The following is a 57,671-nucleotide window of genomic DNA, read 5'->3' on the forward strand; positions in this document are numbered from 1 at the left end:
TTTTACTTCAATATCCTTACAATCTTTATTCATTATTTTAGTCAAATCATTTAAATTATAATAAGAAAGATCGTACACTTTTTCATAGCCCAACTTATTATAAAAATGAATCGCTCGGTCGTTTCCTACAATGACTTCGAGAAAAAGTTGCTTACATCCATGTTGAATCGCCTCTTCTTTATGCAGTTCAAATAATTTTTGACTTACACCAATACCGCGGTAATTAGGATGAACCGCTAATGTTCCACAGCGCATAGTCTTTATACTTTCATAATCCTTTATACCACCTAGTATTACGCCAACAGGTTTGCCTTCTTCTAAAGCGAGAAAAGAATGTTCTAGCAAATTACCTTCTGGTCCCAAAAAACGTTGTATAAAATCCTCTTTTGAAACCTCCATCTTAATAATGTAATCTGAAAATCCATCTTTAAAAGCTTCATATACTAAATCAATATTTACTTCACTACACCTTTTATATTGAATCATATAAAATTGCCCTCCAACTGCTTATATTAAACTCAACGTGTACCCATATAATATATTCCATCTATTATAAATTTCAGCTCTTAATTTGAAATGAGCGGACATTTCCCTACATATAACTCACTATTGATTTGTTTTATAACAAACTATCTATTATTTACTACATTAACCTCATAAACACGTAAAAAAGCAATTAAATGCTCACATGCTCTTTCACATGCTAGCATTTTAAAGATTTTTTGTTCTTCTTTCGTTTTATCATTTGCTTGATCTGAAGCAGCTTTTAAACAGAGAAATGGTTTTTTATTTATTTGGCATACATAGGCGAAAGCTGCTACTTCTTGATCAACTGCCAATGCTCCATATACAGTATGGAGTAAATATCTCATTTCCGAACTACGAATACGTTGATCTCCGGATAAAAATGTACCGAAATGTATCGGATCATATGATCGTATTTTTTTTATTCTTCTTACAAGTGATTTTGTTGTTTCAATAGGTGCTGTTCTACCGTTATATAAATTAAAAACATCTTCCCCTGAACCAGCAGCAGTGACATCATGTTGTATTGCGTTTAGTGCGACTACAATATGACCGTTTTTCACCTTGTTTGATAAACTTCCGCATATTCCTGTCATAAACAACTCATCTGGCTGAAACTCACTAATTAACAATTGTACACAACTAGCGCAGCTTACTTTACCGACACCAGTAACAACTGATATAATTTCCAGCTCATTAATAGTATGAAAATGAAATTCCCAAGCTGCTCTTTTTTCAACACGTTCACTCGGATAATGTTGATGCAAATACGTCAGTTCTGGTTCCCATGCAGATACTATTGCAATACGTTTCATTACACGCTTCACTTCCCCTATTGTCATTTAAATAAGTTATCTATACTCTCTCGTTCATAATCTGGAATCCATTCTTTGTATTTCTTATATAAATCTCGTATTATTTCTTTATTCTTCGCAATTACTTCACATCCTCTATCATCATACATAAACATGACAATATCTTTCGTTGCATTAATGAGAAATACATCTGGATAAAAAATTTCTTTTTTTCGTCCAAATCGAGGATACAGAGCAGAGAAATCCTCATGATTAGCAGCTTGTATAAGCGATTCATACTTAATATCTTCTACGAGACATTTTAAAGAAAATTGATATGTACAATATAAATCTGCTTCTTCATCTTCAAATAGAAACGGTAATGTTTCTTGTCTTATATGAAATCTTAAATCTCTTTTCTTAATATATTTATTGTATACATTTATTTTCTGTGGAGTTTTTATGTTTTCCTTTTTAAATCTATAAACATTTGTCACTACAAACACTACATCTTCTTTTGAAAATATGTCTTCAAATAAGAATTTATTATATGTATATAGTTGAGAAAAGTATTCCATATTTAAATTGTCGGTTCCTTCTACAATTTGATATTTATCTTTTCCGAAATCAAAATGCAAATGATTTTCCCACTGAGATAATAAGTAGGGGCCTAATGTAACTTCTGGAAATGTTTGATTCATATATTCTTTTAATTGCATTTCCTTGTCCTTTCTACTGTACAATTCTTTTTAAATCCCAATATGCTTCTTCTAGCCACGGGTGTATAACTTTCAATGTATCTTTCCTTTCCCACAAATATGAAATATATACAAAAGCTGCTTGTTCCAAAGATTTTTCCAATCCTTTTTTTATTTCTATTAAATATGGTGGTGTCCCTTTTTGATCCCATTCTATTTTATCTGCAACAAATAATACTAAATCCATCTTCGTTGCATGTTTACGCAACGTTGTATGGCAACAAATTGCATTTAAAATCTCTTCATCTTCGACTTTAAATATTTCTTTTGCGATTACCCTCGATAATTTTTGATGAATAATCATAGGAAACTTTCTTTCCGCTTCCACTATTTCTACACCAAATTCTTCAGCAACTGCAATCCGCTCCTCGTTTGGAAAAATGCCACTAATATCATGTAAATATCCTGCAATTGCTGCTTTTTCTTTATCTACGTGAAACTTTTCTGCAATCTTTTTTGCCTCATTTGCCACACGAATTGAATGTTTATATGTAAACTCTTTATTATATTTTAGTAGAAAAGCTTTAATATCATTTTCTATTTTTCCAGTTGGAGTAAATGAATATTTATCATTACATAACATAGAAAATCCCCCTTATAACTACCTTTCATTATAATGTAGAATCTAAATATCTTTGTTATTTTATATTCGATATTAATCTTTTTACTCCTTTTTAATACGTTACATGAAATTTTATACAGAATCATCGCTACAAGTACATAAATGTTTGATATTATAGTAATGTTGATGATTTGTAAGGAAAGGAACTACACAATGAATAAAAACATATTAATTATTGATGATGATAAAGAAATTGTTGAATTACTTGCTGTTTATTTGCGAAATGAAGGCTATAACATTTATAAAGCTTATGATGGCGATGAAGCATTGCAAAAGGTTTCTACATATGAAGTTGACCTTATGATTTTGGATATTATGATGCCAAAACGAAACGGATTAGAAGTTTGTCAGGAAGTGCGTGAAAATAATACTGTACCAATTCTAATGCTTAGTGCAAAAGCAGAAGATATGGATAAAATATTAGGCCTTATGACAGGTGCCGATGATTATATGATCAAACCATTCAATCCATTAGAATTAGTAGCTAGAGTGAAAGCTTTATTACGAAGATCCTCTTTCCAAAATGCTACTTCGCAAAAGAATGAAGATGGTATTATTCGTATTCGCTCTGTTGAAATACATAAACATAATCATACAGTTAAAGTAAATGGAGAGTACATTAAACTAACCTCTATTGAATTCGATATTTTATATTTACTTGCGAGTAATACAGGAAGAGTATTTAGTTCAGAAGAAATTTTCGAACGCGTTTGGAATGAAGATGGTTATGGTTCAAATAAGACGGTAATGGTCCATATTAGCAACTTACGAGATAAACTTGAAACAGTAATAAATGGAGAAAAATTTATTCATACTGTTTGGGGAGTTGGCTATAAAATTGAGAAATGAAGCATTTGATATATTAAAAGATATTCCTAAATGGAAACTTATTTTTTGGCTTTTATTAGCTATCACACTCACTCCTATTACTGAATTAATTATTTATCGCCTCGTTACGAGTGTAATTGAAAGTTCACTTACTCTAACCGAACTCGGTAAAGAATTCATTCGAATTTTTGGTTATGAAAAGTATAAAGGGATTAAAGAGTCTTTATGGATGATGATTGTATCTTATTTGTTTTTATTTTCTATTTTTTCATCCTATCTTTACATTTTTTATCGTCACGAGAAAAAACTTTATTATGAAACTTGTATAAAAAAAATGATAGAAGAAATTCGTTATATTGCAAATGGAAACTTCAATCATAAAGTTTCTATTGTAAATCATAATTATCTAGAAGAATTAGCAATCGGGGTCAATGAAATTGTTGAACAATTAAAAGTCTCCATTGATGAAGAAAGACAAGCTGAACAAGCAAAAAGTGAACTTATTACAAATGTATCACATGACTTACGCACTCCCCTTACTTCTATAGTTGGATACGTAAATTTAATCCATCATGATAATTATAGAGATGAAGTGGAATTGCGATACTATATTCAAGTCATTTACGATAAGGTAACTCGTCTTAATGCATTAATGAATGACTTGTTCGAATATACACGTGTTCAAAATAAAGAATTAAGCTTGTATTCTGTTCCTATTGATATTGTAGAGTTACTTGGACAATTAACTGTTCAATTCCGTATACAATTTCAAGAAGCTAATATAGAATGTCGGCCTTCTTTCCCGTCTCAAAAGCTCATGGTATTAGCTGATGGTGACAAATTAGTGCGTGTGTTTGAAAATCTTATTATAAACGCTATCGCTTATGGAAGCGAAGGTCGCTATATTGACCTTACTGCTTATGAAAGCAATAATATGATTACAATTGATATAACAAATTACGGACAACCTATTCCTAGTACGGATTTACCTCATATTTTTGAACGTTTTTATCGCGTTGAGAAATCTCGCTCTACAAACACTGGTGGATCTGGACTTGGATTAGCAATTGCAAAAAGTATAGTCGAATTGCATAAAGGAACAATTGAAGTATATAGTGATGACGAAAAAACAACATTCACTGTAAAACTACTCCCATACAAATGTTAATATTACAAATAAAAAGTTCAATTTCTTACCATATAAGAAATTGAACTTTTTCCATAATTACCCTAAATTTAATAATCCTTTATAATTCTTTAGAAATTCTTTACCTTTTCTTTCTTCCTAATTAAGCATTCCTTTTTACAATACTATTATTGATGTCATAATAGGAGGATCGCTTATGCAATTCTTAAAGAAATTCGCTATTTTATTATTATCTTTTTTTATTACTGCACTTATCGTTTTATATTTTTATCTTTATGTAAATGGTCCGATTATTCAAGCTAAATCAGCTATTTTAATAAATGCTAATTCAGGTGAAATTGTTTATAAAAAAAATGAAGAAACTCCAGTACAATCAGCTGCTTTATCTAAATTAATGACAGAATATATCGTATTGGAGCAACTAAATGATAGAAAAATACAGTTAGATGACTTCGTACAAATAAGTAACGAAGTTTTCCGAGTAGAAACAAGCCCTATACAAGTAACATCGAATGATAAAACAACGGTTCGTGATTTACTTCATGCATTGCTACTGGCAGGGAATAATCGTTCTGCACTCGCCCTAGCAGAACACATTGCTGGAAATGAAGATAACTTTACAGTATTAATGAATAAAAAAGCAAAAGAACTAAAGTTATTACAACCATCTCCATTTCTAAACTCTACTGGAATTAATAATAATACAAATAAACAATCAACTACAACAGCGATAGACGCAGCTAAACTAGCAGCACGATTAGTAAAAGATTTTCCAGATGTATTGAATATTACGAAACTAACCTCTTACCAATTTACCTTCAAAGATTCCCAGGTTTTCAATACGAATAAAATGATATATTCCCTTAATGAAAACATTAAACTTCAAGGTGTTGATGGCTTACAAACTAGTTTTTCAACTAACGGTAATTATAGTTTTGTCAGTACAGTAAAACTTGGAGATACTAGACTAATTTCAGTAATATTAGATGCAGATGAAGAAAACATTTCATTTATTGAAACAAAAAAGTTGCTCCAGTATGGTTTTGATCCTTCCTCGTACTCTGCACTCCAAGCTTTTAAAGACGCCCTTACATCTTGGACAATATTGCTTCAGTTTAAAAATTTAATTATACAAACTATAATGATTTTTTTAATCATTACCACCTTAATGTTTTTACATATACGTCAGAAAAAATCCGAGGATTTCAATTAAGAAATCTTCTTATATATATAAAACCGACTTGCGCTTGAGATGCAAGTCGGTTTTTAATTCTATCATCCTCTTCCAAGCAAATTTGCTGAAACTGGTTGCAAGTTTAACTTCCTCGCCCATACAGACAGCTGACCAATATGATGAATTTCATATCCCATTACATGTCTTAAAACTTATGTTTTTTGAGGCATACATCCATCTCTGTTTCCTTTCGTTGTGTTCGTTTGTTTAGTTTAAATGGGTTAATCTATTAATTCTATTAAATCCAACAATTGAACTATTACATTTTAAAGTTCTACTCATATACTATAGTAAATTACTAGAAAGGAGGTTTAACTATGGATAGTTGCGTTGTATTTGTAAATGGACAACCTTTTTTAGTTCTTTCAGTAGCTGGTATTGAAATTGCTAGATTAGAGATTTCCCTTCAAGTAGCATTAGCTCTAAGAGTGCTTGGGATACCAATCTGTGATTAATTACCAAATTAAAAGAAAAAGAGGGCATTAGCCCTCTTTTTTTATTTTCTTCTCACCTTTTCTTAACAACAAACAAAATTCAAATTTAATTAATTATAAAAAATTAAAGTATATGAACGTTACATGAAACACTTGTTAAGATAGCTGTCCTTCACACTATTTATTTCGCCGACATTATATAATCAAAGCACACAATGATTAACTTTTTATACGGCTTATTTTAAGTGTGCTAGCATCCTAGGCTAGATAATTATGACTGCAAAAAAACTTCAAGTTCTCGTTTATATAAATTAAATAACGCTTTCACTTTTTGAATCGATTGATAATCTTTAAATTGCTGTTCTCTATCTTCTTATCCTTGAAGAGCACTAATCCAACTATACTCTACATCTACAATATGAAATAATGTTTCTAACATACCCCCAGTTTGCAAAGTAAATCTTCCTCTGAAAGTTGTTCACACCACTTAAACCAATCATCTCTTACTTGCCAATTATATTGAAATAAAGTGTACACATTTATCTCTCCCTTACTTCAATTATCCACCTAACAGCATCTGTTATACATTTAACCATTGACAATCACTTCTCTTCGGCCAAGTTCCTCTACAGCGTGATTAATTATTTCACTTACAGATAAAGAACCATCCAATATGATATCTGAATTCGGCTTAACAGTATGAATTGCCTCTAAATAAGCTTTTCTCGCATATGTCATGTAATGTTCCAAATCATTATGTATTTCATCTATTGTACCTTCCTTAAAATCTCGCAAAATCCTTCTAGCCATCGCAATATCTAAAGGCGTATCAATAAATATAGTTACATCAATGAATTTTCGCATCTCACTATTTAAGTATGCAAAAGGATAATCTACAATAATATAGTCTAAGGTATTATTTTGTATAAGTTGCTCAATATCATGAATTAATGGTGTTAATACCCACTCGTCGTAATTCGCCCCATCATCAATCCATTTACAAATATCAGCAGGAGATTTATCAAATGTGTAACTATCAAAATATAGAGCTTTTGAGTTTTTAAACTTATGCTTTAATCTTTCTGTAATTGTAGTTTTACCTCCCCCCGAAACAGCTGCAATTGAAATTATTTTTGTTTTATTATCCACTATACCCACCAAACCCCTTTGTTAACATAATATAATTATAAATTACTATCGTTGCTACTTCTTCCATTCATATTCTAACATACTCATTTCCCATAAATTCCAATACGTTTCTCCTACTCTTTTTGACTCTCTTAATAAGCCTTCTTTTACAAACCCTATTTTTTCGTAACATGAAATGGCCGATGTATTAAAATCATACACACCAAGAGTTACTCTATGTAGTTTTAATTCGTCAAAAGCAATATGAAGTACTGCTTTCATCATATGTTTTCCTATAGAACGTCCTCTCATCTTCGTATTACCAACTAATACTTTTCCAATTCTAGCGGACTTATTAATATTATCTATTTGCCCAAGCGAAATATGTCCAATAACGTCTGAAGTCTCTTCATCTACCACTTTGAAAGCGAGTGTATTTGCACTTTCTATATACTTCTCTAATTGCTGTTCGTCTAAAGGAAATGTGAATGCATTTCCTGACCATTGTATTAGAAATTCTTCGGAATTAATCCAATTTATTAATTGTTTAAAATCAGATTTCTTAAAGCTTTCTAGTTTAATCACTTCCTTGCTCCTTTCGTACATCATGCTTTATAACCTCAAACTTATTTCTATATAAAGAATATATTCTCCTTTTATATAAAATTAAAATAAAGCCATTCATGTGAATGGCTTTACAAAAAAGTAGCATAATTATGCTTTGTTTGCTACATCAATACCATTAAAATCAAAGTCAGCAGTAACCGTTGTAACCGGTGGGAAAATTGCTTCAATTTTGCAAATGGAAATAATTACTCCAACCGATCCAGGAATAGCCGCAAGCCTAACTACATCACAACTTACAGACGAAACAGTACCTACATAAGTACGTCCCTCTGTATTAATTTGAACTGTTCGATTAATTAATTTCTTAAGTTCATCTCTAATTCCTTGTACACAAGAATTATCACATTTCTCATGCTGTTCTTTTTTACACTCTTCGAATACTTCCCAACAATCATCTTGTTTACATGTACACTTCTTTTTACAATTATTAAATCGAGAACCCAATACCTCACCCCCTAATCCTTTCTATTAGTAAAGTATGTCCACTAGCTTAAAAGGGTACGAGGCAAACACATAAAAAGAAAAAAACAAACAATTGTACCAAACTTTCTTTTCATTATTCATTATAAAAACAGACTTCTCCTAATTAAAAGCTTTTTAATGAGCGGCCGTGAATTTAGTCCTACTCCATTTAATGTTTAGACACCACTTTCTAAAACAAACCTTTTTTCTTTTAAATAAGACGCCCCTTAAAAACACACTAGATTTTCCCATTAACTCACATATACATAGACTTTATTTGTGGATTTCCCATTTTTCATTGTGAAATATACATTTAAAAAGCGTACTCGAAAATAAGATATTATTTGTAATCAGAACATTTTCTTCAACAAGTGTTTATTGAAAAATACCATAACTAGTAGTAGTTCTCTCCACTTTCTCTTAAAAATTAGCATAGTTTGTATGAATTCTATATCGAGTAGAAGACACTCTATCATATAAAGATAAAATAGTAGGTTAATAAACAAGCCATTTTTTTATTAAAACATAGAATAATATGAACACTATTGAAAGGAGGTAGAAATAAATGTCCTGGAAAAATGATTGCTGGAGTTCTCAGAAAAAGCATTGTTGTGATGATTGGTGGAAATCTAAAGAAAAACATCATTGTGATGATAATTGGAGTTCTCAGAAAAAGCATTGTAATGATGATTGGTGGAAATCTAAAGAAAAGTGTCATTGTGATGACGATTGGAGTTCTCAGGAAAAACATTGTAATGATGATTGGTGGAAATCTAAAGAAAAGTATCATCGTGATGATGATTGGAGTTCTAAACGAAATAAGTGTCGTTGTAAATGTTTCTTTATTTGTTGCCATTGTAAAAGGAAAAATTGGTAATATTTTCGATGCCAACTTAAAGGAAAGAATATGTCTTTTGGAACCGATAAATACTAGAATGTATTATACAAAAAGCTGACTGAATATAATCAGCTTTTTATCAATGAACACGTAAAGATTTCAACAGACATATGTATTTACTGATTAGGTGGGCTATTAAGAAAAAACAAGCTAACTCTTATAAATCGATTTTTAATTACTTCACGTACGTATAAAGCTTTAGATGCCCTCATTACTTCAGACGAATTCACCAGTATTTTCAGCAAAAAATTCATGGAATCTTTAATTAGTCGAGTACTTTCATTGCCTTCAGAAACCCCAGAGACAAGCGGGGTTTCTTTTATTTAAATAAAGATTTTGTTTAAACTTTACAAAACTCACCTATATTAAAATATCTTCTAAAATCCTTATTGAACATTTATAATACTATTAAACGGTTTAAATTCGACAATCAGTAATGGAGGCATTTTAATGGGACACATCCCAAAAGTATCATCACACCAATCAAATCCTAATATACCCTCACAGCAAGTGAATCCTAATACCCAACAAGGTAGTATAAAAAAAACAAGACGCCGTATTATAACTACTTTGGCTTTTATATTACCTATAATTTTTGTCCTTCAATATTCTCTGAATAACCAACAAGAAATGATTAAAGAAAAACAAATCACACTTAATACGGAACAACAAAAATTATCTTCTGTAAAGAAGGATGGTCATTCCCTTAACAAGGATGTCAAGGCTTTAACAAGTAGTGAAGAAGAAATTTTAAAATTCGCAAGGAAACTGTATGGATTTTCCAAACCGAATGAAACTATATTTCAAATAACTGAATAAAATTACACGGCATTACCTAAAAGGCGATTTGAAGATAATCGCCTTTTTGTATTTAATTTCTAAAGGAATCATACTAATCTCTCTTTCTATCATATAACTACTTTGTTTAATTTGTTAAAATAAAACCGCTTGTCCGTTTCACTTTGCTCTATCATTACATTTACTATTAGTAATACGATTTTTAGAGGTGATAAATAATGGACGAGTTTTTATCTTTTGCTGCACTTAATCCCGGTTCTATTGGACCTACACTTCCAACTGTTCAACCTTTTCAATTCCCTACCGGTCCCACCGGTTCTACAGGAGCTACTGGATTAACCGGATCAACTGGACCGACTGGGCCAACCGGATCAACCGGATCAACCGGACCAACCGGATCAACTGGATCAACTGGATCAACTGGACCAACCGGATCAACTGGATCAACTGGATCAACTGGACCAACTGGACCAACTGGATCAACTGGACCAACTGGACCAACTGGATCAACTGGACCAACTGGACCAACTGGATCAACTGGACCAACTGGACCAACTGGATTTAATCTTCCTGCTGGACCTGCATCTATTACCTTGACTTCTAACGAAACCACAGCATGTGTATCCACTCAAGGAAATAATACTTTATTTTTTTCGGGTCAAATATTAGTAAACGGTATTCCTACTCCAGGGGTAGTGGTCAGTTTTTCGTTTAGTAACCCATCTCTTGCTTTCATGGTTCCTCTTGCTGTCATTACCAATGCCTCAGGTAACTTTACCGCTGTATTTCTAGCCGCTAATGGGCCTGGAACAGTAACCGTTACTGCTTCTCTTCTTGATTCTCCTGGAACAATGGCTAGCGTCATTATTACCATTGTGAATTGTCCGTAATGATTTTATTTTTAAGAACTAAGCAATTTCTAATAAAAAGAGCACTGATTTTATAGTGCTCTTTTTTTATCATTTGGATGTGCCTTTCAAATTAAATTTCGTAACAGCCTATTAAAATAACGCTTTTATTGAATTTCATCCTTAACAAAATTTAATTACTCCAATGAATAAACATGCCACAGTATCGTATTTTGATAAAAACTAAAAAACATACTTAACACTAATAGTAGAATTTTTCTTCTTCATCAACTTCACTTCTTCTCTTTTTATAAACATAAAAAAGGAGCTCTATTTATATAGAGATCCTTTCTAATTTTATAATTTACTAGACTGTAAACCCTGAATAAACGGAACTACTTCAGGATTTACAAGCGATGATAAATCACCTAATTCTTTTCCTAAGTAAGCTGCTTTAATAACACGGCGCATTACTTTAGAATTACGTGTTTTCGGTAAATCTTCTACAACGTGGATGTCTTTAGGACACAACGCTTTTCCAATATGAGAGTTTACTAAACTCATTAATTCTTTCTTTAATTCTCCTGTGAATGTTACATGATCTCTTAATACTACAAAACAATGACAAACTTCACCTTTTACTTCGTCAGGTACACCAATTGCAGCAGCTTCAATTACATCGTTATGTTTCACAAGAATAGATTCATATTCAGCAGGTCCAATACGTTTACCTGCAATATTTAACGTATCGTCTGAACGCCCTGTGATGATATATTGTTCACCATCGTAAATGACCCAGTCACCGTGGACCCATTTATTTTCAAAACGCGACCAATATGTGTTCACGTAACGTTCATCATCTTCCCAGAAGCTTTTCGTCATACCTACCCAAGGTTTCTCTAAGCATAATTCTCCGACTTCATCTCGAATTGGTTTACCTTGATCATCCAGTACGACAGCTGCCATTCCTGGTAAAGATGCGTTAAAACTAATCGGTGCGATTGGCTTAATAAGAACATTACCGAAAATCCCACCAGAGATTTCAGTTCCACCTGAGTAGTTACAGATTGGAACATTTCCTTTTCCAACTGTTTCAAACAGCCACATCCATGGATCAGGATTCCAAGGTTCTCCTGTTGATGCGAATACTTCCAAACTCTTTAAAGAATGTTTATTGACATACTCATCACCTTTTGCCATTAATGCTCGGATTAACGTTGGCGAAATACCTAGATGAGTAATCTCATATTTATCAACTGTCTCCCATAACCGGTCTGCTTCTGGGAAGTCTGGAACACCTTCGTACATAACCATCGTTGCTCCATTAATGAGTGAACCGAATAATAGAAACGGCCCCATCATCCAGCCCATATCAGTTACCCATAATACACGATCACCTTGTTTAATATTCATTCCAAATCCTGCATCAAAAGCTGCTTTCAAAGGAAATCCTGCATGCGTGTGTACTGTTCCTTTCGGCTTACCAGTCGTTCCTGATGTATAAATGAGCATCAATGGATCATCACTTTGCATTTCCTCTGCATGTATGAATGGTTTTTCTTTTTCTAGCGTACTCCACGAAAAGTCATAGTTATGTGGTGTAAAATCATTTCCTGCATGACGAACGATAACAACTTTTTCAACAGTTGGGCAATGTTCACAAGCTTTATCTACTTCATCTTTTAAAGAAACAATTTTACCGCGGCGTGAAAATCCATCTGCGGTAATAATCATTTTTGAACCTGCCGCTTGCACACGTGTCATGACTGCATCAGACGCAAAGCCTGAGAATATTGGTGAAATAATTGCTCCGATTTTCATTACAGCTAGCATCGCAACAACTGTTTCTGGAATCATCGGCATATAAATTGTTACACGATCACCTTTCTCAATACCCGCGTGTTTCAAACCATTTGCAACACGGCTTACCCAGTTGTCAAGCTCTTCATATGTAAATGATTTTGAAGTTCCATTTTCCCCTTCGTACTGAAGTGCTGGCTGTATTCTCGTCTCTTCATCCGCAAGCCAGCGAGATAAAGCTGATTCTACAACGTTACATGTTCCGCCATTATACCACTGTGCAAACGGTGTACCATTTTCTAAGTCTAACACTTCTGTATAAGGTTTCATCCATTGATAGCCTACTACTTTTTCTGCCTCTCCCCAAAACCAAGCTGTTTCCTCAATAGATTTATTATAAAAAGTTTCATAGTCTTCATATCCCAATAATTTCATCCAACCATATAAACGTGTTTTTTCCTTGTACTCTTCTGTTGGAAACCAAACTGCTTGTTTCAATGTTTTCCCCTCCTTAACTTTTTGAGCAAGAAAGCCCTAAATAGGGCTTTTAAACTGGATATACAGGATGTTTACGATCTGTGAATACTTGATATTTACTCATATACATTTCGAAACGTCCTTTTAACTCTTCACGTAAATTGTTTGGATGAACAATACCATCAATCACCATCTCTGATGCTAAATGATAAATATCAATATCTTTCTTATACTCTTCACGTTTTTCAGCAATGAAGCTAGCACGCTCTTCTTCTGGTAAAGCTGCAATTTTATTTGCATATACAGCATTAACCGCAGCTTCTGGACCCATTACCGCAATAGAGGCTGTCGGTAATGCCAGACAGCAATCTGGTTCAAATGCTGGACCTGCCATCGCATATAAACCAGCGCCATATGCTTTACGAACAACGATAGAAATCTTCGGTACAGTTGCTTCACTCATTGCAGAAATCATTTTTGCACCGTGGCGAATAATACCGGCACGCTCTACTTTTGTACCAATCATAAATCCTGGTACATCCGCAAAGAATAATAATGGAATATGATATGCATCGCATAAATTAATAAACTTAGCAGCTTTATCAGCTGAATCGTGGAATAATACGCCGCCCTTCATACGCGGCTGATTTGCAATAATACCAACTGGCTTACCATCAATACGTGCTAAGCCTGTAATTAGCTCTTGAGCAAATAATTTTTTCACTTCATAGAATGAACCTTCATCAATAACTCTATTAATGAGATCTTTCATATTGAAAGGAGCATTTTGATTTTCTGGAATGATTTGTTCTAACGTTTTATCGAATTGTTTCGGTTCTTGAGGTGTAACCAATGGAGTCTTTTCTAAGTAGTTGTTTGGAAAATATGAAATGTATTGTCTTGCTTGTGTAATCGCATCTTCTTCTGTCTTACATAAAACATCTCCGCATCCTGATACAGAGCAATGCATACGAGCTCCGCCCATCTCTTCTAAAGTTACCTTCTCACCGATAACCATCTCAGCCATACGAGGAGATCCTAAATACATAGATGCATTTCCTTCTACCATCATTACAACGTCGCAAAAGGCTGGAATATAGGCACCACCAGCTGCAGAAGGTCCAAATAATAAGCATACTTGAGGAACTTTACCTGATAATTTCACTTGATTATAGAAGATTCTTCCTGCACCACGGCGCCCTGGGAACATTTCTACTTGATCTGTAATACGCGCTCCAGCAGAGTCGACTAAATAAAATAACGGAACACGTAGTTTTTCAGCTGTTTCTTGAATACGTAAAATCTTTTCAACTGTGCGTGATCCCCATGATCCAGCTTTTACAGTAGAATCATTGGCCATTACACATGCAGTACGACCATGTATTTTACCCGTTGCCGTTACAACGCCGTCCGCAGGTAAGCCTGTTTGTTCACAGTTAGCAAATAATGCATCTTCTACATATTCGCCATTATCAAATAGAAGCGCTAAACGATCTCGAACAAATAATTTTCCTTTTGCTTTATTTTGTTCATGATACTTTGGTGCGCCGCCTTGTTTAATCGTTTCAACTCGTTCTTCAAATGAATTAGATTGTTGTTTTTGATCTAACATATTTACTCCCCCTTATACGTTGGTGTGCGTTTTTCCTTGAATGCTTGTAATCCTTCTAATCTATCTTTCGTATGGATTACACCTTCATACGCTTGTTTTTCCATTTGTAATCCGGTATGTAAATCAACTTGAATACCATTTGAAATTGCCTCTTTTGCTAATCGAACAGCAATAGGTCCATTACTAGCAATTTTCTCTGCTATTTCAATCGCTTTCTCTTCAAGTAAATTAGCTGGTACAACAAATTCTACTAAACCATATTCTTTTGCTTCTTGCGCTGAAATACGTCTACCTGTATAAATTAATTCTTTTGCTCTACCAACACCAATTAATCTCGGTAAGCGCTGTGTACCACCCGCTCCTGGTATAATTGCAAGTGTCGTTTCAGTAAGACCAAGACTTGCAGATTCAGCAGCAATTCTAAAATCACAAGCTAAACTTAATTCCGTACCACCACCAAGTGCGATTCCATTTATAGCAGCAATAACTGGCTGTGGTAATTGTTCAACCATCTCCATAGTCGTGCGAATCATACTAACAGCATGGCGAACTTGTTCCTCATTCATACCAGCACGTTCTTTTAAATCAGCACCAGCACAAAATGCTTTTTCACCAGCACCTGTTAGAATAACTACACGCGTATTGGACTCTTCACTTATTTGAGTTAATATGTTTTGTAACTCTTCTAATAACGCTAAAGATAATGAGTTTGCTTGTCTTTCACGATATAACGAAATCTTTACAACGTGAGGTGTTACATAATCAACTGAAATGTTTTGTAATTGTAGCATCTTCTCACCTACTTATCGTTTTATGTTGAAGCGCTCTATACACATGACTCGGTAATTGGATATTTAGCTTACTTTGAATAAATTGACTAGCTCGCAATAACTTTTCTTCGTCTATATTCGTTTGAACTCCTAATTTATGGAGCATATGTACTAGGTCATCAGTAGCAACATTACCTGATGCTCCTGGTGCATAAGGGCAGCCCCCGAGTCCACCACAAGAACTATCAAATGTTGTAATACCGTATTCTAATGATTTAACTACATTTGCTAGAGCCATTCCATACGTATTATGAAAATGCATGGCAAACTGCGAAGCATCATACTTCTTTAATAGATGTTCTAATACTTGTTCTACTTGTAATGGATTCGCTACACCGATTGTATCCCCAAGAGAAACTTCATAAATGCCGTATGAAAATAGTTGATTACATAATTCGTCAACTGCTGTGACACTTATATCCCCTTCATAAGGACATCCAAATACAGTAGAAACATAGCCTCTTACCTTTTTCCCTTCGAATAATGCCTGTTTTGTTATATCTGCGATTACAACTAACGCTTCTTTAATCGATTTATTAATATTACTTTTATTATGAGATTCACTTGCTGATAAAAAAACATTCACCTCATCTACATTTTGCAAAAAAGCTCGTTCCAAACCATTTTGATTCGGAACAAGCGCAGCATATGTAACATTTGGATCCCTTTTCAGCTCAGAAAATACATCATTTGCATCTGCTAATGCAGGGACCCATTTTGGGTGAACGAATGAGGAAACTTCAACATACGACAATCCTGCTTCTGTAAGTAGTTGAATCCATTTTACTTTATCTTTTGTGCCAACAATCTTTTTTTCATTTTGTAAGCCATCACGTGGCCCGACTTCTTTAATGACAGCAAAATTAGGTAGTTTCAATTCGCTTCCCCCTATATCTCCCTATTCAATTTCTAATAATACATCTCCTTCATTTACAAAATCGCCTTCTTGCACATTAATTTTCATAACTGTGCCAGCTTCTTCTGAAATGATTGGAATTTCCATTTTCATAGATTCTAAAATGACGACATCCTGCTCTTCCTCTACTGTATCTCCTACTCCTACAACAATCTTCCAAACGTTTCCTGCCATCGATGCGTATACTTTCGTCATCATTTTTCCCCCTTAATATTGTTAAATCTTATTTTTTAACGAGTTGTTTCGTTACAAAACCCGTTGTATAAATACCCTCTTTGAACACTTCGTCTTCCAAAACTTGCAGTAGCATTGGCGTGTTCGTTTTAATACCTTCTACTTTTAATTCTTCTAGAGCATCATGTAATTTCGAAATTGCTTCTTCACGAGTCTCGCCATGTGCAATGACTTTCGCAATCATTGGATCATAGAAAGGTGTAATCGTTACATGATTTTCTAAGAAGTGATCAATCCGTACATTTGACGGTAATGTTAAATCTGTAATTTTCCCAGGTGATGGGAAGAATGTTTTCGGATCCTCTGCATAAATACGAGCTTCAATGGCATGACCACTACGTTTTACATCATCCTGAGTAAATGATAGTTTCTCTCCACTTGCGATAAGGAGTTGCTGTTCTACAAGGTCTAATCCCGTAATTTCTTCTGTCACTGGATGCTCTACTTGTAATCTCGTATTCATTTCTAAGAAATAGAAATTTTTCTGATCATCTACAAGAAACTCAACTGTACCTGCATTTGTATAGCCAAGTGCTTTGGCAGCTTGTACAGCAACTTCTCCCATCGCCTTTCGTGTACCTTCATCTAAAAATGGTGAAGGTGCTTCTTCGATTACTTTTTGATTTCGGCGCTGTACCGAACATTCACGCTCCCATAAATACACTGTGTTACCATGTGTATCTGCTAAAAGCTGAATTTCAATATGATGCGCATCTGCTATATATCGCTCTAAATACATTTCTCCGTTACCGAAGAAGTTTTGCGCTCTTGTTTTATTACTTTCAAACGCTTTGGTGAGCGTTTGCTCAGTTTCCATCAACTGCATACCAATGCCTCCGCCGCCTGCGGATGCCTTAAGCATTAATGGATAACCAATTTGTTTTGCAATTTCAATTGCTTCTTCAGCAGTTTCAATATTTGTAGTAATACCTGGGACTACTGGGACATCTGCTGCTTGCATTGCGATACGTGATTCGATTTTACTTCCCATCTTCGTAATGATTTCTTCTGAAGGACCGATAAATACGATTCCTTCTTCTTTGCAGCGAACCGGAAAAGACGGATTCTCTGATAATAAACCATAACCCGGATGAATTGCTTCTGCATTTGTCTTCTTAGCTATTTCAATAATTTTTTCAAGGTTTAAATAGCTTTCTTGGACACGCGGTCCACCTACTAAGTAAGCTTCATTTGCCATTTTCACATGAAGGGCATTTTCATCTGCTTCAGAATAAATAGCAACAGTGCGAATACCAAGTTTTTGACAAGTTTTCATAATACGAACAGCGATTTCCCCGCGATTCGCAATTAATATTTTTTGAAACATAGTGATTCCTCCCTTTTATCTACATCCTAAATGTCTAGCAATTACGAGACGTTGAATTTCAGAAGTTCCTTCACCAATTTCTAATAGTTTCGCATCACGAATATGTCGTTCAACTTCATATTCACGCATATAACCATATCCACCATGAATCTGTACTGCTTGATTCGCAATACGGCTTGCTGCTTCCGATGCAAATAGTTTTGCCATTGCCGCTTCTTTGCCGAAAGGTTTATCGTTATCTTTTAACCAAGCTGCTTTATGTACTAAATTGCGTGCTAGCTCTACTTCAGTCGCCATATCAGCTAATTTAAATTGAATCGCTTGGAAATTAGAGATTGACTTTCCAAATTGTTGACGTTCTTTCGCATATTGTAATGCACGTTCAAAGGCTGATTGCGCAATACCAACTGCCAATGCAGCGATTGAAATACGCCCTCCATCAAGTGTATATAAAAATTGTTTAAAGCCTTTATTTACATCACCAAGAATATTTTCTTTCGGTACACGAACACCATCAAGTACGATTTCACAAGTATTAGAAGCGCGAACACCCATCTTATCGTAAGGACTTGAAATCGTTAATCCTTCACTCGTAGTAGGCACGATAAATGCAGAAATACGTTTTCTACCATTCTCTTCAATACCGTTGACAGCGGTTACAATAATTGTATTTGCATACTCTGCGTTTGTAATCCAACACTTCTCACCACTGATTACATACTCATCACCATCTAATACCGCTTTCGTTTGAGTACCACCTGCATCTGATCCAGCATTCGGCTCCGTTAATCCGAAGGCACCTAATGTTTTACCTGACGCCATTGGAACTAAATACTTTTGTTTTTGTTCTTCTGTACCGAAATAATAAATTGGAGAAGCACCTAATGAAATTGTTGCAGCATAGCTTAAACCGGTGCCACCACAAGCGCGACCAATTTCTTCAACTGCTAACGCATACGATACCGTATCGCCACCTGAACCTCCATACTCTTCTGGGAATGGGATGCCTAATAATCCTAGTTCGCCCATTTTTTGAAATGTTTCATATGGAAACTCTGCAGTTTTGTCATAATATACAGCTTTCGGTGCGATTTCCTTTTCAGCAAAGTCACGTACCATTTCTTTAATCATTTGTTTTTCGCGAGTTAGAGTAAATTCCATTCCGCTACACACCCCTTATCGAATATTGAGTTTCGACAGCGTGCGAGTTTCTACTACAAACATAACAACTTAAAAGACAGGAATATTAGTTAGACAATTGCTACAATTCTGTCATAACTTAATTTTAAAACAGATTCTGTACTAATGCACAAAAAAATTCCTACATTGTTCTACAACAACATAGGAGGTTTTGTGTCGAATTATGTAATTTATTGTTTAATAATCTCTACCTTTTCCGGAATCAGAAATTTCTACTAATGCTTCAGGGTATGGTTCGAAATATGTTTGTCTTAATAAATACTTTTCATCAAATCGAATAGCCCATGATTTTAAAATTGTAAGTAAACTACTAAGTGGTATTTTCTTTTCTGCATACTTTTGTAACAGTTCTATAAAATGATCTTTTTCTTGTTTTTTTAACTTTGTTTTAAAATATCCAAAAATGTGCTCGCATACATTTACATTCGATGTATAACGGGGCGCACGCATAAATAATTCATATAAAGTCTTCTCATAGTTTTCAAATACCACTTCAATTTTTTCATTTTTTTGATTTGCAATTATACGCCCTAATTCCTTTTGTTTCACCTGATTATATGCCATAAATAAATATTTATTGTCCGACTGAAACGATACAAGGTCTTTTATATTTTTACTATGTTTAATCATTTTGTAATATGCGATTGTAAATAGCCTTGTAAAGAAATGCTCTCTAATAATAAAATTCGACAATCTGCCTTCCTCTTCAATAGGAAGATGCGAAAATTTTTTTACTACTGCTCCGCCGAATAAGCCCGATCCTTTTCCCTTTGCTGGCGCTTTTTCAAAACCAGAATAAATTTTCACATCACGCGTACCACAACTTGGTGAACGATTCTTTAAAATAAAACCATCCACATCCGATATCGTTTGTAAAAAGTCATTTGAAAACTGCTCCATTTTTTCAGTAACGTCTTCTCGTGTCGACGGTTGCACAAGTCTATTCATACCATTTTCTTCTACAATTCGTATCGTTTCACGAGGAGTTCCCAATCCAATCTCCACTTCTGGACAAACAGGTATAAATGTAACAAATGGCTGCAAATTTCGTATTGTTACATCTGGAATCATCTCTCCATTATAACGACAAGCATCAAATTCTAAACATTTACTTACGACGATTGTTGGTTTTGCAAATTGTCGCATCTTATTACCTCCTTAGTGCTAGCCCGTATAATATAAATTGTACTAAGATTAACATTTTAAGCAAAGTTTGATTCATTTATTTTTATGAGAAATATATATCCAATGATATATTAACAATCATTCAACTCTATTTTCTATAAATGTGCGCCTTATTAATGAGGGTTTAGATATTGTGAAATGAATAATACACACTTGCTTCGGAGAAATTAATGATTAAGAAAGGAGGGATTGTTATGAAAAAGAAATTATCATCTATTTTAAGTGTTTTAGCACTATCTATTATGTTTTTAGGTACATCTACGCAAGCTGAATACGATGGAAATAATATGAATAGAGTTAATAACACTGATATTTCAACTCGAGTAAATGACAATAACTTAGACAGAGTTAATAATGATGTAAGAACTCGAAATGTAAATACAACAAATGATTTAAATGATAATCGTGATAAAAATAATAATTGGGCTTGGCTTGGTTTATTAGGACTAGCAGGATTATTAGGTCTTAGAAGAAGAGACAAAGAAACACGCTGATTTAGAATGTTTTTAGTAAACAAGTACTTATTTATCAAAAATATATAATGAAAATAAATCGCCTTTTTAAAGGCGATTTATTTTTACTTAAAAGTAATGTATGTAATTCACACTTCAACGATTAAAATCGTGGAGTTAATCCATACAATATAAATTGAATCGTATTTTCAATTTCCGCTTCATCATTCCATTTTTCTTCAGGCAATAATAAAAATCGTGTTAATAATAAACCTAATACAGCTGATAAAGTAAGACGTAGTACGGAAGATGGTGGTATCTCAATAATTTCCCCTACTTCTTGAAATTTCACAATCAACTTTTTGAAATGTGAAAAAAGTTCTGTTTCTATTAATTGCTGTATTTCATTTTTTAGTTCTGGTTGAAATGGTACTTCTTGAATTAATATTTTTATCATAGGAAAGTGTTTTTGAGCAAATTTAAATCTATTATGAATTACAACCCTTAAAAGTCCTTCATACGATTCATACTCTGATTTAAATATTTCTTTTGCAAAGGTTTGAACGAAAAATGGTGCAGCGAACTTAGTTAAAGTTGGCATTACGACCGCTAGTAATAAATCTTTTTTCGTCTTATAGTAGCGGAAGATGGTTCCTTCCGCTACACCAGCACGCTTTGCAATTTCACTTGTTGAAGTTGAAGCGTATCCTTTTTCTCCAAACATATCAACAGCCGCCTCTAATATTCGCATTTGACGTTCATTTCGTTTATCCGTATTAGTTGCAGCTATTAATTCCTCCAGCCAATCCTTCTGCATTTATAAAGCTCCTTTTTGTCATTATTATATTTTGCGATGTTTCTTTAAAGCAAATACATTTCCTACTGCAAATAATAGTGAAAAAAGTAATAATACAGTAAGATCTAATGCAATCTCTGTAAACCCTTGATTCCGAATCATCACTTGTCTCATTGCGTCAGCGCCGTATGTGAGTGGAAATACTTTCCCTAACATTTGTAGCCACTTATTCATAGATTCCATTGGAAACAATCCAGAAAAGAAGATTTGTGGCACAATAACAAGCGGTATAAATTGAATCATTTGAAATTCATTATTTGCGTATGCCGATAAAAACGTACCTAATGTTAGTGCAGTTAAAGAGAGCATACATGTAATAAGTAACGTTAGCCATATGGAGCCAGCTACGTATAAATCTAAAATATAAACGGAAAAACTTACGATAATAATGGATTGTATAAAGGCAAAGATTCCAAAACCAATAATATACCCTGCGACTATTTCCCATCTTCTTACTGGGGTGGATAATAACCTTTCTAGCGTACCACTTAAACGTTCTCTTACGAAAGATACACCTGATAATATAAATACAAAGAAAAATGTAAAGAAACCAATTAATACAGGACCAAGCCCATCAAACATCGTAAAGTCTTTAGAGCCATGTAAATAATTTACTTCAGGTTTCATAATCGATACATCATTCTTCTCTGTGCTTTTTTGCAATACTTGAAGTACAGCACGATTTTTTGACGAATCACTACCTTCCAACAGAAGTTTCATTTTTCCATTCTCTATTCGAAATACTGCATCTACCTTTTGTTTTTCCAACTCAGAAATCGCCTTTTCCTTACTGTATTCATAAATTGACGCTTCTTGATTTTTCATCACTTTTACTATTTGAGCGGGCATATCAACAACAGCAATTTGCGGTATATAGTCTTTCTGTGTAAACACTAGTGACAAAAGCCAAAGTAATAATATCGGTGCTCCAAACATCATTGCTAACGAACGCTTATCTCGAAAAAATTGACGAATAATACGTATGATTACACCAGTAACTCTCATGATGGCACCACCTCTTCTAGCAAAAAGACATCTTCAATCCGTCCAGATGACACGCGTTTTTTCAATTCTTCAGTTGTTCCAACCGCAACTAGTTTCCCTTCTCTAATTAATCCTAGACGCTCACAAAATTCAGCTTCATCCATAATGTGCGTCGTTACAATAATCGTTGTGCCTTTCTTTTTAAGATCATAAAATTTTTCCCAAATCGTTTTCCTAAGAAGCGGATCTATCCCCACTGTAGGCTCATCTAAAATTAATATTTCTGGTTCATGGAGGAGTGCTATTGCTAATGATAAGCGTTTTTTCATTCCACCTGAAAATTGTTGTACTTGCTTTTTCATATACTGTGACAATTGTACAAGTTCAAAAACCTCTGCAATTCTTGTCTTTTTACTTTTTCCCTTTAATCCATACATCGTTGCTATAAAATCTGCATTTTCATATGCTGACAATTCTTCATATAATGCATCCGCCTGGGCCATATAACCAATTCGTTTCATTTCATTTAAATTAGGCATATTAGTATTATTAACAAGCACTTCACCTTTCGTTGCCTCATTAATACCTGCAATCATTTTAATGAGCGTTGTTTTCCCCGATCCAGAAGGTCCAACAAAACCAAAAATCTCTGCTTTTTCAACTTGCAATGAAAGATTGTGTAACACTTCTTTTTTTCCAAAACTTTTTGATACAGTCCGTAAAATAATTGAAGGTTGTTGCACGTTTCATCCTCCTTTTCTAATAAAAATGAGTGAGTACTCACTTTTATTTTACTCTTGCTTAATTATATGTCAAACTTCGTTGATTAGTATGTATGTTCAATCACCGATATTAAACAATGAAACAGAGTCGACATTAGCATTTCATTTCCTAAAGTCGACTCTGTTTCATTTAAACTATAAATTTCACTTTACGTTTTTAAATTCATATACTTCCGAATTCTAGCAACGTCTAAAGAATATTCGATAACTAATTGCTGTAACGGTAAAATAACTGTGTCAGGATATAAATGTGCATATTGTAATGTTTCTGCATATTTTTCTAACCTTTTTTCTAAATACTTTATTATTTGATCAGGATGACTTACTAATAAACATTTACAATAATAATGGATTTGTTCCTCAATCGCCGTGTATTCTTCAATTTCATATTCTTTATGCATGTGTACACCCCTTTAAGTTTTTTATATGAATTACTTATCACAATTTTCACTCGACAAATTTTAAGTTTTTTGATTATTTACACTATAACAAACACTGAGGGTCAAATTTTGTTACTTTATGTAACGTAGAAAATTTTTAACAAAATTGTAATGTTTACTCCTGCAAAATACAGAAAGCCCCTTTACTCATTTTTGTATAAAAAAAATCGTACAGCTTAATTTAGCTGCACGACTACAATTTCTGGCCTATTCAAAATCCTTTGCGGAATGATACTATTTCCTAATCCTCTACTCACTACCATTGATGTATTTTGTTCTACATATAAACCCGCTGTATATTTAGGTAAAACACCTTGATTTGGCGCAACTAATCCTCCGATAAATGGCAATCTAACTTGCCCTCCATGAGCATGTCCCGATAAAACCAAATCCAACCGCTCATTCGTATATTCCTTTATAAATTCAGGCCTGTGGGATAATAATACATTATATCTATCTGGCTGCATTTCAATTTTTGCTTTTTTAATTTCATCTATTATAATATTTCCTTCATCACGGTTTCCAGTACCAAACTCTGGATCATCAATACCTAGCAAGTTTATCTCTTGCTCACCCTTTCGAATGCCTACATGTTCATTCCTTAAAACATTGACACCATATTTCTTCAACTCTTTTTCTAAACTGTTATACTTTCCAGACCATTGTTCATGGTTTCCTGTCACAAAATATACAGGATACTTCTTTACCATTTCTCGTATTAATTGCATACTAACTTCTGCATCGTATGATTTACTGTCAATTAAATCACCCGTAATCGCAATAATATCTGGGTCTATACTTTTTATTTTTTGAATTAGCACATCTTGATTATCGCCAAATTTTTTATTGTGTAAGTCTGAAATTTGTAGAATTTTATACCCTTTAAAAGAGGATGGTATTTTACTAGAGGTTATTTTAACCTCAGTTATACTTATTAAATTGTTCTGTAAATATAAAAAGATTGTAAAACCTACTAATATACAAATAATCATTACAATTCTATTAATCTTCTTTTTCATATTTTCTCCTTTACATTCTCATCAAAAACTTCTATATGCTAACTGAATTAAATTATACTTTCTTGAAATTTATTTAAATTAATAAAATAATACAGTACATGAAATTTCATATGAGATATGTCATATATATTCGTTATATTTTTACTTTTACCTTTTTAATAATAAGAATACAAAAACGACTCTTATCACACGAAAAGAGTCGTTTTCTAACTTTATACTTTTAATACTTTCATGTTAAAAATGCGAAAACTAAAATACTATTACCTAAGAGCCTTAACTATAACTTTAGTTGCCTCTGCAATGAGTTGATTATCATAAGTTGCCTCTTTCTCATCTTTACTAGATAAAATTGCGATGATAATTGGTGCTCTATTTGGAGGCCAAACGATAGCAATATCATTTCTTGTCCCGTAACTGCCAGCACCTGATTTATCTCCAACTACCCAGTCAGTTGGTACGCCTGCACGAATAAGTTTGTCTCCTGTAGCATTTCCTTTCATCCACTCTGTAAGAATTTTACGTTTTTCAGCAGGAAGTGCATTTCCGACCGTAAAAGCTTTAAGATTCGTAGCAATAGCTTTCGCTGTACTAGTGTCACGAATGTCTCCTGGAATAGCTTCGTTTAATTCTGTTTCAAAGCGATCAGACATAGTAATCCGATCCCCCATATGCCTAAGCGCTTTTTCATATCCTTTAGGTCCTCCTATTTTATTAAATAAAATGTTCCCTGCAGTATTATCACTTGAACGAACAGCTGCCTCAGCAATTTCTCCTAGTTTCATTCCAGTATCTACATGTTTCTCTGTAACAGGTGAATAATCCACTAAGTCTTCTTTCGTATATGTGATTACTTCATTTAATGAATCAATTGAGTTTTGCTGTAGTAATACTCCTGCTGCTAAAGCCTTGTAGGTTGATGCAAAGGCAAATCTTTCGTTAGGTCGATAAGAGATTGTTTGATTTGTACCAGTATCAATCGCATATACACCTAATCGAGCATCAAATTTTTTCTCCAGTTGAGAGAACTCTTTATACGTTTCCTGATTTTTATGTTTCACTTGTCCAGTCTTTTCTTTCGCTTCAACTTGCAATGCCCCTCCTGTAAAAGCTTCTAGGCTTGTAATACTTAAACCTAATATACCAACGCATATTCCTATTTTTAGCATCCTCTTATTTTTCAAAATCATCATTCCTTCCAAATTTTTAGCACCTTTTTATACGTACACATAATAGACAATCACCGAACCAAATTTGTTCCACAAACTGAAAAAAATTTATAGCTAGTATGAGAATTATTAACAAAATAAGAGATAGTAGCTATGATCGCCACTATCTCTTATTTCATATTTCATTTTTTACTTATAAATGGCTTTATATAAACAGGTTCTCTTCCCTGAGAAAAGTATTCTAATTTTGCTTAGAACTACCTGTACTAGTAGATTCACCATATATACGTTGCTGTTTCAAATCAAAGTATACATCTAATACTTCCTTTCCAATTATAGAATTAATTCCATTTTTATCATCATGAAGCCATGGAACTACTACGGAAAATGCTACTTCTGGATTATCATATGGAGCATATCCAACTAACGTTAAGTTGTAACATTCCATACGTTCTCCTTTTGCATTTCTGCCAATTGGGTCATCTCCACCATATACAGTTTGGGCTGTTCCTGTCTTTCCTGCTGGTTTATATGGCGCATTTTTGAAATATTTCACGCCAGTTCCATCACCTTCTTGGAATACCCATCTAAACCCTTCTTTTATCCGATCAATATGTTCTTTCTTCATATCAATTCGATTTAATACGACAGGCTCTATGGAACGTATAACTTTTCCAACCTCTTCTTTTATTGATTGTTCTCGTATTTCTTGTACAATTTGAGGTTGCATTCTATAACCACCATTCGCAATCGTTGAAACATATTGCGCTAATTGCAACGGCGTATACGTATCATACTGACCAATAGAAAAATCTAGTAAAAACCCAGGTTGACTATCTACTTTTCTCGTTTGTCCAATTATTTCATTCGGTAAATCAATACCTGTTGGGACACCTAAACCAAATTGCTTGAAATAATAGCGCATCGTATCAAAGGCTCCTTGTTTAATATCCAATGATCCATTTGGTACGTAATTAACTCCGGCAATTTTTAAAGCTGTCTGGAACATGTATACATTCGAAGATACTTGTAAAGCCCGTAAATCATTAATATTACCAAATCCGGATACATTCCACGATTTCTTAGCTTGTGTACCTTTAAATTTCATCGGCGCGTCATAAAATTGATCTCCTGGATGTATTGCCCCTGTCTCATATCCAGTTAATAAAGTAGCACCTTTTACAGCTGACCCTAGCTCATACGAAGTTGTCATATTACCTAATGCCAAATCCTCAAACTCTATTTTCCCTTCTTTTTCTACAATCTTTTTGCCTGCCATTGATAAAATTTGTCCGTTATTTGGATTCGTCATGACAACAAAAGCTCGATCGAGAAGTGGCTCTGAACTTTTAAAAGCTCTCAAGTTTTTCTCTATACTTTCTTCCACTTTCTTTTGTAATTCCATATCAATCGTTAATGTTAAACTATTACCACTTTTTCCTTTAGAGATTATTTCTGTGCTAACAATGTTTCCTGATTTATCAGTAATATTTTTCACTTCTTCTTTTGTTCCGTGTAATACATCTTCATATCGTTGTTCAATATAACTTTTTCCAACACGATCATTACGGTTATATCCACGTACTAAATAAGAATCTAAATTTTCTTTCGGTAATCCTTCTTCACTACTCGTAATATTTCCTAATACAGAACGAAATAAATTACCGTTTACATAATTACGTTCCCAATCAACAGTTGCATCTACTCCTGGAAAATTCGCAAGATTTTCGCTTATCCGCGCATACTCTTCATCTGTTACATCTTTTTTAATGATTTGTGGTGTTAGTTGATAACCTGAACCCATTTTACTTTTAATAGCTAACACCTTTAAATCTTGTGCTGTTAATTCTGCTAATTCTACCTCTGTAACGCGACCTCGTCTTAAGTCTTCTATTTTTTTATCTAACTCTTTTCCCTCTATACCCTTTTCTTTAAACTTTTCTATATCTTTCTTAGTAATCTTTGTCTCCGCACGTTTCGAATTCAACTGCATCCAAAAATCTTTTTTATCGATATCTGTTAATTTATTTATATCTTGTTCAGGCATTTCAAGTACTTTCGCCAAGTCTTTTGCTGTTTTTAAAATATCTTCACTCGTAATTCCCTTCACCCTTGTATACGTAATTGTGCGAAGAGATTTATTATTAACAACTGTTTTCCCTTCTCGATCTAAAATTTGTCCACGTGGAACTGGAATACTAGTTATTGCATTTTGACTACTTTCCACTTGGTTCTTATAAGCCTCTCCCTCAACGATTTGTACCTTTCCTAGCTGCATAATAATAGCTGAGAATAGTAGAAATATGCAAAGGAACATTATATTTAATCGAATAGATATATATGTCTTCTGCTTCTTGCCTTTTTGTTCTTTCATAAATCCTCCATTTAATCCTTTCAGAAATTGCTACAACTACTAAAAGCATTTCTTATATATTAGATACCGATAATCGGTTATAAATATCGCCTCAATTTTTTGCTTAATCCTTGTAAGCATCCATTCTTTTTCGTTTAGATACGGAATTAATAACTCTCCCTTCTTGTTTTCTCTCTATTTTTTTGCCGCTTGCATTAGAAGTGCTAAACTGTATAATGACTCTTATTAAACTTACATATAGACTTGCTAGTAAATTTTCATGTTAATTATTCCTTTCTTCATGCTTTAATACTTAATAGACAACCTAAACAATAAAGTTGTTCCACATTTACAAAAAAAATAATTAAATATAAGATAAAATAGGCTACATAAGGGAGGGTTATATGTTACATACAAAAAGATGGAGATTTTTTGCGGTTCTTTCTATTGTAGGTTTGATTTTACTAATTTTATTAAAAATCAACTTCATTTCAATTACTATCGCAACTTCTTCAGCTGAAAGAGGAAAGATTTTTGATCAAAATGGTGTAATACTAGCTACAAATAAGAAAGTTAAGTCTCTATATTGCACTTCTAATGATGAAAAGCTATCGAAACAAGATACATCAAACACATTAGCTTTTTTTAATCAATTCTCAATCGAGTTTCAACATGATATTTCTACAGAGAACATAAAATCTCAATTACAACAATCTTGTAAAAAGCAGACTATGAATGATATACCGTTATACTCTGATATAACTGAGAATGAACTTGCATTCATAAACAAAAACAAACCCAATAATGTAATAATTAAAGATGAATGGATTCGATATTATCCTAAACACGAAATTGGTTCACAAGTAATTGGGTATGTAGAAAATGACCTTAATTCAAAGCATATGGCTGTTGGAAAAAGCGGGATTGAGCTGCAATATGAAAATGATTTAAAAGGAAAACCAGGTAAAACTCTTATTTTTAAATTGAATAATAAAAAGTTCTTATGGAACATTCAAAAAGTACAAATAGGTAAAGATGTACGGCTAGCTTTAGACTCTGAGTTGCAGCAAAAGGCAGAAGAAGCATTAAGATCTCAAATTAAGAAAACACCCGATGCTAAAGCTGGTTATGCTGTAGTAAGCGATGCAAAAACTGGCGCAATTTTAACTATGGCCAACACGGCAGTTTTTGATCCAAATATATTAAATACACATGTATCTTCTCGAAAAGAAAATATTAAATCTCTTTCGCAAAATAAAGCGATTCAAAAATTAAAGTATGGTGAATCTTATGTAAATATGGCTTCTACTATAAAACCACTTACTATTTTAATTGGATTAAACGAAAAACTTTTTCAACCCGAAGATACTTATTTAGATAAAGGTACTTTTCAGTATGATAATCAAAATAACATTACGAATGCACCTGGAACACCAACAGGTGAGATTACACCGAGGCAGGCTATCATTAATTCATCTAACACATTTATGACAGCAAAAGTAGCTCTGCCCTTATTCAACCAGAATAATGGAAATATAGAAAAAGTGGCACATATATGGACAGATTATTTAATACAATTCGGCCTACGTTCTAAAACCGGGATTGATTTGCCCTTTGAAGAAGACGGACAATATGAATTCCATCCATCTAATAAATTTGAAAATGGGATTTCTGCTTTATTAAATGCCTCTTGGGGAGGAAATGAAGTGCATACTCCTCTTCAACTCGCTCAATATGCAGCAACATTGGCAAGTAAAGGTGATAAATATAAACCTCAAATCGTAAGTGCGATTATTGGTCAAGATGGTAAGGAAACAAAAAAGTTTAAACCCATTTTAGAAAGTTCAAATCGTTACCCGATGAACTTTTGGAGTGTCGTGCAAGGTGGAATGAGTCAAAATATAGAGGAAATTAAAAAGTTGCCCTTTGACGTCGCAGGTAAAACAGGTATTACAGGTTTTCCAAATGAGCAAGAAAGAATGATAAATCATTCTCTTTTCATTGCATATGCTCCTACTGAAGATCCACAAATTGCTATTTCTGTCGTTATTCCTGGTAGTAATTCCGAAAAAAACATTGCCGCTCTCGTTACATCAGAAATTTTAGAGTACTGGAATACTCTTCAAAAAGAGAATAAAAACAAAGAGGAAGGTTCATTAAAGTGAACCTTCCTCTTTTACCATATAGAATCTATATTTATTATTTTCCATATACCTTCATTATTCTTTTCGAACATAAATGAATATTTAATATCAGTTAAAACGTACTCTTTCTGTACATATCCAGTATTACCGTTAATTGTCGATATTTTTATATATCCATCATTCTGCACTTTTTCTGGAATCCAAGCTTTTACCATTTCATTAGATACTTCATATAAAACTTGTGATTCTCGCTTTGGTTCTGCTAAAATTTTTGTTTTATTTCCAGTAACAGTTGCATATATAAAATGTGCTTGCTTTCGTTGGTTACTTTCCGTCAATCCACTTGGTACTTTATATATTTGCTTTGTATCATTTGCAAACTCTCCCCCCATTGTAAGGGCGACTTGCAACTCATGAAAAATATCTTCATCAAACTTCAGTTCAGCCTTCTTATAACTCTTCCCTTTAAATAGAACTTCATCATTTAACGCTTTGTACAGGTTATTTTCATTTTTTGAGTTCGTACTTTGATATAGTTCATTCATAAATTGTTTTAATGATGGATCTTGAGCAGACTCATCTTTTGTTTTAGGCTTAATTTGTGTACTACTTTGTACTGGTGATTTATTATCATCAAGCCAAGGTTGTTGAACAATGAAAAATAACATTGTACAAACTAAAACAACTACAATAGGTAATGCTTTTTTACGAAATGGTCTTTTATGTTTTACAAAATCCACTTCATTATTTTCGTATATAGACTGCTTTATTTTAGAAATAAATTCTTCTTCATCTTTACGATTCTCCATTGGGCCTTTTTTTATTTTTCTATACCAGTCAGGATTTTGTTTATTGTTCATCACTACTACCCTCCCCTATTAATTTTGAAACCTTACTTCTCGCTCTACTTAATCTCGATTTTACAGTTCCAATGGATACTCCTAACGTTTCAGCCATTTCTTCATAAGATAATTCATATTTTGCATCCAATATGATTATTTCACGGTGCTTTTTAGGTAGCTTTAATACAACTTTCCACACATCATTCATTTCTTCTTGCTTAAAAAATTCTTGTTCTGCCGACTGGGATTGCTTATCGTCACTAAAAAAACCTATTAAAGATATTCTTTTAAAATAAGATGATTTCAAATAGTTTATTGCCGTATTTCTTGTGATTTTTAATATCCACGTTTTAATAGATGACTCCTTTCGAAATGAATTCCAATTTTTAAATACCTTTATAAATACATCTTGCGTAATATCATCTGATAAGTGTGGATCTTTCGTAATAATAAATGAATAATTCCATACATCTTGCCAATAGTCTTTTATAACATCGTCCAGCTCATCATGATTATACTTTTCAATAAACGTCTGTTCCATTTCCACACCTCAAACTTATTTGAATAAACGTAAAACTACCCTCACTTTTATTATGGTTTCAATATATAGACAAGATACAAGTTTCATTTGTTCCATTGTTTATCTTTTTTCAAGCAGAATAATACTACTAAAAAACAAGTAAAACATACAATGATAAAATTCTACTCATGAAAATCTGTTTTTTGAATTTAACGTAACACTCCACTTGTCCATTTCAACTTGCTATACTCTTCTATTTACCATTAGCAATGCCAACTTTTCAGAAATGAAAATTAAGATAAGGTATTAACTTTCTAGAGTCGCAGCAAAAAAAGCATTCTCGATTAGAAAGAATGCTTTTTTGAAATTTCATTGTTCTATATTCCCCCAATTTATATCTTTGAGTTAAGCAAACATGTAATAAATGTAGTCAAAAAATTCACCTTATAATTAAGTATTAATTCTGAAATACATGTTTTACTTTTTCACCTGGAACGTTACTTCCTCCTCTTCCTTTTACATCTTCAATCATCATTGTAACAATCATGTCTGGCGCATTTGCATCGAAAGCTGCGAACCATCCCAGTTCTTTTCCGTCTGCTTCTTTAGACTCTTTCAGTTCTGCTGTACCAGTTTTACCAGCAAGCGTAACACCATCAACCTTTGCAATTCTCCCTGCGCCATCAGGGTCATTAATGGCTTTGATTAATGCACTCTTTAATATGTCTTGATTCTTTTTAGAAACCACATTTTCTTTCCAATTCCCCGCTACTTTTGCTTCTTTTAAAAGATGTGGCGATGGAATATTCCCTTCATTCACAATCGGTGCATATGTTAATGCTAAATGAAGTGGTGTCATTAATACTTGTCCTTGTCCATAGCCTGTGTCTGCTAGTTGGATATCGTTTCTTATCCCATCTCTTGCAATGATTGAAATAGGAAATTCGTATTCTATTGGTAATTTTTCATGAAAACCGTATTTCTTCAGTTCATTTACATACTGATCTTTTCCTATTTTCAAAGCTTGTTGAGCAAAATAAATATTATCAGAGTACTTCATTGCCTTATCAAAATCAATTGGACTTGCATCCTTCACACGCGTTACATAGTAATTTCCCCAAGATGAATCTTTTGTCCACTTCAATCCTTGAATTTTAAATTCTTCCTTCGGATTTATTGTGTTTGTTTCCAAACCAATTGCACCTGTGATCGTTTTAAATACGGAACCTGGTACAATTGCTTGTGTAAAGCGATTCGTCATTGGTAGTTTCGAGTCGTTACTCCATGCTTCTCGTTGGGCTTTCGATGCTCCTCTAACTATTATATTTGGATTATAAGCAGGGCTACTTACAAGTGCGATTGTTTCACCTGTTTTAGGATTAATCGCTGCACTAGACCCTGCTTCAGTTTTCATCTCATTAAAGATTTTTTCTTGAATTGCAGCATCAATTGTTAACGTAACATTTTCGCCTTCTTTTGCTTCTTTTTTTGCTACGTTTTTAATCTCTTTCCCATTCTCATCTTCTATAAATACGCGTCCACCCTTTTCACCACGCAATTTATTTTCTAACACTTTCTCTAAACCGGTCTTACCTACTAAATCATCTGCTTGATAACCTTGTTTTTGAAGTGATTTTAACTCCTCCGCATTCACCTTTCCTATATATCCAGTTAAGTGTGCCGCTGCTTCACCTAATGGATACGTACGAATATTTACTGGACGAGATGAAACTCCTTCTAATTCAATATAATCATTCTGTCTGGTTCCCTCTTTTAAAATACCAATTGGTACAAAGGAGTCTGGTTTTATCCATTTCGCTGTGAGCTTTTGTTCAACCTCTTCTGTAGACATATCAAGTAATTGTGCTACTATTTCTTTCGTTTGCACTGCTGTTTCGCCTAGTTTCTCTGGAATAATTCCAACCTCAGTTGCTTTACCATTCGTTGCAAGCCCTTTTCCATTTCGATCATATATTTCCCCGCGTTTTCCTTGCTCTATTTGCATACGTACTTTGTAATCTTTTTTCATACCTGGGAAGATGAAGTCTGGTGTCCAATCTATTTTCCAAGACTCTTTATCTTTCACAAGTTTTGTTTCATGGATGAATGAAACTGGTCCTACATCCGTATCCATCTTAACTTCAAAAAGAAAAAGCTCTTTATCTTTCGTATTCTCTCCTTTCATTTTAACTTTTAAATTATTAGCTCCAATCCCCTCATAGATTTTTTGATATTTTTCTGTGAGTTCTTTTTTAGAAATCGATTTTTTGGCATGATCTGATAAATGATCATACATATTTGCAAACTTTTTATCATTCCATAAATTAATATATTCTTCAAATGCTTGTTTTGGCGGTTCGTTTTTATTACATCCTACCAACATAACTGCGAAACAAATGAAAAACAGCATCCATAATTTTTTCAATTCAATCTTCTCCCTTAATTAAAAATCATTATTCCTTTCTTAATTTATTAAATAAAAAATGTTTCAACGCTTAATAGACATTGTAAGTAATGACATTGTTCCATATTTACAAAAAAATTAATATCTATGTTCATTTTAATACAAAAAAGCAGGCATAAATATATGCCTGCCTTCCGTTCCCAAAATCAATTACACCTAAAACAACTTGTGGTTAACCAAATCCAGATACTCTTCTACACCCTATTTTTTACTTTTCTAAAATAATTCCCGCTATTTTATTAGCATATTTTTTAGAGTCAAATCCATCATAGTTACTTAGTACTACAACAGTCAAATATTCTTTTGGAAACCGCATGAAGTATGAACGATAACCTGCCCAGCTACCTGAATGTTCCAAGTATCGACAGTTAAAATCTTCTGCAAGCCTTAGCCCAAAAGCATAATCTTCATTGTCAATAATTGTTTCCCCAGTTGGAGAAATTTCCGGACCTATTTCGCTCATTCTTTTAACAAGTTCTTTTCCGCCAACGGTACCTGTAGTTAAATTTTCTCCCCACTTTACCAGGTCTTCGACTGTTGCATGAACTGCCCCATCACCTGTATGTTCCCAAGGGCTTTCATAGACCATATATGCTCCTTGTTCATTCTTTGAATACCCCCTAGCAATTGATATAGTAGTTGGGTAGCAATCTACAATTGTTGTGTCTTTCATATTTAAAGAATCAAAAATACGTTCTTTTGCAAACTGACGTAAAGACTTGCCGCTTACCTTCTCTACCACTAGTGACAATAAAAAATATCCTGTATTGCTATACTCAAATTTTGTGCCAACAGGGAACCTTGCAATTTGATGACCATTAAGGTGTTTTAGCGATTGTTCCACAGTTAGTATATCAGTAAATTTAATATTTTCTGCTTGAGCCAATTCCATATAATCAACTAGTCCGCCAGTATGATGAATTAGATGCCTCAATGTTACTGGTTCAGCATATGTTCCTATAGAAGGGACAAACTTTACAATTGAATCATCTAAACTCAATCTTCTCTCTTGTTCTAAGAGTAATATAGAAAACGCTGTAAATTGTTTAGAAACTGAGGCGATATTAAAAACGCTCTTTGTGGTTATCGGTAGATTTTCCTCTATAGAAGCTAAGCCAACTGCACCTTTATACGTTACTCCGCTATCAAAACTAGCAATATATGCAAAGCCAGGAGCTTTTGGTGAAAACTTTTTTAATAATTGTTTAATCAATGTATGCGTCTTTTCATTATATGTATTATTCACCTTAATCACATCCCCTTCTCTTTGAATGGTTAGGAATACAATAAAAAATACTATATATATATAATGTCAAATTCTCCTTTCAAAATTTAAACTTTTTAATGCATTATGCCAAGTACTAAAGGAAAGCAAAAATTATTAAAGAAATTAATAGTCTACCTTAGGATTGCTCTTAACAGGTTAAAAGCTTTTACAAACAAATTTTAGCAAACAATGTCTTCCCCCCTCTTTTTTTATGACAGTTTTTTGATTGGAATGAAAGCCAATAGAATTAATTATTGAAATATACAAAAAATCTTAATATAAACAATATTTTACAGCACTTCTTCTATAACGTAAATATTCATTTTACTTTATTTTCCACATAACAAAATATTCTACTTGCGAAATTATTGTTCCGTGGAAATTTTTTCTTTTTCACCAAATGGAAGAAGAATCCTGACTGTTAGCGCTTTTCGTATTACTCAAACCTGATAACAAGCATGCGTTCTCCGTCAAGTGTACTTCAGCAAAAGTACTAAATCCTGGAGTGTCACCTGTATGCCTCCCAATCGGAACACAGGTTGGAAGCTTAGTTTCATCCTTATAAATAAAAAAATAGGGGGAGCCTATCGTGACAGACTCCTCCTAAAATACAACTCTCGTATACATATTGGAAATAAATTTATTTTACTAATAGTGAATATTCACCATTTTTATCATCAAATTTATACACATTCAGATAATATTTCCCTGGTTTCGCTACGAATTTCCCCTTTATAGTATTTCCTTCATCTTCACCACAAGCTACGTAATTTTGCATGTCTGATTCATGATAAAGTACCCATGTCATCCCAATATTTTGTTCATTTACCACAGAAATCTCTACTTCTTTTGGATCTGTAACATTAAACGTATAAACATCTGTTTGATCAGGAGTAATCAGATTTCCTTTTACAAGTTTATTAAACGGGAGTACCTTCTCCTCTTCAAGGGATTCACCTGTTTGCGGATCTTGTTTTACAGTAATTTTTGTTTGTTCTTTACTTTCTTTACCTCTACTATCTTTTACTGTTAGTTCCACAGTGTATGTTCCTTTTTCTCCATATACATGGGTAGGATTTGCTTCTGTACTTGTAGTACCATCTCCAAAGTTCCATAGATAAGAAATAACTTTTCCATTTTCACTTTTTGTACCATCGCTATGAAATTGAATCTCTTCATTTACTATCCCGCTGTATGGTCCATTCATATTTACTATAGTAGTCGTTTTTTCTTTTTCCTCTGTCGCAACACCATGAAAAACAATATCATATTCAAACTGGTTAGCTGCATTCACACGATAGTTTACGAAATAGGCTGTAACTGTTTTATAACCACTCCAACCTTTTTGGGATAACTGCTCTAAAGTTTGGTTTACTTGTTTACTCATCGCTTTCCAATCTTCAGACTCACCTTTTGATGTACCACCTATGTACTTGCCTTCCACGGTAAATGTATTAAATAATTGCGACTCATATTTTGTAATTTTGGCACTTTTTATATTTGCTACATCCACAATTTCGTTTTTCACTTCAGCTAGCGGCTTTGGTGCGTGTTGAATTAAATAATCATTTGTTACTTGCGGTACATTATATTTATCTTGATTATCAATCAACTGCTGCATATACGCTTGATATTCTGCATTCAATTGTGTATTGTTGCTCAATGATTCACGATATGAGTCATAATTTTTCACATCGTTTGTACGGATTAAATCTTGAAGCTTATCAAATGTTTCAAATTGATGATTATACAAATATGACTGTAGTGCAAAGGAATACTTATAAAAGTCCCATGATCCATATTTTGAGAACAAAGTCTGCTTTGCTGTATAACGGCTTGCTGGATTAGATGATAAGCCACTTATCATACTTTTACGCGGAACAACATTATTTGTACGTGTAGATCCTGCAAAAAATTCTGCATTCCCTTCTTGAAACCAAGTTAATCGTTCATTTTGATACATTTCTCCGCTTCCAAATAAACCAGGAACCTCATATCTTCCTTGTAAATAGTGAGTGAATTCATGACGGAACAACTCTTCTAAACTATAAATACTCTGCTTTGGCGTACGCTCATATGTAAAGAAAGTCCCCTTCTCTTCAATATAAATTCCACCGTTGTTTGTTTCATATCCATATAATTGTCTATTTAATTGATATTCATCTGGATTATTATAAATTACTATTGTTAGTACATCATCAGCATTACCTGGTTCTAGTGCTTTATCATTTCCAATTACACGGTGATATTGTGCTTTTACTTCCTTGGCTGCCCAATATAATCTCTTAATTTTTTCTTCTGTTACTTTATCTCCCGTCTTAAAGACAATAGATCCGTCATCAAATGTATATGTTTTAGGTAAGTATTGTTGTTTCCCTTCTTCACGTATTTTCTGTAAATCTACTGCATTTCCACTATAATCTTTTCCACCATAGTTTGTTTTCATTTGTTCTACTGCTACAAAATAAGCTCCACTTAAACGAGGATACAAGTTCATCGCTTGTGTAATAACTTCCAATCCTTTGTTTGGATTACTATGAAATTTCCCTAAACGTCCTGCATAATAAATGCCATTATTAATTAACCAACTATTTTCATTTGTTATATTCCCCACGAGAGCAATTCTACTAACCTCATTTATAAAGTTATCAATCTTTCCATACCACATTGTTTCATTAGGTTTCTTATTCGTATCCTGTAAATAAGACTGTATATCATAATCAATTCCTTTTACAATTTCATATACAGCTTGTCCTTTTGCATAATTACTTACATACGTAGAAAGGTTATCATTATAGTGTTTTAAAATATTTACCGCATACTGCACTGTTTCAGTATCACTAGAAGCATTACTAATTAATTTTCCATACGCAGCTATTACCCTATCTTGCTCGGCTGTACCTAATGCAAAGTTGGGATTTCTTGCAATTGCTTTTAATGCTGGTAAACATTTGTCATGGAAGCTTCTCTCTTTTAAGTAACTTAATTCATTATTATAATATCCCACATAAAAAGCAGAACGTAGTACTTCAACAAATGTTTCAATGCCCTTTGAGTCCTCTTTAGTAAACGATTTTCCTCTTTGTCCTAATTCATTAATGATAACGTTCATGCGTTCTTTATTCTGATAAAATGCTTTCGTATCTTGATTAAATTGAAATAAATCAGTAATTTGATTCCAAGAAATTTTTGAGAGTGTGTCAATGAGTTCGTTATCAGGCATTTTATTCAGTTCTGCCAGAGAGTAGCTTTGCTTTAATTGAATTTCATCACGTTTCATAACCAGAGTAGGACGTTGTGAAAAATCGCCTACTTTTAAACGCTCTTCAAAAGTCAATGTTTCGTCAGTTTTTGTAGCATGTACGATTTCATCTTTTGAAGTTTCTGTCCCAATTGGTTTTATCTGTAAGATATTATAGGGTACTTTTTCTTCTGCTGATACCTGTGTTTGAATACTTCCAAATGATAATGCCACCGTACTAATCCCAATCATCATTTGAGTAAATTTTAAATTCTTATTCATAATGTTTCCTCCAATTATATATTCCATCAAAGAATATAACATTTTACATACAGTAATTATTTAAATATGTAATATTTCATATTACATTACATGTATTTATAGATAATATAATTCAAGGAGTAACATTATTAAATTACTTTCTTCTTCCCATCCTTTCATATGAATTATTTAATTTTTTTATTTTTTATTTACATATTCGTTATACGAATCCAATATCTCTAGTAAGGTCTCGTTAGATATTTGGAGATAATAGTTATAATTCATCAAATAAAATATACCTAATCGCATATCTATATAGTGAGATACTACCTCATGTTTGTATACAAACAATTCACGATTTGCATACTGTATTAAGAGCCCTCCTATGACATAGAAATCTTAGTCACTTACTCTAAAAAATTAAAAAATCCACACCCACCAATACCTCTGTAGATGTGGATTTTTAACTTTATTTAGAAATGTAAAATGTTTAAAAATTCTATCTATGTAATTTATAAACTTACAAATTATAACGTAACTAATCCTATTCAACACATACATATGGCACTAGCAGTTTTTAATTTTTTATCATCTAAAAAAAGAATTATGTACTTTTATACCGATACATTCTAAATAATGGCACTTACAATTATTTAAGGATGTGAAATACCAGTGGGTATAACTCCAAATACTTTTTAGTAATTTCATGAATCGGGAAATTGAATCAGTTGTCGATTCATTTTTAAATAAGGGATATTTTATAATGTAGGATTATGTATTAATGAAGAAATAATTCTGTTTACAAGATCATCTGTTATCCACTCTGTTTGCATATCGTCGGAGTCACTTTGATTCATCGAATCAATAAACTTTTTAAATTTCGGAAATAAGACTATGGAGGTAATCCAATAAATAGCATGGCTTGTCGAAAAGAAATGAAAAACTCCTTGTTCTTTCCCTTCCAATAAGATTTCTTTTAATTGTCCAAAATTCCCAATAATATATGGTTTTATTTTTTCTAATTGTGAACTTTCTTTGATAATTGCCTCATATGCAAGCGTTCCAATTTCAGGATGTTGTTTTATATGTGCAATAAAGAAAGTTAAATATTGTCTTAGAGCAGTTTTAGGATTATGCTGCGTTTCTTCAAGAAAATTTGGTAGTTTTTTTGCAAAACCATATTTTTTAAATACCTCTAAGTAAAGGTTCTCTTTTCCGTTAAAATAATACGAAGCCATAGCAACATTCACCTTTGCTTCTTTTGCAATTTCTTGGATACTTGTACCATCATATCCACTCTCTCCAAATTTTTTCTTAGCCGCTTCTAAAATATTTTCAATTGTTTGTTCGCGAGATTTTCCCATTCTCTACACCTCATATTAAAATTAATGAATTTCAAAAAAATATTATGTGCTTTATATCACAACTTTTCCATAAGATTTAATTATATATTTCGAATAATAATTTAACAAATAATTGAATATTAAGCACTCCTTATAAAACCCTTTTCTCCCCACTAATAAAAAAAGGCTGGAGACTATCTATTTCAATAGTTAATCTCTAGCCTTTTACTGGAATAATTAAAAGTTAAAGGATATTGGATTTTTTAATCTCAATTATTTATTTTACCACTTGTACAGATGCTGGTTTCCACCCCTGATTCTCTACCCAATCAATATTAACCTTATATTTTTTATTATTTTGTTTATCTCGTACATTACCGTAGGCTTTATTATTACCATTATTTCCAATAAAATCGAAAATCAATTGGCTCTCTGGAACATCAACAGCATAAGAGATTGCTTTTTTCATCTCACTCCAATCTACTGTTCCTTCTTTAAATTTCATTTCAGGTTTTGCTCCTTGCTCTGTACCAATTGGCTTCCATGAAGGATTAGTTTGAGGATCCTTTTCTTGAGATACCGTTTTTTCTTCCTCTTTATTTTCATTTCCGTTCGTTTTTACCGTTTTTTCTACTTTTTGTTTCCCTTCTAACTGTGCTGCTTCTTTATCTTCGCTTTTCTTTTCTTCTATCTTTGCTATTTCTTTATCTTCAGTTTTCTTCTCTTCTAACTTTGTTGCTTCTTTACCTTCAGTTTTCTTCTCTTCTAACTTTGTTGCTTCTTTATCTTCAGTTTTCTTCTCTTCTATCTTTGCTGTTTCTTTATCTTCAGTTTTCTTCTCTTCTATCTTTGCTGTTTCTTTATCTTCAGTTTTCTTCTCTTCTATCTTTGTTACTTTCTTTTCTTGAGCAATTGCTTTCGTTGATGTATTAGAAGGGGTAAACAATTGGTATGTCACTATACCAACTGTCACTAATACCAAAGTAAATGCAATATTAAAAATTGCCTTTTGACGACGATTCTGTTGTTTTTCCTGAAATCTGCTTACTTGTCCCATTCTTCAAACCTCCGTGTTTACTTTCTCCTCTACTCTTTATGTATTATCCCTAAAATTCTTAATATTTTTATTAAACAATAGAAATAAACTACACTTTCCATACAGGATTTCATATCATAATAAAATTTGTGTTTTTTCAAGCATCTGACATATGTTATTCAAAATAGTTTAATACATTAAAAATTGATAAGCTTCTGCACTTAAGAAACCTTCAATTTTATTCAAAGGTGATTCCAATTACGTCCACATTAGATCTCCTGTAGAAAGCTTTTTAACAATTAAGCCTCTTCTTCCCTTATTTATAATTTTTAAATTAAATTTCCCTCTATAGTATAATAAAGATGTTTCGTTTTCTAATGGGGTATGTCGTAAAATCAAAAGAGATTTTATCTCTTTCACCTTCTTTTCAGAGTAAATTTCACCACTAGGAAATTCTATTATTCCTAATGTAATCTTTAATTCGCTCTCCTCAAAAGTCCACTCTTTATTAAGTTCTCTTATCCTTTGTATAAAGCTTCTTTTGGTTTGTCCTATATAGAGCAATGTTACATTCTTAGCATATACTCTAGAGATTGCAAATAGCCCCTTCTTAGAAGCTTCTTCCCTATTATAAAAGTCATTTATACTATACATGCCATACCACTTAATATGTACTGTTTCTATGAATCTCACCTCATTTTTAGACAATATTATAATTTCTGAATGTTCGAATTATTATGGGTACATATGCTTGATTACTTGAATTATAAATTGTGCTTTTCAATAATACATTTTATTATTACTAATTTCAATAATGAAGAAAAAATACAATATTATAGTTTAATTACAAAGCTGTATAAAAAACAAAGTGATATCGTGCCACATATTTTCTTTTTTTACAATATCAAACTATCGCGAACAAAATTTAGAAAGTTATGGAATAAAAATAGAGATGTTTTTGCAACTCATTGATTTTTTACCAAACACGTATAAAAACCAATAATATGAAAATAAACGACTGGCTAAAAGTTTACTTTCAATAAAATAAAAAAAGAACCTGCAAATTTGCAGATTCTCCTGATAATGATTTATATAAGTAAGACTCGAAAATATAATACAATGATTCAAAAATAAGTTCAAGTAAATCCAAAGAACCCGCTGGAGTTCGGGTTCTTTCAGAAGTGATGATGTTTTCTCGGATTTGCAAAGTGAGAAAATACAAGAATATAATACATCGAGATTTAGAGAATTTCAATACTTAAATTAGAGGTTATTTTAATATGATGTAACATTAGCATTTTGAAGGAATAGCAATGAATACCTTATACATTTCCAGTCTACATAACGCTTTATTATCAGTAGAAAGAAAAAGTAAATCCCTACTTTCACAAGAAATCCGCCTTTTTACTCTATTCATTTTTTGATACATTCCCATCCACGGTTTTAGGGTTCTCTTTTGTACTGTGTTAGCCGAAAAATTTTATAAATCATAATTCGTTTTTCCTCCACCTGTTTCACCCTTTCTACACCCTAGTTTTACAAAATAAGAGGTCATCAAAACTTATATTTATTACTTTCTGTTATCTCCTCTCTCTTGTTCTATGCATAGTCTATTTGAATTTTTATTAGCTACTAAAAAAATTTACAGGACGATTAAATAAAGCCAAGTGCATTGCACTCGGCTTTATGGTCGATTAAACATTTTTACTTCGGACGTATTAAACTGATGTAGATAGTCTTTAGTAGAAGTATAGCCTGAATTCATGAGTGTTTTCTTTTCTTCTTCTGTGATATCGAAATTAAATGACGGCGTAAAGAATGTATTGATAAATACAGTGCGGGCAGCATCTTCTTTGGTTGTTTTTCCACTCTCATGACCTTTGATCATGGTTTGAGACAAATTCCATGCAAAATGAATAAGAGAATGGCCAATATGATGTTCTGTTGAAGTTGCGATATGTTTTAACATGGCAACCTCGGCCTGGGATTCTAAACGGAAACCTAGTGTTTCTTTGTTGTAGACAATTTCATCTGTAGGATCAAAGAAAGATGCATTGTATTTCGTGTGTAAGCTACTTAGTGTAGAATGATCCTCCATATTGCTTATCAATTTATTAACCTCGTCAATCGTATCTGTGGTCGTGAAGTGTTCTTCCTTATTCACAAAACTTTTCCGATCAAATAAACGAATTGGGTAGTTATCGAGTACACCTCCGTCTACATAATAATCTTTATCCCATTCCACAGATTTAAAAAAGAATGGGATGGACATCGAAATCCGCACAGCAACTACTAACGGGACATCAGGTGTCGTTTCGCGAGAAAACGTACGAAGCTCGTGTGTAGAAACGTTCGTTCCTTGGAAAAACACGTCTTTTCCTGTTTTGTCATACAACTGCTGAAAAGTTGTGTCCTTACTCCCTGTCCACTTTTCAACAATCTTTCCTACCCACTCAGTGAAGAAATCCCCTTTATAGATACCAAAACCATCAAAAAATAAACGAATGTTATCTTGTACAATCGAAAAATCATCATCTTTAAACGCTTTGAAATTCATGTCTTTGTGGATTTTTACAAGATCTGCGAATGGAATAGAAAGACCTAAAAGTAATGCAGTAATCGCTCCTGCTGAAGTACCCCCAAATCGTTGTATTTCTGGTAAAATCCCTTCTTCATTTAGTGCACGGATGGCACCTATATAAGCGCTTCCCTTTACCCCGCCACCTTCAAATACTAAGTTACGAAATGGATATGCCATTATATACCTCCAATAGAGAAATTTTCGATCTGTTATAGTATCGGAATTATATTGAAATATATTCCAAATCTTATTGAAAAGGTTTCATGTCCTCCGATACGTATGGCCAAATTATCTTTATTCAATGGATGAATTGTTTGAAAGAGAAGGAATTTGCTTGGAATGGTAATTTAGTAAGATAGGAAACAGGAAGCGGAGCGCATCTTTGGATACACTGACTAATATCCCCTTTTGAAATTGTATATAACGTAACTTCTTTTCCAATGCATCCTCCTAGTAAAATCACGAGTAAGAAATCAAGGAACAACCTACATTTCATAAAGTCCTCACTCTCTTTAACATGCAATCCAGTAAAATATTTTTTTCAAATACGTAGAAATATGGTTTAACCAGTAATCAATGATCAGGTCTTCTTACCTTAAGTAAACCTAAATCTATTTGTCTCCATACAGAAAGAGATAAATAGTTTTGTTCCTATTCATGAAATAGTACAATATATGCAAAATTACATATCTAATTAATTGCTTTTAATGTTATATTTTAATAGCGATGAATGCTATTATTTCATAAGTTGTCAACAAGCGTTATGTATGTATGAGAAAAAGGAAGGAGCCAAATAGGCCCCTTCCTTTTTCTACTAATTAACTAAATTACTCTCTGGTAAAAATTTAAATAGTAATGCTCATTTACAGGCGTCTCATTATGCATTAAACATGCTAACTTTGCTTGCTGTCGGAAAAATTAAAAACGATAGCATTAAGTTATTAAGAGACAAAAATTCATCAACACGAAGACAGATTTGTCTTGGCTAGATAAATTTGGTGATAAATACAGGAAGTAACTCTTACGATTCAATGATTCTTTTTCCTGCCTTCTACCCTTGCCACTTCTGTTTCATGACTTGTAAATAGAGATCTTCAAACTCGTTAAAATGGACGTGAAAAACACCTAATGTATCGATATAAGCAGAAATCACATCTTTTTCATTAAAATGGATACCTTCCTGTGCTAAGTCATAGCTATCATTAAGGCTGTATAAATCAAAATATTCTTCTTCCCAATACAGGCCTCTATTTACTAGTAATCGAGTAGAGCAAGTAATAGCTTGTTTAATATTCCATTTCTGAGCTACTAACTTTTCATTTAAGACTGAAAGAAGGATGTTTACCGAGGGGTTTTCATCAACTATGCGGCTATATGACAGTAAAGCCGATTCTATATATATCAGCTTTGCCTTAGACATTAAAGATATCTCCATAATTTCATATGGCGGGTGAGCATTTGCTTCAATCAACCTATCGCACCATGAAATAACCTCCTCTCTATTCCAAAGTCCGCAGCCTAGTCCTAATGCATACAAGTGGGCTAAAGTTTGATAAGATTTCAATATGGTTCACCTTCAATTTAACTGTATAGTGGTATTGCATTCATTTTGGAAATAATCACGCTTAGTAATAAATATAATAAGCTGCCCAAACGGACAGCTTATTTGCATTAAAAACGCTACACATGAACTTTTGCTTTTTTTCGACGCACAAGCCACCAAACTAAAGATAGCAGTACTAGGGGAAACGGAAATATCTGAATAAACAAAAATACTTCCCAAAAATCGTGCATCGTACTACCAGGGGAATCTGTTGCCATCCCGCCAATAAAAAAAGACAATGGAATGACAAGTATATTTATACCTAAGCTAATCATTAGGAATGATAGATTCTTCTTCCAGATTACTGGTAATGCAGCCGCGATTAATAAAACCAATGCAGTACCCAGTATAAGAAACAGTGCTCCAAATAAAAATACAAAGTATAAAATAGCATTGATTAAAGGTTCCACAATAGCCCTCCTAAGGATTCATTCTATAGAAACACTCATGTTATTTAGAAAGTCAGGATGCTATACCTCTTAGTTGTCTTTCAATTTCTTCATCGCTATAGTCTTCATTTATCTGCTTAGAATACTTAATCTACTTGCTTATATTCTGGACTGCGTTAGGACATATGTTTCTCTTGTACAACCAGCTGGCAAGAAACCCACACTTATCCCTGCTAATACGGTACCTTTAAAGGCTCTGTTCATATTCATTTGCCCCTTTTATCTTTTCGTATTTTTTCTCCATCCATAGACAGTCCATTATGAACGTTTTCATTATAAGTATTGTCTGCTGTTACTGTTTTACTTTCCTTACTATCTGTTTCGGCCCTGATTCTTCTCATTTACCGTTTCAGTATTACGCTTCAATCCGCATTATCATCACATAAAAAGGACATACCTATTCATATATACTCCTTTATTATTTTATATTGAAATAAATAATGGTTCAAAGTTATTTTGTGAAAATTATACAAAAATTAATAATTCATCGATTACCCAACAATAGATAATATGGATAAAGAAAAAATACTAGAGAATATCACATTGTAGTAGTCTCTAGTATCTTTTCATAGTATTTTAGCGGCTATGCAATACGGAGGGATAAAAAAGGACCTCTTACGGAAAGATAAGAGGTCATCAATAAGATAAAAATGTTGTATTTGAAACACGCGAGTTTCTAATTCACATCATAACACAATATATTCATATATTCAATATATACATTTAAGATAAGGAATATTACATCCTTGAAGATTACGGTAAACCAGGAGATAGTGCTGAAAATGAACCTACTTTGCGCAACATTTTCCAAAAAAAGTATGCGGATGTCGCACCTGCTAAGACATTTTGAATAATCTTTGCAGCTGCTACATCAACGGGTAATTTATTGTATTTCCAATCTAGAGAATCAATTGTACAATCCCATACTTTTAAAACTAGTGAAATAGATCTTTTTAATTACATACTTAATTTATTTTTTAATGTCCAATATTTTTCTCCATTAGCTTCAAAAGAGAATTCTACCCATCCATTCGGATCTTCACGATAAATAAAGATGGTTGTTCCAGGAGTTACTGTACCAACTTTATTCTCCTCGACAGCTACATCTGGTCTACTTTTAATTTTTAAATTAAATGGATAAGGTACCTGATAGTAAGTAGCTGATGATACAACATTTGAGCTTGAACCGTCTGCATACATTTTATATGGAATTTCATTAGATAACGCGTCGACATCTAATGTTTCAGGATTCTTTGGTAATTTTTTTGCATATGTATAGTCTTCTACACGAAACGGTTTAATACGTTCCATAATACCCGCAATTTTCTTAGCCCAGCCTTTATCTGATGCATATTTCACGTTCATGCCAGTTAATGTTGACCCGTTATAATACATACCACTTTCTTCTAAATATCTTTCTCGTACATAATTAGCATTATAAGCAATACTATCGCCGTAGCTTGGTAAATATTTCGCATATTTAAACGGATCTCCATCATATGCACGTAGACCGAATAAATTATGTTTTTGATATGCGATTTCTGATTTTCCGTATCCAGATTCTAAAATCGCATGCGCTGCTAAATAATGAGCACTCACGCCATATTGATTTTGCGCATTGATAAAATCTTGTCCATGTCCAACTAAGGGACTATCTGAATGATATTTTGCAATAAAACTATCAATCTCTTGAGCTGTAATTTTCGAAGCCACTGTTAAATTTAAATCTTCATATGAGGTAGCAGTAATAACCTCTTTTTCATCGTTTAAATTTTGTTGTAACATATCTGTTTTTGCAGTAAGTTGAGCAGCTTCAGCACGTGTTATAAATCTATTTGGTTGCCAACCGTTCTCGGTACCATTAGAAATTTTTAAATCTATTAAAATATTGGCATGTTTTTCTCCCCAATGCCCTTTTAAATCTTCAAATCTAACCTGCTCGTTATGATTTGCTGTGCTTTGTAGTTTATATGCATTTACTAGCATGGTAGCCATAGCAGCACGAGTTACTTTTCCGGATGGATTAAAGATTCCATTCCCTTCACCTTTAACAATACCAGCTTTTTCAGCAGCAGCAATATAAGGAGTAGCCCAGTGGTTTTGTGAATCTGTAAAAGATGGTTTTGCATTAGGATCAATTTTTATACCTAAAACTTTTGTCATAATTTTTGTAGCCGAAGCTCTGTCTAAAGAGTCATTTGAACCAAAAGTTCCATCTGGATAACCATTTAATACCTGTTTATCAACTAAATAGTTAACTGATTTATCAGCCCATGTAGGAACATCAGGGAATTTATGAGTATCTGCTAAAATATTAGAAGAATAGGATAATATAGCTCCTGCAAGGATACCTGTTGCAATTAATTTGTGCTTCATTAAAATAAACACCTCTACCATTGTATTTATCAAATTGAGATTTTCTATTTTTATATTTACATGTTTGTAATAATAATAAAATCGTATTATCACGCATTCAATTTGATGTAACGAGTATAGTTACTTATATACACAAGTGTCAATGAATTTCTTTTACAAAAATACATAATATTTACATGATTTTATAATTGACTTATGTATAAATTTTGTAAAGGACCTTTTGATAGATTTTACCTGAAGAAATCTCTTTAGTTGTTAATTTGCCAATCTTTCTCGTTTACTATTAATCAATTAAAAAAAGAATTTTTTGTTTGAAAATCTTAAGTTGATGGATGTGTGAACGTACCGCTACTAAAATTCTTGCTTTTAATTTATTATTACTGTATTATATTTACGTATCAATATAAGGATTATGGTATATAAAAAGGAATCAAATCTATAAGTAAGATTTAAATCCTTTTCCAATTCAAAAAGATTTTGCCAAAATCTAATATAATTTATGCTTATCTTTTTAGTATGTATCTAGTAAAAACATATTTTTTATCCATAGAATTCTGTTTTCAATGATATGAATTAGTGTTCTAAACAAGGAATCCTACAAAGTGATCTGAAAAACCTGAGAGATATTGTATGTAGTTTACTCATCTCCAGGTACTACAATAAAGAGCCTTACCTCTCTAGGCAAGACTCTACTAGTTTAGTTGTATACTATTTACATGATAACTAAGAAACAGAAAACATATAACACCAAATAACAGCACCCTATTACTCCTCCTACAGCTAATACCTGTTTAACCCAACTCTTAAATTTTTGATTACTGTAAATCGCTTGCACTCTTTCCATATTTCCTCCTATTAAAGAGAACCCTTAAAGACTCTCACCTCGCTATAGTACCATTAAAAAATGAATAATAGAGATCTAATGTATAAATATGCAATATTGCATACGGAAATGTATTGTTATTATTGTAAGCGCTTACTATAATAAGGTTATAAAGATTTATTACATTTTAATACGAAAAAGAGGAGAGAATAATATGGAAATCGCAATGGCAGTTTTAAAATTTATAGGTGGAGCAATCCCATTAATTCAAGAACTTCTAAAAGCATTTATGTAAATTCACTATTTAGCAATTATTCATAAAAATTATCATACAAATGATCTGTATATCAAAAATGAATTGGTTGACAGATCATTTACGTAATCAAGGTCCCTTTAACATGACTAAGGGGCCTTTTTAAAATTTTTAAATAATTAAGGTTACGTCACATCACCCTCAAGTTAGCAAAATAAAATGAAACTTTAACTTGATGGTGATGGGGTAACAGTTGTGATTTAGAGATAAGATCAGATTATACAAAGTTTTGCACGTCAGCGATACCGGAAATAAACTTCACCTTTAGTAGCAAGAATCTCCAATAAAGATAGCCAACTTGCCTATTTAGGAATAGGAGTTTCAATTTAAATGATGCGTTCCAAGGCACTACTCTTCTTCTAAAATAGCGTAATAATATTCATCCCACCATTCATTCCCATGTGGTATACACTTCCTGAAATAGCCTTCTCTTCTCATTCCAATCTTCTCCATTACTCGATATGATGGGGTATTTTTTGGCTGACATGTAGCTATAATCCTATGTAATTTCATTTCCTTAAAGCCATATTTCAATGTAGCTTGTGCTGCTTCAGAAGCATATCCTTTATTGAAATATTTAGGATTGAACACCCAGCCAATCTCATATGTATGCTCACCAAAATATTTATGAAAAACTATATGACCAATCAGAATATCTTTATCAATTAATACTACAGGAAAGTTTTTAGCGTTTTCACCAATGTTTTCATTCACAAAGTTTCTTGTATTTTCTTCAGTAAAAACCCCTTCAGGTATGTATTTCATAACATTGATATCTGATGTATACTCATGAACAGCTTGCCAATCTTTGAACTCAAATTTTCGTATTAATAATCTTTCTGTTTTTATAAACATTTACTTTTCCCCCTCAAAAAATTGCAACTATATTTAAACTCCACTTTTAAGGTGAAAATACGGGCCAAACAAACTATCTTACAGCTTGACTTTAGAAACTTTAGGGATAATGCTTTGACAAATATATTATATAACAAATATTAACATCCACGGGATTTGTTTTTGAAAATTATGTTAATTAAGAAAGAAAGTAGTTTTTTCTTAGATATTATTGTTAATAACTGATGGTATCATTATATTTCATTCTGCAACTTATTTAGAAAAGCTATGTACATTTCGAAGAAGTTCTTCAATAAGTTTTGTTTTTTCATTTACCTTTGTGGCATATGTGAAATCACCATAACAATATGGATACCTAAAATTATTTTTATTTCCACCACAAGTATACATCGCTGGATTTTGATCAACTTTCATCTTAGAAAATTTTTTGGCCGAATCCTCCGAGTGTTGTTTAACTTCTTGACTAGCAATAAAATCAATATACCCTGGTCCCATATTATAACTTTGAATAATTGTATCCATGCTAACATCCTTGTCCGTTCCATATTTGTACATTTTAGCAAAGTGCTTTACCCCCTGTTCAATGCTCAAGCTTGTCTCTTGAATTTCATTTGGCTTTAATCCAAGTGATTCAGATGACTGCATAGGATCGTTTCCCTCACCTCTACTCTCTTGATACATAATTCCTAATAAAATTGGTGTTTTCTCTCCTAAATTATATTTTTCTAATTCTTTTTTTAAGGTAGACTCATATTGCAATACACGTTTTTCGGTGGCTTGCGCTTTATTTTGTTGAATATTGGTTTTATGATTAAAATATAGCATTCCAAGTATTGTTCCTAAGCCTAAAATACTAATAAGGAACACTTTTATAATTTGTTTTTTACTTGTATCCTTCATATATTCCTCCTCGTATAAGAAATTCAATTTTTCAAAGGTAATTGGTTATATACAAACTATGTAATGAACATCTATCTCCCGCCCTTTTTAGACTCATATATCAATACTTTAAGGTTTCAAGTTTAATATAAAAATTTAAAGATAAGGTAAAGATAAGATAAAGATAAAATAAAGGGTATTTTTAGCGTACTTTAAAAGATATTGCTACAAAGGGATATATGGGACAACTTGTTGATATGAATGGATTTAGTGATAATTGAAAGGTTATTGTACAAGTTATTAATTATGGAGACATCATTCCAGAAGATTTAACCTATCTTTTCAATATGCTTTATATAAAAACTACAACATAACATATAATAAAAAACGGCGAACCCTCCACCTAGGAGAATCCACCATCACAAATAACTGATTATTTCACACCTATTTTTTTTGCTTTCTTCGGGAGCTCGTCTTCCTGCACTTCCTCCCAAGCTGTTACACCTGGAATATGATGTGATTGCATTTGAAACAGGGCTTTGGGAAGCAGCAGCTGTTCAGCAAAATTTTGATAACTCAACCGCTACAGAAGCGATGAAACAATCCTTATACTCTGTATGGAAAACTGAGGAACTTGAACAATTATTTACCTATATGAAAGAACAAAAAGAAAAAGGAAAGCCACTCACATTAGCTGGTTTTGATATGAATTTGTTTTATAAATCTTCATTCCGCTCTTATGCAAAAGAATGGTTGCAAAAAGTAAATCCTGAAGTAAAGAGTGAATTTGATACAGCAGTGTCAGAGTTGATTGAACTGGATAGGTATTACAATAAAAATAAAACATATTTCAAAAATGATATTAGACTTTACGAAGATGCAGCAATACAATTATGTTGGCCCAAATATGATGGATTATCTTCCACAGCGTATCAAAGACCAAATGGACACAATTGGTGTATTTGCGTATAGCGGAAGCAGTTGGGATAATGTTAATGAAGATGTTATTCCTGTACATAATGAACATGAAGAACCAAGCGTTGAAAAAATCATCAGCCCGGTAGGAAGTCCCCATGTTTTCGTTAACTTAAAAGGAGAAAGTAACCGACCAGAAACTTCATGGATGTTTACTCCTACTGCAGCAAGTTATTGGGGAAATAAATTAAAAGAAGAAATCATGATTCCGACAGAACAATATGATGGCATTCTCTGGTTAGAAAAAATATCACCTTCTGTACTGAAGTGAAAAATAAGAGCCTCCAATAAAGTAATGGAGGCTCTTTTCAATTAAGTTAGAATTTGAGGCAAAGGCGCTAAGAAAGTCTTTATACTGCTTAATGTTTATTTGTACTCTATAACCATTATTTTGAACAATTTACCATTCCCCTTCAACTTGTACATATGGTCCTATAATCAATTTCCGCTTTTACAAAGTGTTCTGCGGTGTTCATCATGATAAACAGTTAACAAGAATACGCGAAGCAACGAACTTGGAAATGTGAAAATCCGAAAGGACACGGAAACAAACTGGCACCCCCTTTAACAAGTAATAATTTGTTCTGCACCCATGTTGATAATTCTTCTGGTAATCGGTATGTAACGGAACCATGTTGCTCTTTTATAATGACATAGGGATTGCGGAATTCTTCTTGAATGCCGATTCCAATCACTTGATACAATTTCCTACACTGACTCGGAAACAATATATTGGGAATGTCTAATGATTCAATTTCATGAAAAGAATGACAGAATCTCGCATCAATTGCAAATACCATCACACCCACTCCCAGCTATACGTAAAGCACAATTAGTATATCAATAAGATCTATGTTTCGTGCAGAAATCCCCGTTTTCTCCCCAGACTTATCTACAAGAATAAAAAAGGAAACGCAAGATATGTTCCCTTTTCACTATTTGTTTTCTACACTTTTAATTCCAATATTTCTAGATGCTGAATAGATCCCCCCTGGCAGGTAGACATCTTCCTCCTTCAGCGGGGATACGGAACTTTCCGTTTCTACTAGTGATGGAAGATTGCGCATGCCAAATAATAATACTTTTCCCCTATTGCCCAAATGACGTGGGGTATGCATGGAAATCGTAAGGTTGTTTATGCATGTAATTGTTCCTGTTCTTAAACATTTTCGGGTATCTATTTTTATTATATTTTGCTTTTTTAGTATCTCTTATTTTTATTGTTTGATTGTTATGACTGGCACTTGCTCGGTTTCGGAAATTTCACTGTAACCATAATAAAGTAGAAAAAACAATAAAATAATTGTCCAAATAAATATAAACACTTTGTAACTATACTTCATATGAAAAACCTCATTTTCCCTATATAAGTGAATGTACATACATCCTATAAATCCGATTACATAAATTATCAGATATTTTAGTAGTAGAGAATCATTAAGTATTAGCAATTGTTATTCCATAAACATATCCAAGAAATCTTCAAAAAATATCATCTAGACATTTCATAAAAATGCACAGATAATATTTTTACTTTTAGCTAAGTAATGCTTATTATGTAATAAATCTTTATCTCTATTTCACCTTAATGTTTATATGTACAAGAGTCTGTGTAGCAACTAGGCTGTACTTTAAATATGTACTAAATTGTGTGTGGGAAAGGAAGCACATTTTATTTAAAGTTGTTACTTTAAACCCTTTAATTAGTTGGTAGTCTTCTTCATTCAGACAGAAAGGACATTTAAAGTGTGCACGTATTTTCAACTCAGACTCTTTACTACACACACTCCTATACACATAAAACACCTATAGATTTTGTAACATTAAGGAAACAAAAGGGAAATGACATAGAAATGATTATAATATTTCGTAACGATTTTGTAACACAAATGTAACACAATGCATTTAATCGTACAATACTTTTTTAGCTAATTATCAACAAAGCATTGTTAATGTCATTAAAAGTACTTAAGTCTGCACTAATCGCAAACGCGGAACCGCCATCTTGTTTAATTTGATCCACTACACTTTCTGCTTCTTCTTTTCTTTTACTATAGTGAACAACGACTAACGCACCAGCCTGTGCCAAATGTAAGGCAATACTTCGGCCTATCCCTCTACTAGCCCCTGTTACTAATGCAATTTTCCCCTTCAATTTATTCATCTCATCATCCCCTTGTTTAAAAAATTCTACTTAGTTATATCACAAGATACCCTTTGAAATGTTGCTCACTAATTTGATATCCATAAAACCAAAAGGCCCACTCATAATTATAAGAGTCGGCCTTTTTACTTCACATATTGCATCCCTAACTGTTATGTACTTTGTATTAAGTATAATAAAGAATCTAGATGGTATTATAGGTAAGCTTAAACTAAAGTCAATTCATATACATTTTGCTTAGAGTTTCTGCATTTAAACCGTTCGTTTAGGCTTCTATGCATATATTCAATAAAATTTCAGCAATGCCTGTATTTTTCATCATTAATATTTTTGTTTCTTAGGCATGAGCATACTTTGAAAAATCCTAAAAACTAGTCGATAATCTTTTAGAATCTAACTTTCCTATAATACTCTTTGCTATTTCTTCAATATTTTCATTTAGAAAGAAATGATTACCTTCAAAAGAATGAAAAGTACACGTTTTACTTGTGTATCGTTCCCATTTTATTACTTGATCATATGTAGTAAATTCATCATTTTCCCCATTAAATATAAGAAAATCAATATCACATGGTTGTGTATTTTTGTCATGAATATACGTCTCAACGATTTTAAAATCTGCTCTTAGAATAGGGAGAAAGATCTCCATTAATTCTTCTGATTGCAGTACCCCAGATGGTGTACCTCCCATTGCAATAACTTCTCTTTTAAATTGTTCGTTAGAAAGATTATGTCGGATATTTTTTATTTTACTATTTGGATGATTTCTACCGGATAAAACAAGAAATTTAGGCAATACGCTTTTAGAATCTTGTATTTTTCTAGCTACTTCATAGGCAATCAAACTTCCCATACTATGCCCAAATAAAATATATGGCGAATCATCTATCTGCATAACGATATTATTATAGACATCATTTACCGCTTCTTCCATACTTCCATACAAATTTTCTTCAATTCTATATCCTCTACCAGCTAACTCTATCGGCACTATCTCAATATATGGATTAAAGTAATTTTTCCATTTTGCGTAACTAAACGCAGATCCCCCAGCATGTGGAAAACAAAAAAGTTTAGTCTTCTGCATTGATTTTCTCCTTACTTTCAAATTTGTATATATTTTGGCAAATTGTATAAATGTCTTTAATTATTATCTCTTGTGGAAATTCATCTCTTGTTGCACAAACAGATAACTTATAATTTGGATCAATGTTATATTGTTTAAAGTAAAAGTTTTTAGGTATATTCTTGTATGAAATTAAAGTTCGTGACTCTTTTTTTATAGAGAATGAATTTAACGGGATATAAAGTCCTTTTCCAATCGTTTTGATATAACTTTCTTTTAATGTCCATAAATCATAAAAATAATTAATTTGTTCATCAGAATTCATATTAGATATATCATAAAATTCATCCGCTGAAAAAAATTCATGTGCTAATTTAAAAGCCTCTATTTCTGAAACTTTTTCTATATCAATACCCACATTAAAATTAGCAGTAGCACAAACCACCCATTCTCCTGAATGTGACACATTAAAATGAAAGTCAGAAAATTTTTCAACAAAAGGTTTTCCATACTCATTATATCTAAATCTAATTTCTTCATGATTAATTTTATACTTTTGGCAGATTAGAAATCGAATTAGTAAATCTCCTATCAGAGTTCTATTAATGTCGCATGAATTTAATAAACGCTTCATTCGTTCTTTCTTCTCATTTGAAACTAAGTTACTAAGTTGCTTAAGCAAATGACTTTCAATATTCTTTGGTATTTTCACAGCTTGAATTTGTATAATAAATCACTTCCTTTTTTAAAGAATTACTTCATATATGAACGTTACAGAAACTCAAATTAACTTTATTAAATTGCATATACAATAGAAAAGGTGCATATTTACATATCAATGAAAATATGCACCTTCCCTCAGTAATATCATCAGGCATTCGCTTCTATTACAAAGATTTCTATGTCTCTACCAATTACTTTTTACATTATCCCCTTAAAAAGTAATGCTCTTAATATATTCATTATTCCCTACACTTGATATGCAGGTATTGGTCTCCCCTTTTCGTTCATTGCGTTGCATCTTTTGCACTCTCTACTTTTCAGTTAATGAAAGGGATGTTTCTTTTATCCCTTCAAATTCATTTAATAGATACTTAGCTATCTTTTCAACTGCGGGGAAGTCTACTATTTCCTCATGTGATCCAGGGACTAAATACCTATTTACTCTACCTTTTAATAAAGGTCCCCAATCTGTAAACAACTCTTTTCCTTCCTCAGCACTAAAGTAGAGAACTTCTCCAGAGTATGGTATTAAATCATGCTCTGCCATTAAGTTCAGACATTTCCTATGAGCATTGATAACTTGCTTCAAATTCATAAGATCTGCATCAGGCGGGAGTACTCCCTCCATAATTAATCGCTCTACAAGCATATCTTGTTCATGGAAGAGGCCTTCCCCCTGCTCAGTAAAATCTCTAGGAATGAAATGCTCATATATATATGAGAGCATATCCTCCGTTGTTTTATAGTCCTGCTCTGAAGGTACTTTAGTATCCATTAGTATCAACAACTCAACTTCCTCACCTTGATTCTTTAGTACAGTTGCGATTTTATAAGCAATTGCACCGCCTAAAGACCATCCTCCAAGACGATATGGACCTTCTGGCTGAACACGTTTTATTTCTTCGATGTAAAGTTGAATTACTTCCGGCAAAGTTAACTCGTCAATTTCTTTCTTTTCTATAAGAGGATTCTGTAAACCATAAAATGAACAATGGTTCTTAAGCAATCTT

The 57,671-nt window shown here is 32.8% G+C and carries 52 protein-coding genes and 8 pseudogenes (2 of these 60 only partly in view); 13 read left to right on the plus strand and 47 right to left on the minus strand.

From position 1 onward, the window contains the following. The 4 genes from HMAS_RS11885 to yqeK all read right to left on the minus strand — a co-directional run. Window positions 1-486: the 5' portion of a GNAT family N-acetyltransferase gene (locus HMAS_RS11885; RefSeq protein WP_025709583.1), read on the minus strand. Its footprint begins 363 nt before the window's first position; only the first 486 of its 849 coding nucleotides appear in the window; it begins with the start codon at window positions 484-486; the stop codon falls past the left edge of the window. Window positions 487-629: 143 nt separating this feature from the next. Beyond that, entirely contained in the window at window positions 630-1,367 is a 738-nt protein-coding gene (gene mtnN, locus HMAS_RS11890; RefSeq protein WP_001987381.1) for a 5'-methylthioadenosine/S-adenosylhomocysteine nucleosidase, read from the minus strand. Next, on the minus strand, window positions 1,364-2,038 hold the full coding sequence (locus HMAS_RS11895) for a DUF3885 domain-containing protein (protein WP_025709584.1): 675 nt from the start codon (window positions 2,036-2,038) through the stop codon (window positions 1,364-1,366). The genes mtnN and HMAS_RS11895 overlap by 4 nt, the downstream gene beginning before the upstream one ends. Window positions 2,039-2,051: 13 nt before the next feature. After that, window positions 2,052-2,660: a bis(5'-nucleosyl)-tetraphosphatase (symmetrical) YqeK gene (gene yqeK / locus HMAS_RS11900; RefSeq protein ID WP_044307104.1), complete on the minus strand. Its 609-nt coding sequence runs from the start codon at window positions 2,658-2,660 to the stop codon at window positions 2,052-2,054. Window positions 2,661-2,852: 192 nt separating this feature from the next. Between yqeK and HMAS_RS11905 the strand changes: the two genes are divergently transcribed. From HMAS_RS11905 to HMAS_RS11915, 3 genes are all read left to right on the plus strand, one after another. Continuing rightward, window positions 2,853-3,548 carry a response regulator transcription factor gene (locus tag HMAS_RS11905; RefSeq protein WP_001038807.1) on the plus strand — a complete coding sequence of 232 codons (696 nt, stop codon included), beginning with the start codon at window positions 2,853-2,855 and terminating at the stop codon, window positions 3,546-3,548. Then, window positions 3,538-4,695 (plus strand): sensor histidine kinase, encoded by a 1,158-nt coding sequence (locus HMAS_RS11910; protein WP_001243307.1) that lies wholly within the window; start codon window positions 3,538-3,540, stop codon window positions 4,693-4,695. The genes HMAS_RS11905 and HMAS_RS11910 overlap by 11 nt, the downstream gene beginning before the upstream one ends. A 175-nt stretch (window positions 4,696-4,870) precedes the next feature. Further along, window positions 4,871-5,887 (plus strand): D-alanyl-D-alanine carboxypeptidase family protein, encoded by a 1,017-nt coding sequence (locus HMAS_RS11915; protein WP_046392706.1) that lies wholly within the window; start codon window positions 4,871-4,873, stop codon window positions 5,885-5,887. Between the two features lie 62 nt (window positions 5,888-5,949). On the opposite strand, the pseudogene HMAS_RS11920 reads toward HMAS_RS11915, so the two are convergent. Then, a pseudogene (locus HMAS_RS11920) lies at window positions 5,950-6,060 on the minus strand (DinB family protein); the annotation flags it as partial. Window positions 6,061-6,225: 165 nt separating this feature from the next. Between HMAS_RS11920 and HMAS_RS11925 the strand changes: the two are divergent. After that, the gene (locus HMAS_RS11925) at window positions 6,226-6,363 is read left to right on the plus strand and encodes a DUF3956 domain-containing protein (protein WP_000376554.1); all 138 of its coding nucleotides are present in this window, start codon (window positions 6,226-6,228) and stop codon (window positions 6,361-6,363) included. Window positions 6,364-6,619: 256 nt separating this feature from the next. On the opposite strand, the pseudogene HMAS_RS27930 reads toward HMAS_RS11925, so the two are convergent. The 4 genes and pseudogenes from HMAS_RS27930 to HMAS_RS11945 all read right to left on the minus strand — a co-directional run. Continuing rightward, window positions 6,620-6,879: pseudogene (locus HMAS_RS27930) on the minus strand (DinB family protein); the annotation flags it as partial. 51 nt (window positions 6,880-6,930) lie between these two features. Next, the gene (locus HMAS_RS11935) at window positions 6,931-7,500 is read right to left on the minus strand and encodes an AAA family ATPase (protein WP_000513265.1); all 570 of its coding nucleotides are present in this window, start codon (window positions 7,498-7,500) and stop codon (window positions 6,931-6,933) included. Window positions 7,501-7,545: 45 nt separating this feature from the next. After that, window positions 7,546-8,079, minus strand: a complete 534-nt coding sequence (locus HMAS_RS11940) for a GNAT family N-acetyltransferase (RefSeq protein WP_000990082.1) — start codon at window positions 8,077-8,079, stop codon at window positions 7,546-7,548. 105 nt (window positions 8,080-8,184) lie between these two features. Next, window positions 8,185-8,541, minus strand: a complete 357-nt coding sequence (locus HMAS_RS11945) for a hypothetical protein (RefSeq protein ID WP_000535577.1) — start codon at window positions 8,539-8,541, stop codon at window positions 8,185-8,187. A gap of 596 nt (window positions 8,542-9,137) precedes the next feature. Here HMAS_RS11945 and HMAS_RS11950 point away from each other — a divergent pair. The 3 genes and pseudogenes from HMAS_RS11950 to HMAS_RS28060 all read left to right on the plus strand — a co-directional run. Continuing rightward, window positions 9,138-9,515: a hypothetical protein gene (locus tag HMAS_RS11950; protein ID WP_205420390.1), complete on the plus strand. Its 378-nt coding sequence runs from the start codon at window positions 9,138-9,140 to the stop codon at window positions 9,513-9,515. Window positions 9,516-9,907: 392 nt separating this feature from the next. Then, window positions 9,908-10,276, plus strand: coding sequence for an FtsB family cell division protein (locus HMAS_RS11955; protein ID WP_048535340.1), 369 nt, complete (start codon window positions 9,908-9,910; stop codon window positions 10,274-10,276). 197 nt (window positions 10,277-10,473) lie between these two features. Beyond that, window positions 10,474-10,530 (plus strand): annotated as a pseudogene (locus tag HMAS_RS28060) (exosporium leader peptide-containing protein); the annotation flags it as partial. A 17-nt stretch (window positions 10,531-10,547) separates the two neighbouring features. Here the strand turns inward: HMAS_RS28060 and HMAS_RS28065 are convergent. The 10 genes from HMAS_RS28065 to HMAS_RS12000 form a co-directional block, all read right to left on the minus strand. Further along, the gene (locus tag HMAS_RS28065; RefSeq protein WP_236603137.1) at window positions 10,548-10,868 is read right to left on the minus strand and encodes a DUF4573 domain-containing protein; all 321 of its coding nucleotides are present in this window, start codon (window positions 10,866-10,868) and stop codon (window positions 10,548-10,550) included. Between the two features lie 45 nt (window positions 10,869-10,913). Beyond that, a complete protein-coding gene (locus HMAS_RS28070; RefSeq protein ID WP_048535337.1) occupies window positions 10,914-11,129 on the minus strand; it encodes a hypothetical protein in 216 nt (71 codons plus the stop codon). A gap of 331 nt (window positions 11,130-11,460) precedes the next feature. Continuing rightward, window positions 11,461-13,401: an AMP-binding protein gene (locus HMAS_RS11965; protein WP_048535335.1), complete on the minus strand. Its 1,941-nt coding sequence runs from the start codon at window positions 13,399-13,401 to the stop codon at window positions 11,461-11,463. 49 nt (window positions 13,402-13,450) lie between these two features. Continuing rightward, a complete protein-coding gene (locus HMAS_RS11970) occupies window positions 13,451-14,992 on the minus strand; it encodes an acyl-CoA carboxylase subunit beta (RefSeq protein WP_116344845.1) in 1,542 nt (513 codons plus the stop codon). Window positions 14,993-14,994: 2 nt separating this feature from the next. After that, window positions 14,995-15,783, minus strand: a complete 789-nt coding sequence (locus tag HMAS_RS11975; RefSeq protein WP_000939818.1) for an enoyl-CoA hydratase — start codon at window positions 15,781-15,783, stop codon at window positions 14,995-14,997. Between the two features lie 4 nt (window positions 15,784-15,787). Next, the gene (gene mvaB, locus HMAS_RS11980; RefSeq protein WP_006928511.1) at window positions 15,788-16,699 is read right to left on the minus strand and encodes a hydroxymethylglutaryl-CoA lyase; all 912 of its coding nucleotides are present in this window, start codon (window positions 16,697-16,699) and stop codon (window positions 15,788-15,790) included. A 21-nt stretch (window positions 16,700-16,720) separates the two neighbouring features. After that, window positions 16,721-16,936, minus strand: coding sequence for an acetyl-CoA carboxylase biotin carboxyl carrier protein subunit (locus HMAS_RS11985; RefSeq protein ID WP_001987345.1), 216 nt, complete (start codon window positions 16,934-16,936; stop codon window positions 16,721-16,723). Window positions 16,937-16,961: 25 nt separating this feature from the next. After that, a complete protein-coding gene (locus HMAS_RS11990; protein ID WP_000486742.1) occupies window positions 16,962-18,299 on the minus strand; it encodes an acetyl-CoA carboxylase biotin carboxylase subunit in 1,338 nt (445 codons plus the stop codon). Window positions 18,300-18,314: 15 nt separating this feature from the next. Next, window positions 18,315-19,460 (minus strand): acyl-CoA dehydrogenase, encoded by a 1,146-nt coding sequence (locus HMAS_RS11995; RefSeq protein ID WP_000397279.1) that lies wholly within the window; start codon window positions 19,458-19,460, stop codon window positions 18,315-18,317. Between the two features lie 216 nt (window positions 19,461-19,676). After that, window positions 19,677-20,645, minus strand: a complete 969-nt coding sequence (locus HMAS_RS12000; protein WP_061113239.1) for a YbgA family protein — start codon at window positions 20,643-20,645, stop codon at window positions 19,677-19,679. Between the two features lie 233 nt (window positions 20,646-20,878). Between HMAS_RS12000 and HMAS_RS12005 the strand changes: the two genes are divergently transcribed. Then, window positions 20,879-21,178, plus strand: coding sequence for a WGxxGxxG family protein (locus tag HMAS_RS12005; RefSeq protein ID WP_000728157.1), 300 nt, complete (start codon window positions 20,879-20,881; stop codon window positions 21,176-21,178). A gap of 121 nt (window positions 21,179-21,299) precedes the next feature. On the opposite strand, the gene HMAS_RS12010 is transcribed toward HMAS_RS12005, so the two are convergent. The 7 genes from HMAS_RS12010 to HMAS_RS12040 form a co-directional block, all read right to left on the minus strand. Beyond that, window positions 21,300-21,953: a TetR/AcrR family transcriptional regulator gene (locus HMAS_RS12010; RefSeq protein WP_025709592.1), complete on the minus strand. Its 654-nt coding sequence runs from the start codon at window positions 21,951-21,953 to the stop codon at window positions 21,300-21,302. 24 nt (window positions 21,954-21,977) lie between these two features. Continuing rightward, the gene (locus tag HMAS_RS12015) at window positions 21,978-22,997 is read right to left on the minus strand and encodes an ABC transporter permease (RefSeq protein ID WP_116344846.1); all 1,020 of its coding nucleotides are present in this window, start codon (window positions 22,995-22,997) and stop codon (window positions 21,978-21,980) included. After that, window positions 22,994-23,719: an ABC transporter ATP-binding protein gene (locus HMAS_RS12020; protein WP_001187074.1), complete on the minus strand. Its 726-nt coding sequence runs from the start codon at window positions 23,717-23,719 to the stop codon at window positions 22,994-22,996. Before HMAS_RS12020 ends, HMAS_RS12015 begins: the two co-directional genes overlap by 4 nt. A gap of 188 nt (window positions 23,720-23,907) precedes the next feature. Then, window positions 23,908-24,159 carry a hypothetical protein gene (locus tag HMAS_RS12025; protein ID WP_000548621.1) on the minus strand — a complete coding sequence of 84 codons (252 nt, stop codon included), beginning with the start codon at window positions 24,157-24,159 and terminating at the stop codon, window positions 23,908-23,910. A gap of 215 nt (window positions 24,160-24,374) precedes the next feature. Beyond that, entirely contained in the window at window positions 24,375-25,217 is an 843-nt protein-coding gene (locus HMAS_RS12030) for a metallophosphoesterase (protein ID WP_000727193.1), read from the minus strand. Window positions 25,218-25,477: 260 nt separating this feature from the next. Continuing rightward, a complete protein-coding gene (bla, locus tag HMAS_RS12035; RefSeq protein ID WP_044306568.1) occupies window positions 25,478-26,404 on the minus strand; it encodes a class A beta-lactamase Bla1 in 927 nt (308 codons plus the stop codon). Between the two features lie 220 nt (window positions 26,405-26,624). Further along, on the minus strand, window positions 26,625-28,757 hold the full coding sequence (locus tag HMAS_RS12040) for a peptidoglycan D,D-transpeptidase FtsI family protein (protein WP_088867744.1): 2,133 nt from the start codon (window positions 28,755-28,757) through the stop codon (window positions 26,625-26,627). Window positions 28,758-29,140: 383 nt separating this feature from the next. Between HMAS_RS12040 and HMAS_RS12045 the strand changes: the two genes are divergently transcribed. Further along, window positions 29,141-30,901: a peptidoglycan D,D-transpeptidase FtsI family protein gene (locus tag HMAS_RS12045; protein ID WP_116344847.1), complete on the plus strand. Its 1,761-nt coding sequence runs from the start codon at window positions 29,141-29,143 to the stop codon at window positions 30,899-30,901. An 11-nt stretch (window positions 30,902-30,912) separates the two neighbouring features. Here the strand turns inward: HMAS_RS12045 and HMAS_RS12050 are convergent, their stop codons facing one another. The 12 genes from HMAS_RS12050 to HMAS_RS28245 all read right to left on the minus strand — a co-directional run bounded on the left by HMAS_RS12050 (window position 30,913) and on the right by HMAS_RS28245 (window position 46,828). Further along, window positions 30,913-31,740, minus strand: a complete 828-nt coding sequence (locus tag HMAS_RS12050; RefSeq protein ID WP_006920817.1) for an SH3 domain-containing protein — start codon at window positions 31,738-31,740, stop codon at window positions 30,913-30,915. After that, complete coding sequence (locus tag HMAS_RS12055; RefSeq protein WP_000438340.1) at window positions 31,730-32,263, minus strand: RNA polymerase sigma factor; 534 nt, start codon at window positions 32,261-32,263, stop codon at window positions 31,730-31,732. Before HMAS_RS12055 ends, HMAS_RS12050 begins: the two co-directional genes overlap by 11 nt. Before the next feature lie 436 nt (window positions 32,264-32,699). Next, complete coding sequence (locus tag HMAS_RS12060) at window positions 32,700-34,667, minus strand: penicillin-binding transpeptidase domain-containing protein (protein WP_116344848.1); 1,968 nt, start codon at window positions 34,665-34,667, stop codon at window positions 32,700-32,702. Between the two features lie 247 nt (window positions 34,668-34,914). Beyond that, complete coding sequence (locus HMAS_RS12065; protein ID WP_044306566.1) at window positions 34,915-35,952, minus strand: serine hydrolase domain-containing protein; 1,038 nt, start codon at window positions 35,950-35,952, stop codon at window positions 34,915-34,917. Window positions 35,953-36,613: 661 nt separating this feature from the next. Beyond that, window positions 36,614-39,496: a collagenase ColA gene (gene colA / locus HMAS_RS12070; RefSeq protein WP_116344849.1), complete on the minus strand. Its 2,883-nt coding sequence runs from the start codon at window positions 39,494-39,496 to the stop codon at window positions 36,614-36,616. 737 nt (window positions 39,497-40,233) lie between these two features. Then, window positions 40,234-40,839, minus strand: a complete 606-nt coding sequence (locus HMAS_RS12075; protein ID WP_000520479.1) for a TetR/AcrR family transcriptional regulator — start codon at window positions 40,837-40,839, stop codon at window positions 40,234-40,236. A 256-nt stretch (window positions 40,840-41,095) separates the two neighbouring features. Continuing rightward, window positions 41,096-41,875 carry a YrrS family protein gene (locus HMAS_RS12080; RefSeq protein WP_048535323.1) on the minus strand — a complete coding sequence of 260 codons (780 nt, stop codon included), beginning with the start codon at window positions 41,873-41,875 and terminating at the stop codon, window positions 41,096-41,098. A 237-nt stretch (window positions 41,876-42,112) separates the two neighbouring features. Next, complete coding sequence (locus HMAS_RS12085) at window positions 42,113-42,547, minus strand: hypothetical protein (RefSeq protein WP_025709602.1); 435 nt, start codon at window positions 42,545-42,547, stop codon at window positions 42,113-42,115. 991 nt (window positions 42,548-43,538) lie between these two features. Next, window positions 43,539-44,612 carry a patatin-like phospholipase family protein gene (locus tag HMAS_RS12095; protein WP_000331135.1) on the minus strand — a complete coding sequence of 358 codons (1,074 nt, stop codon included), beginning with the start codon at window positions 44,610-44,612 and terminating at the stop codon, window positions 43,539-43,541. Between the two features lie 874 nt (window positions 44,613-45,486). Next, a complete protein-coding gene (locus HMAS_RS12110; RefSeq protein ID WP_116344850.1) occupies window positions 45,487-45,999 on the minus strand; it encodes a protein kinase in 513 nt (170 codons plus the stop codon). 116 nt (window positions 46,000-46,115) lie between these two features. Beyond that, window positions 46,116-46,448, minus strand: coding sequence for a hypothetical protein (locus HMAS_RS12115; RefSeq protein WP_000433518.1), 333 nt, complete (start codon window positions 46,446-46,448; stop codon window positions 46,116-46,118). Window positions 46,449-46,693: 245 nt separating this feature from the next. Further along, window positions 46,694-46,828 (minus strand): hypothetical protein, encoded by a 135-nt coding sequence (locus HMAS_RS28245; protein WP_002024095.1) that lies wholly within the window; start codon window positions 46,826-46,828, stop codon window positions 46,694-46,696. Window positions 46,829-47,226: 398 nt separating this feature from the next. On the opposite strand from HMAS_RS28245, the pseudogene HMAS_RS28400 reads away from it, so the two are divergent. Next, a pseudogene (locus HMAS_RS28400) lies at window positions 47,227-47,319 on the plus strand (peptidase M56); the annotation flags it as partial. Here HMAS_RS28400 and HMAS_RS12125 read toward each other — a convergent pair. Both HMAS_RS12125 and HMAS_RS12130 read right to left on the minus strand, forming a co-directional pair. Then, a pseudogene (locus tag HMAS_RS12125) lies at window positions 47,307-47,420 on the minus strand (polysaccharide deacetylase); the annotation flags it as partial. The pseudogenes HMAS_RS28400 and HMAS_RS12125 overlap by 13 nt on opposite strands. 24 nt (window positions 47,421-47,444) lie before the next feature. Beyond that, window positions 47,445-48,863, minus strand: coding sequence for an S-layer homology domain-containing protein (locus tag HMAS_RS12130; RefSeq protein ID WP_000680975.1), 1,419 nt, complete (start codon window positions 48,861-48,863; stop codon window positions 47,445-47,447). 932 nt (window positions 48,864-49,795) lie between these two features. Here HMAS_RS12130 and HMAS_RS12135 point away from each other — a divergent pair. Continuing rightward, window positions 49,796-49,981, plus strand: coding sequence for a hypothetical protein (locus HMAS_RS12135; protein WP_001987408.1), 186 nt, complete (start codon window positions 49,796-49,798; stop codon window positions 49,979-49,981). Between the two features lie 366 nt (window positions 49,982-50,347). Here HMAS_RS12135 and HMAS_RS12140 read toward each other — a convergent pair whose 3' ends face one another. Further along, window positions 50,348-50,854 carry a GNAT family N-acetyltransferase gene (locus HMAS_RS12140; protein ID WP_000470145.1) on the minus strand — a complete coding sequence of 169 codons (507 nt, stop codon included), beginning with the start codon at window positions 50,852-50,854 and terminating at the stop codon, window positions 50,348-50,350. A 252-nt stretch (window positions 50,855-51,106) separates the two neighbouring features. Further along, a complete protein-coding gene (locus HMAS_RS12145; RefSeq protein ID WP_000655733.1) occupies window positions 51,107-51,754 on the minus strand; it encodes a lysozyme family protein in 648 nt (215 codons plus the stop codon). A gap of 212 nt (window positions 51,755-51,966) precedes the next feature. On the opposite strand from HMAS_RS12145, the pseudogene HMAS_RS28075 reads away from it, so the two are divergent. Further along, window positions 51,967-52,089: pseudogene (locus tag HMAS_RS28075) on the plus strand (vancomycin resistance histidine kinase VanS); the annotation flags it as partial. Between the two features lie 136 nt (window positions 52,090-52,225). Beyond that, a pseudogene (locus HMAS_RS28080) lies at window positions 52,226-52,979 on the plus strand (erythromycin esterase family protein); the annotation flags it as partial. Window positions 52,980-53,196: 217 nt separating this feature from the next. Here HMAS_RS28080 and HMAS_RS12160 read toward each other — a convergent pair. The 5 genes and pseudogenes from HMAS_RS12160 to HMAS_RS12180 all read right to left on the minus strand — a co-directional run. Continuing rightward, a complete protein-coding gene (locus HMAS_RS12160) occupies window positions 53,197-53,508 on the minus strand; it encodes a hypothetical protein (RefSeq protein WP_000230685.1) in 312 nt (103 codons plus the stop codon). A 1,148-nt stretch (window positions 53,509-54,656) separates the two neighbouring features. Further along, window positions 54,657-54,872 (minus strand): annotated as a pseudogene (locus HMAS_RS12165) (SDR family NAD(P)-dependent oxidoreductase); the annotation flags it as partial. 364 nt (window positions 54,873-55,236) lie between these two features. Continuing rightward, window positions 55,237-55,959 (minus strand): thioesterase II family protein, encoded by a 723-nt coding sequence (locus HMAS_RS12170; protein WP_006918054.1) that lies wholly within the window; start codon window positions 55,957-55,959, stop codon window positions 55,237-55,239. Then, on the minus strand, window positions 55,946-56,650 hold the full coding sequence (locus HMAS_RS12175; RefSeq protein ID WP_116344852.1) for a 4'-phosphopantetheinyl transferase family protein: 705 nt from the start codon (window positions 56,648-56,650) through the stop codon (window positions 55,946-55,948). Before HMAS_RS12175 ends, HMAS_RS12170 begins: the two co-directional genes overlap by 14 nt. Before the next feature lie 321 nt (window positions 56,651-56,971). Continuing rightward, window positions 56,972-57,671: the 3' end of a non-ribosomal peptide synthase/polyketide synthase gene (locus HMAS_RS12180; protein ID WP_116344853.1), read on the minus strand. It continues 14,183 nt past the right edge of the window; the window shows 700 of its 14,883 coding nt (coding positions 14,184-14,883); its start codon lies off the right edge, out of view — the gene reads right to left on this strand; it ends in the stop codon at window positions 56,972-56,974.

This window comes from Bacillus sp. HMA207 (genome assembly GCF_003402455.1).
GTDB lineage: Bacteria > Bacillota > Bacilli > Bacillales > Bacillaceae_G > Bacillus_A > Bacillus_A cereus.

Excerpts from the sequence above, each read along its gene's own strand:
- mtnN (WP_001987381.1), bottom strand. The coding sequence starts at position 1,367 with ATGACAATAGGGGAAGTGAAGCGTGTAATGAAACGTATTGCAATAGTA.
- HMAS_RS11895 (WP_025709584.1), bottom strand. The coding sequence starts at position 2,038 with ATGCAATTAAAAGAATATATGAATCAAACATTTCCAGAAGTTACATTA.
- yqeK (WP_044307104.1), bottom strand. The coding sequence starts at position 2,660 with ATGTTATGTAATGATAAATATTCATTTACTCCAACTGGAAAAATAGAA.
- HMAS_RS11905 (WP_001038807.1), top strand. The coding sequence starts at position 2,853 with ATGAATAAAAACATATTAATTATTGATGATGATAAAGAAATTGTTGAA.
- HMAS_RS11915 (WP_046392706.1), top strand. The coding sequence starts at position 4,871 with ATGCAATTCTTAAAGAAATTCGCTATTTTATTATTATCTTTTTTTATT.
- HMAS_RS11925 (WP_000376554.1), top strand. The coding sequence starts at position 6,226 with ATGGATAGTTGCGTTGTATTTGTAAATGGACAACCTTTTTTAGTTCTT.
- HMAS_RS11940 (WP_000990082.1), bottom strand. The coding sequence starts at position 8,079 with ATGATGTACGAAAGGAGCAAGGAAGTGATTAAACTAGAAAGCTTTAAG.
- HMAS_RS11950 (WP_205420390.1), top strand. The coding sequence starts at position 9,138 with ATGATTGCTGGAGTTCTCAGAAAAAGCATTGTTGTGATGATTGGTGGA.
- HMAS_RS11955 (WP_048535340.1), top strand. The coding sequence starts at position 9,908 with ATGGGACACATCCCAAAAGTATCATCACACCAATCAAATCCTAATATA.
- HMAS_RS28070 (WP_048535337.1), bottom strand. The coding sequence starts at position 11,129 with ATGGTAATAATGACGCTAGCCATTGTTCCAGGAGAATCAAGAAGAGAA.
- HMAS_RS11970 (WP_116344845.1), bottom strand. The coding sequence starts at position 14,992 with ATGTTAGATCAAAAACAACAATCTAATTCATTTGAAGAACGAGTTGAA.
- HMAS_RS11975 (WP_000939818.1), bottom strand. The coding sequence starts at position 15,783 with ATGCTACAATTACAAAACATTTCAGTTGATTATGTAACACCTCACGTT.
- HMAS_RS11985 (WP_001987345.1), bottom strand. The coding sequence starts at position 16,936 with ATGATGACGAAAGTATACGCATCGATGGCAGGAAACGTTTGGAAGATT.
- HMAS_RS11990 (WP_000486742.1), bottom strand. The coding sequence starts at position 18,299 with ATGTTTCAAAAAATATTAATTGCGAATCGCGGGGAAATCGCTGTTCGT.
- HMAS_RS11995 (WP_000397279.1), bottom strand. The coding sequence starts at position 19,460 with ATGGAATTTACTCTAACTCGCGAAAAACAAATGATTAAAGAAATGGTA.
- HMAS_RS12000 (WP_061113239.1), bottom strand. The coding sequence starts at position 20,645 with ATGCGACAATTTGCAAAACCAACAATCGTCGTAAGTAAATGTTTAGAA.
- HMAS_RS12005 (WP_000728157.1), top strand. The coding sequence starts at position 20,879 with ATGAAAAAGAAATTATCATCTATTTTAAGTGTTTTAGCACTATCTATT.
- HMAS_RS12010 (WP_025709592.1), bottom strand. The coding sequence starts at position 21,953 with ATGCAGAAGGATTGGCTGGAGGAATTAATAGCTGCAACTAATACGGAT.
- HMAS_RS12015 (WP_116344846.1), bottom strand. The coding sequence starts at position 22,997 with ATGAGAGTTACTGGTGTAATCATACGTATTATTCGTCAATTTTTTCGA.
- HMAS_RS12025 (WP_000548621.1), bottom strand. The coding sequence starts at position 24,159 with ATGCATAAAGAATATGAAATTGAAGAATACACGGCGATTGAGGAACAA.
- HMAS_RS12030 (WP_000727193.1), bottom strand. The coding sequence starts at position 25,217 with ATGAAAAAGAAGATTAATAGAATTGTAATGATTATTTGTATATTAGTA.
- bla (WP_044306568.1), bottom strand. The coding sequence starts at position 26,404 with ATGATTTTGAAAAATAAGAGGATGCTAAAAATAGGAATATGCGTTGGT.
- HMAS_RS12040 (WP_088867744.1), bottom strand. The coding sequence starts at position 28,757 with ATGAAAGAACAAAAAGGCAAGAAGCAGAAGACATATATATCTATTCGA.
- HMAS_RS12045 (WP_116344847.1), top strand. The coding sequence starts at position 29,141 with ATGTTACATACAAAAAGATGGAGATTTTTTGCGGTTCTTTCTATTGTA.
- HMAS_RS12050 (WP_006920817.1), bottom strand. The coding sequence starts at position 31,740 with ATGAACAATAAACAAAATCCTGACTGGTATAGAAAAATAAAAAAAGGC.
- HMAS_RS12055 (WP_000438340.1), bottom strand. The coding sequence starts at position 32,263 with ATGGAACAGACGTTTATTGAAAAGTATAATCATGATGAGCTGGACGAT.
- colA (WP_116344849.1), bottom strand. The coding sequence starts at position 39,496 with ATGAATAAGAATTTAAAATTTACTCAAATGATGATTGGGATTAGTACG.
- HMAS_RS12075 (WP_000520479.1), bottom strand. The coding sequence starts at position 40,839 with ATGGGAAAATCTCGCGAACAAACAATTGAAAATATTTTAGAAGCGGCT.
- HMAS_RS12080 (WP_048535323.1), bottom strand. The coding sequence starts at position 41,875 with ATGGGACAAGTAAGCAGATTTCAGGAAAAACAACAGAATCGTCGTCAA.
- HMAS_RS12095 (WP_000331135.1), bottom strand. The coding sequence starts at position 44,612 with ATGGCATATCCATTTCGTAACTTAGTATTTGAAGGTGGCGGGGTAAAG.
- HMAS_RS28245 (WP_002024095.1), bottom strand. The coding sequence starts at position 46,828 with ATGAGAAGAATCAGGGCCGAAACAGATAGTAAGGAAAGTAAAACAGTA.
- HMAS_RS12130 (WP_000680975.1), bottom strand. The coding sequence starts at position 48,863 with ATGAAGCACAAATTAATTGCAACAGGTATCCTTGCAGGAGCTATATTA.
- HMAS_RS12135 (WP_001987408.1), top strand. The coding sequence starts at position 49,796 with ATGCAATATTGCATACGGAAATGTATTGTTATTATTGTAAGCGCTTAC.
- HMAS_RS12140 (WP_000470145.1), bottom strand. The coding sequence starts at position 50,854 with ATGTTTATAAAAACAGAAAGATTATTAATACGAAAATTTGAGTTCAAA.
- HMAS_RS12145 (WP_000655733.1), bottom strand. The coding sequence starts at position 51,754 with ATGAAGGATACAAGTAAAAAACAAATTATAAAAGTGTTCCTTATTAGT.
- HMAS_RS12160 (WP_000230685.1), bottom strand. The coding sequence starts at position 53,508 with ATGGTATTTGCAATTGATGCGAGATTCTGTCATTCTTTTCATGAAATT.
- HMAS_RS12170 (WP_006918054.1), bottom strand. The coding sequence starts at position 55,959 with ATGCAGAAGACTAAACTTTTTTGTTTTCCACATGCTGGGGGATCTGCG.